We start from the raw sequence: 57,671 nt of genomic DNA, 5'->3' as shown, positions 1-57,671 counted from the left end.
GGTAAAAGGAGCGGCTGATAAGCTTCCGGACGGTGTGATCAAGAGCAGTTTCCAGACTGGAGACGATGTAGTGGCTGTAACAGGTACATGGGCAACAACAGCTCCGATCGAAGGACTGGATATGAAAGGTTCTGTATACGGACCGATCGATTCCATCAGTAACGGCGCCATGACAGTTGACGAGTGGCAGAAGCAGCTCGTAGATGTATGGGAGCAGTGTGCAAACGCGATGGAGTAAACCATTAGAACACAAACATACAGATACGCTGAAAAAACGGTGAGTTGTTACAGCTCACCGTTTTTAACAAGGAAAGGAGACGTAATATGAATCGAAAACGGTCTCAGGGACGGTTTGTCTTTTTCTGTATTGCACCGGCGGCTATATTGGTTACTCTTTTTATATTTATTCCGACTATCAACGTGTTCAGAATGTCTCTGTATCGCATGGGCGGAATAACAAACAGAAAAGAATTTGTCGGTTTAAATAACTTCAAATCGCTTATTGCAGATAAGAATTTTCTTCAGGCGATGCAGAATTCGATCGCGATCATTGTACTTGTGACATTATGTACCGTATTCTTCGCGATCTTGTTTGCCGCAATACTTTCCCGCGGCAAATTTAAAGGGAAAAATTTCTTCCGCGTTATTTTTTACATACCGAATATTTTAAGTATCGTTGTTATTGCAGGTATTTTTGGAGCGATTTATAATCCTAGTACCGGTCTGCTCAATACATTCCTCAATGCAATCGGTCTTGGGAGCCTGGCACATCAGTGGATGGGAGACGAGAAGATCGTACTTTATTCGGTAATCTTTGCCCTCGTATGGCAGGCGATCGGTTACTATATGGTAATGTATATGGCCAGCATGGCGGCAATTCCGCAGGATCTCTATGAGGCTGCGTCCCTCGACGGAGCAACAGAAATCCAGATGTTCTTCCGGGTGACACTTCCGCTTGTGTGGAGTAACATCCGTACAACGCTGACATTCTATATTATCAGTACGATCAATCTGAGTTTCCTGTTTGTGCAGATTATGTCAGACGGTGGTCCGAACGGTCATTCAGAGGTATTCCTCAACTATATGTACAAGCAGGCATACGGCGCCGGCGTTTATGGATACGGTATGGCGATCGGTGTTGTAGTGTTCATTTTCTCGTTTGCGCTTGCAGCAATCGTAAATAAGATCACGGAACGTGAAGTACTGGAATTCTAGGAAGGGGGCGTAGATAAGATGAAAAAACAAAATCTGATCACAAAGATCATCTTCAAAATCATTGTCTATGCAGCTCTGATAGCAATGACGGTATCTATCCTTGTACCTGTTGCATGGGTATTTATGGCAAGCTTTAAGCGTAATGCGGAGTTTATCGGACAGGGAACAAATCCCTGGGCTCTTCCGGAACAGCTGCAGTATCAGAATTATATTACAGCATTTGTTGACGCAGAGATGGGCAAGTACTTCCTGAACTCAGTAATTGTCACCGCACTTTCTCTGGCGCTGCTCCTCGTGATCGCGCTCCCTGCAGCATATGCGCTTTCGAGATTTGATTTTAAAGGTAAGAAAATTCTTAATATCGCTTTCATGGCAGGGTTATTTGTAAATATTAACTATATCGTAGTTCCGATTTTTCTGATGCTTAGTGATGCGAACAAGGCACTTGGAGTAGAATTCTTCCTTGACAACAGATTTATATTGTCAGTGATCTATGCTTCAAGTTCGTTGTCGTTTTCTATCTATCTGTTGAGCGGATATTTTAAAACACTGCCGAAAGGGTTTGAAGAGGCGGCATATATTGACGGATGCGGATACTTAAAGACAATGGTACAGATCATGATACCGATGGCAAAACCGAGTATCCTTACGGTAATCCTGTTCCAGTTCCTGTCATTCTGGAATGAATATATTATTGCGTTTACAATTATGGATGATAATAGTACACTCGCCGTCGGACTTAAGAATCTGATGGCAGTGGAGAGGACGGCGACGAACTACGGTATTATGTATGCCGGCCTGGTTATTGTTATGATACCGGTACTGATTCTTTACGTCTGTGTACAGAAGCAGCTTACGAAAGGTATGACGCTCGGCGGACTGAAAGGATAAGGAGGTAGTGATATGAGTAATGTAATCAAAAATATTATCCTGTTGATTATCTTTATCGTCTGCATTGCACTGATTGTTGTCGGACAGAAGAATATCGGTGCGACCGGGCTTGCTATGGAACTGATCGGGCTTGCAGGGCTTCTTGTTCTCCTGTACCTGTACAACAGGAAATATAAGTGACACAGATCACGCAGAATCTGACAATACAAAATATGCGCAGAAAAGAGCGGTCGCTCCGGTTTCATCCGGAGTGTTCGCTCTTTTCTGAAATGAGATTCTACAGTAATTTACAGGGCTATGGCAGGACAGCAGACGGAAGCGTCGGTGGATATGGCCGCCCCGGAATCAGCCGGACGTCGTCAGTAAATCCTTCCGGTCTTCCTTTGAGAGATTCGATCAGACAGGAACGCAGTTCGGCAATACGGTCCTGATGCTCCTGGCCGGATATCAGGTCGTTTAGTTCATGTGGATCGGATGCCAGATCAAAATACTGCTCCCTGCCGGACTGGGAATGCCATATATATTTATCTTTCTCTGTGACGATCCAGTGATTTGAAAATTCGCCGTAGGAATGTTCACCGTGCAGCCATGTCCGCTGTGTAAGGTCCGGGTGTTCTGTAAGAGGAAGAAGGCTCTCTCCGTCTACAGAAGACGGGATCTCTGCCCCGGCTATATCCAGCAGCGTGGGCATAATATCCCGCAGTTCCGCGATACTGTGGCAGGAGGATCCGGACTTTATATCGGGCAGTACATTTTTCCCGGCAGTGATAAACAGCGGAATATGGCAGCTCCCTTCATAAGGGCGGGATTTGCGGAACATATGGTGGTCGCACAGTTCTTCTCCATGATCAGCTGTGAAGATAAATACTGTGTTATCATAAACTTCCTGTTCGATCAGGGCCATGATCAGACGGCCGATCTGGTGGTCAAGATGTGTGATACATGCGTAGTATCCGATCTGAGCCTGGCGTATAAGTTCCGGATCGGAGGGACCTGTTTTAGAATCAAAAATCCTGCCGTTCGCTTTCAGATACTCATCCGTCTCCCAGGAACCGACGAACGGCGCACGGAGTTTCCTGCTGCTGTACAAGTCAAAATAGTATTGCGGCGCGTCAAACGGAGGATGCGGACGCAGGTAGGATGCCATCAGGAAAAAAGGCTTCCGAGGATCCCGTCTGCGCAGGAAATCAAGGCTTCTGTCCGTGACCCAGTTGGTGGGATGATATTTCTCATCATGCATCCACGGGCGTGCCACCCAGCCATTGCAGTCCAGTCCGGTATCAGTCACATCAGCATTGGTTCCGAGCTCCTGTTTCAGCCAGTGGAAATAGTCGTCGGCGATGAATTGGGATTCGCGGTAAGGAACACTTCCGTACCGGGCACAGTGGAGGTAGCCGTCATGGAGCTCCACATTGTGAAATCCAAGATAATTGCGCAGCGGATGCACATGCATTTTGCCGACGCACTGGGTATAATATCCGGCTTTTGAGAGCTCCCCGGCCATCGTGTGCTCATAGTTCCAGGGAATGTTATCCTCATAGCCGACACGGCCGTGATGACTCTGTTCCATACCTGTATGAAGGGCAGCCCGTGCTGCGATACAGCTCGGACACGCACTGTAGGCGTGGTCGAAAACGACTCCCCGTGCGGCAAGGGTATCAAGATACGGAGTCTTGACATCGGGGTGTCCTGCGTATCCCAGGCAGTCGGCCCGAAGCTGGTCGGTCATGATGAATACGACATTAGGCTTTGACATGTTATGCCTCCTTGTCTGCTGATTTAAGAACATACTGTCTCTCCCGGAAAAAGGAGAGACAGAGCTTCTGATTCAACCATAATACAGCAAGAGGTTAAAAGCAAGAACAGATTGTGAAAACTGCATAAAAATGTATGAGACTTTTTGAAGGTGATAAGAGACATCGACCCATTCCAAGCAGATCGGGGGGGAAGTTGTTATGATCAGCGGTGGCGCAGTGAGTCTGGATGTGATAGAATTCTTTGCAGAGAGAAACGCCGGCGTCAGCGAAGGCCGGAACATCATCAATGTGTTAAAAAAGAGGGAGTATATCCCGCGGTAATCACCGGAAGTGCCAAAAGTCATATTCCGGTATGTGATACAAGGAGGACAATATGGCAAAAGTATTAAAGATCAGGGAAATGACGCTCGGAGCGGGAAAGCCGAAGATATGTATTCCGATAACAGGAAAAAACGAGACAGAGTTGAGAGAGGAAGTGTCAGTCGTAAAGACAGTCTGCTGTGACATTGTAGAGTGGAGAGTAGATCATTTTGAAGAGATAGACGATGTGGAGAAAGTGAAGGAGACGCTCGGAGAATTAAAGATCCTTCTTGGCAGAATCCCGATCCTCTTTACCTGCCGGACAAAGCAGGAAGGCGGGGAAAAAGAAATATCCGCAGAAGATTATATAAATCTGTACCGGGAAGTGATCGGTACAGGGAACGCAGACCTTGTTGATGTAGAGATGATGCTGGGTGAGGAAGTATGCAGCACGCTGCTTGAATGCGCGCACAATAATAACGTATATGTTGTCATGTCAAGCCACGATTTCGAGAAAACTCCGGATAAGGAGACGCTGGTAGAGCGTTTCCGTTCCATGCAGGAACAGGGGGCGGACGTGCCCAAGATTGCCGTTATGCCTCACAATGCGGGAGATGTGATTACACTTCTTGCTGCTACAAATGAGTTTACCGAAAAGTACGCGGACAGACCGGTCATCTCAATGTCTATGGGATGGCTCGGAAGCATCAGCAGGATCTCCGGAGAGTTCTTCGGTTCGGCGCTCACATTCGGGGCGGCGAAGCATGTATCAGCTCCGGGGCAGCTCTCGGTCAGCGATGTGAATTATATATTAAAAGTTCTGCACAATACAGATAACGAATAACCTTGCCGGGAGATAGACAATAACCAGAATATGTATAAAAATACTATTGCAGATACTATATTTTGTGTTTGTAATGTAGGATTTATCTCTGTCAAGACTTGATATTTCGAACTGAAAATGATACCCTTTTTTACAGGCGCATGTATTCCAGTAAAAAAGGGTACATTTTTTGTATGTCTGAATTTGCAGAAGCAGATCCACAGCATATGCTTGAATAAATGAGATTCGGAAGGAGTGCAGGAGAATGACGGTAGAAGAATGGCTGGGCGAGGAAAATCAGCTCGGGACAGATATCTGGGCTAAAAAGTATTGCAATGACGGGGAAAGCTTTGAACAGTGGCTGAACCGTATCAGCGGAGGTAATAGAGAAGTGGCGGAATATATCCGTCAGAAGAAGTTTCTGTTCGGAGGCAGGATTCTTTCCAACAGAGGTCTGGACCAGCAGGGAAGAAAAGTAACGTATTCCAACTGTTATGTGATCGATCCGCCGGAGGACAATATCGAAAGTATCTTTGACTGTGCGAAGAAACTGGCGCGGACATACAGCTACGGCGGCGGATGCGGTGTGGACATTTCCAGACTGAGTCCCCGGGGAGCCAAGATCAATAATGCGGCAAAAGAGACGAGCGGTTCTGTGTCTTTTATGGAGCTTTATTCTCTCGTGACGGCGCTGATCGGCCAGAACGGACGCCGCGGCGCGCTCATGATCTCCATAGACTGTTCCCATCCGGACGTGGAGGAGTTCATCGACCTGAAGACAGATCTGGAGAAAGTGACAAAGGCAAATATCTCTGTCCGTATCCATGAAGATTTTATGGAAGCGGTAAAGAATAATGAAGATTACCTGCTCCACTATACAAGAGAAGCGACAGGCGAGACGATCGAGAAGAAAGTAAATGCCCGGGAACTGTTCCGCCGCATCGCGGAGACGAACTGGGATTACGCAGAGCCGGGCGCCCTGTTCTGGGACCGGATCGAGGGATGGAACCTTCTGAGCAATACAGAGGAATTCTCCTATGCGGGAGTAAATCCGTGCGCGGAAGAACCGCTCCCGGCAGGCGGAAGCTGTCTGCTCGGAAGCATCAACCTCGCAGAGTTCGTGAATAATGCTTTCACGGACCATGCGGAATTTGATTTTGAAGGACTCAAGCACTGCGTAGAAGTCTCTGTCCGTGCCCTCAATGAGGTGCTGGAGGAAGGTCTGCCGCTGCACCCGCTGAAAGAGCAGCAGGACAGCGTCGGAGAGTGGAGACAGATCGGTCTGGGGATCATGGGTCTTGCGGACTGCCTTATTAAGCTGGGACTTACTTACGGCGAGGAAGATGCCGTCAATATGTGCGACAATATCGGATTCGCCATGGCAGACTCTGCGATCGCTGCATCTGCGCTTCTCGCAAAGGAGAAGGGAGCGTTTGCAAAATGTAATATCGAAGAGATCATGTCCACTCCTTATTTTAAGGCAAATACATCTGAGAAGACGAGAGAACTGGTGCGCAAGTACGGACTCAGAAACTCCCAGCTCCTCACAATTGCTCCGACGGGAACACTCTCTACAATGCTCGGCATCTCAGGCGGTATCGAGCCTGTCTATGCAAACTATTATGAGCGTAAGACAGAATCGCTGCACGGCACAGACGTTTACTACAAAGTATATACAAAGATCGTGGAAAGCTACATGAAGCAGCATGGCCTGAAGAGTGATTCGGAGCTGCCGGATTACTTTGTGACAGCCATGACGCTTGATTACAAGCAGAGGATCGACATGCAGTCCATATGGCAGACGCATATCGATGCATCGATCAGCTCCACCGTGAACGTGCCGAACCGATTTACAGTGGAAGAGACAGAAGGTCTTTATCTGTACGCCTATGAGAAGGGACTTAAAGGCATTACGATCTTCCGCGACGGCTGCAAGAGAATAGGTATTCTCAACACGAGTGAGAAGAAAGAAAAAGAGAGTAAGAAGGTATCAGCAGGTGAGGGACTGAAGCGTGGCGAGATCCTGCTTGTGACGGATGATGTAATAGGCAAGAAGCGTAAACTGACGACAGGATGCGGCAGCCTGCACTGCATCGCTCTGTTTGATCCGCACACCGGAGCGCTTCTGGAGACATATCTGAGCAAGGGATCCACCGGAGGCTGCAACAACTTCATGGTCGGACTCTCCCGTATGATCTCCATCAGTGCGAGAGGCGGCATCGATATCGAGACGATCGTGGATCAGCTCAACTCCAGCGGTTCATGTCCGTCCTACACGGCGAGACGTGTCTCCAGAAAGGATACGAGCAAAGGCGCATGCTGCCCGATGGCGGTCGGAAATGCGCTCATGGATATGTACAACGAGATGCAGGCGGAACTGGCAGAATATCACGGCACGTCACATGTAAAGATGTCCCGGAAGACAGAGAAGGCTCCGAAACCGAAGGCAGTGACGTCAGAGGCAGAGACGGACAAGATGTACTGTCCGGAGTGCGGAGAACCGCTTGTATTTGAAGAAGGATGCAATATCTGCAAGTGCTGCGGATGGAGCAAATGCCATTAAGAGAAGCGGATGATGAGAGGAACATGTGATGAGTTATACGGCGAAAGTGCTTCTGGTGGAAGATGACAGGGAGATCGTTGAAAATCTTACAGAGTACCTGAGTACGGAAGGATACCTCGTGAAGTCTGTTAATACTCAGAAGGACACGATGGAGATCCTTGAAAAAGAAACTTTCGATCTGCTGCTCCTGGATGTGACGCTGAAGCAGGGAAACGGCTATGGCGTATGTACTGCCGTGAAAGAAAAGTATGATCTCCCTGTAATCTTTCTGACTGCACTGGACGATGAGTTCAGTGTGGTGACGGGACTGGATATGGGTGCTGATGACTATATCAGCAAACCCTTCCGTCCAAGAGAACTGGTATCAAGGATGCGGTCCGTGCTCCGCAGGTCAGGAAGGACACAGGCGGTAGTGAATATCCGTGATATCCGCATCGATACGGAAAAAGGGATTGTGATGCGCGCAGGGCAGGAGCTTTTCCTGTCAGCACTTGAGTACCGGCTTCTCCTTGTATTTGTGAACAACCGGGGGATGGTGCTGACCAGGGGAAGGCTTCTCGATGAGATATGGGATGCAGCGGGAGAATTCGTAAATGACAATACGCTGACTGTGTATATCAAACGACTCCGGGAAAAAATAGAGAAAGACCCGCAGAATCCGGAGATCATTATGACAGTGCGGGGGATGGGGTACAGGCTCGGTGAATGAGATCATTTATTTTGTGCCGGCAGCGGCAGCAGCACTTGCCTTTGGCGGGTTATATGCGTATAAGATCAGGAAATATAAACGGGAACTGAGAAAACTGAGCAGTGAGATGGACCGCATCCTGCACGGGAGTGAGGAGCTTGTCCTGAGCAGTTACCGTGAAGGAGATATTGCCATCCTGCGGGATGAGATCTATAAGATGACCGTGCGATTAAGAGAACAGTCAGAGCGCCTTTCTGAGGATAAGGGCGCTCTGGCGGACGCCCTGGCAGATATCTCGCATCAGATCAGGACGCCGCTTACTACTTTGAATATTATGACGGCAAGAATGATGAAGGAAGGGGATGACCCGGGGCAGAGAGAACGGCTGCTCAGGGAGATGAACCGGATGCTCGAGCGGATCGAATGGCTGATCACCGCTCTTCTTAAGATGTCCAAGCTGGATGCGGGCTCCATTACACTGGAGCCCGCTGTGATTTCTATGGAAGAATTTCTGACCAGGGCACTCGAGCCGTTTGAGATCCAGATGGAATTAAAAGACCAGAGCTGCGAGATCAACGGCGCACAGGGAATCACGCTTTCGGCGGACGAGGCATGGACACTGGAGGTGGTGAGAAATGTCCTGAAAAATTCTCTCGAATATACACCGGCGGGGGAGAAGCTGGTGATCGACTGCAGCGAGAATCCGGTCTTTACGGAGATTGCAGTCAGCGACAATGGTCCCGGTATTGACCCGGAGGATATGCCGCATCTGTTTGAGCGGTTTTACAGAGGAAAGAATGCGGAAAGTTCCAGCTTCGGTATCGGACTTGCCCTGGCGCAGTCGATCATGAGCCGGCAGAACGGTATCATACGCGCTGAAAACCGCACAGGAGGCGGAAGTGTTTTCAGGATCCGGTTTTACAGGCAGAATGTATGACGGCGATTGTGACTGAATTGTAATAATAGAGTCACCCGGGTGTCACTGCCTTTTGGTAAGATAAGACCACAGAAAGATCAGGCGGCTTAAAAGCCGTGTGGCAGGAGGTATATATGGAAATATTAAAGGTTGAAGATCTTACAAAGGTTTATGGCAGCGGGGCGAATGAAGTCCGGGCGCTGGATCATGTGTCATTTACGGTGAAGAAAGGGGAATTTACGGCTATTGTCGGTTCTTCGGGATCAGGAAAATCTACCCTGCTCCATCTGATCGGCGGAGTGGACACGCCGACATCAGGAAAAGTCTATGTGGACGGGACAGATGTATATGCACAGAATGAGGATGCGCTTGCTGTCTTCCGGCGGCGTCAGGTGGGGCTGATCTATCAGTTTTACAATCTGATCCCGGTGCTCAGCGTACGGGAAAATATTACACTGCCCGTGCTCATGGACGGGAGAGATGTCAATGAAGAGAGAGTAGAAGAGCTGCTTTCGGTCCTGAAATTAAAGCGCAGGGAGAACCATCTGCCAAACCAGCTCTCAGGCGGGCAGCAGCAGAGGGTGTCTATCGGGAGAGCGCTGATGAACGCTCCGGCGCTCCTGCTGGCGGATGAACCGACGGGAAATCTGGATTCAAAAAACAGCAGGGAGATCATGCAGCTTTTGCGCTATTCTAATGAAAAATATCATCAGACCATGCTGGTCATCACCCACGATGAGGATATCGCGCTTCAGGCAGACCGTATCCTTTCACTGGAGGACGGGCGGATCGTGAGAGATGAGGTGATCCGCAGATGAATATCTTTTCGACGATCACATTAAGGACTATGAAGCAGAGCAGGATGCGCACCGTAGTTACGATTATCGGGGTGATCCTCTCTACGGCGATGATCACTGCGGTGACGACGTTTGGCTGCAGTATCTGGAGCTACCTTCTGGATTACAGTATACAGAGAGACGGAAACTGGTACGGCGCCGCGGCTTACGTGAGCAGCAGCGAGCTGGAGCGTATCCGGGAGGACAGCCGTGTGGAGATGGCTGCGGCAACGGATATTCTCGGATATGCGGAATATGAGAAACTGACCAGTGTTAGTATGCCATATCTCTATATCCAGAGCCTTCCGGAAGGAACATGGGAGATCTGTCCGGCTGTGCTGGAGGAAGGACGACTGCCGGAGAATGAAACAGAGGTGATCATTCCGGATTTTATGACGGCCAACGAGGAGACCGGGCAGGAGACAAAAATAGGAGATACGCTGGAGCTCGATGTGGGAGTGCGGATGCTGGACGGCGAGAGGCTGCCTTCAGGAACATCATACTGCGGGGAGGATTACTCCGCTGAGACCGGAAACGCTCCGGAGACACTTGAAAATCTGAAAAAAATGAAGTTTACCGTGGTCGGAATCTATTCTCAGATGCCGGATATGTCTCAGGCAGCATCCTACGGTGTATATGCCGGCCCGTCCGGTTCGGGCAGCCTGTCAGATTACCATAACGTATATCTGCGGACAGCGCGCGCGGGAGATATTTATGACTATATGGATACGGTAAAATGTGACAGTAAGACTTTTAATACCGGTCTCCTGCGGTGGCTGGGGGTGGCTGACAATGACAATCTCGCAGGTATACTGATCGGTCTGATCGCGATCGTGATCGGTATTATCATGGCAGGGGCGATTTCCCTGATCTACAATGCGTTCTCCATCTCTCTGCGCGAGCGGACTGTTCAGTTCGGGCTCCTCTCTTCCATGGGAGCGACGAAGAAACAGCTGAGACGTTCGCTGCGCTATGAGGCGCTGTTCGTGAGCTGCATCGGAATTCCTCTGGGCTGTATCGCAGGAACAGTGGGGATCGGGATTACGCTTCATTTTATCGGAAAAGGTCTTACAAACATGATAAACGGGGAGGCTCTTGATATTCCGCTTAAGATCTCGTGGGGCTCTGTGCTCGCGGCAGTAGTGCTCGCATTTGCAACAGTTATGATCTCTGTGTGGATCCCGTGCAGGAGAGTGCGCAGGATATCCCCCGTGGAAGCGGTACGGGCATCTCAGGATATCCGCATCAGGAAAAAAGATGTGAAGACTTCGGGTCTGTCCTATAAATTGTTCGGGCTGCCAGGTATGCTGGCACAGAAAAACTACAAAAGAGACCGGAAAAAATACCGCAGTACTGTGATATCACTGACTATGAGCATCCTGCTTTTTGTCTCGGTGTCTTCTTTCGGGAAATATCTGACAGATACAGGAAGATTCGTTATGGAGATGCCGGATATACAGCTCCTGTACTCTGTAAATGCCGAAGATTCGGTCAATGTTCCGGATGATATGAAAGAGGCCGAACGGGTGATCGGACAAAATGAGAATGTAACATTCATGCAGTCTTACAGGGGGTTCAACAGGTCGTTTGTGATCTCGCTCGACGAGGATGAAATTGAAGAAAGCTTCCTGGAAGCGGGAATGCGGTCGGGCTATATATCCGCCATGGAGCCGGGCGGCATCAGAATGTATGTGACTCTGTGCGCCCTTCCGGATGATATTTTCGAGCAGGCTGCCGAAGGCGCTGATGCAGAGAGCGATGACGGGCTTCCTCTTCTGTATCCGTCACAGGTGAAGATATATGACCCTATCACACAGAGGTATGAGGGCGGCACGCCTTTTGCGTACGGTGACCGGGAACTTATGCTGGAGAACGAAGAATATACAGAAGAAGGAGAGCCGGAGGCGGAGCAGCTTAGTACAGCCTGTCTGCAGGCAGCGTATGAGAAAGCGCCTGCCGGAGTCAATGTTGACGAGTTCGGTGTGACGTTACTGACTTCGGAAAGCGGATATCAGAAGTATCTCCGAGGACATGAGGATAAGGTTTATTCCAGGTATGAGATGGGAGTCCGCTGTGAGAATCACGGGGAGGCATTCAGGGAAATCTCAGATGAACTGGAGAAGGCGGAAAATACAGGTTACTTTTATGACAATGCGGAAGATTATGAGGAGAACCGTCAGATACTGACAGCGCTGGCAGTGCTCTCATATGGATTTATTATTCTGATTTCTCTCATTGCAGTGGCAAATGTATTTAATACAGTCTCCACCAATCTTATGCTCCGGCGGAAAGAGTTCGCCATGCTCCGCTCAGTGGGAATGGACAGAAAAGGATTCCGCAGGATGATGTGTTATGAGTGTCTGATCTACGGGCTCCGCTCGATCCTGTACGGACTGATCCTTTCTCTTCTGGTGAGCATGCTGATCTGGCGCGTGCTGGCAGAAGGCGTGGATACGAATTATATCGTACCCTGGGAATACCTGGGGATCGCTTTGCTCAGCGTATTCATCGTGGTAGGAGTTACGATGGTATATACAATGGGGCTTATCAGAAAAGAAAATATTATAGATGAACTGAAAATGAACTGAGTACAGCAGACACCCGCGCAGCCGTTAAAGAGGCTGGCGGGTGTCTGTCGTCCGCTCGGACATCGCCTTGATCGACGAGGCATATTCCGAGGGAGTCATACCTGTGATTTTTTTAAACTGCCTTGAAAAATAGTGGATTGAAGAATAACCCAGATTCTCAGATATCTGTGTGAAATTCATCTGTTCATTGCGGATGAGCTGCTTGGCGGCATCAATCTTCATATGTGAGAAATACTCTATGATCCCCAGCCCGCATTTCTCGTGGAAGAGTTTCTGCAGTCTGGAGCGCCCGATCAGATTGTCGGAACATATCTTCTCTATTGTAATGTGTGATGACAGGTTATCGGAAAGATATGCAGCAATCTGTGAAAACATCTCTTCATCGGCATTTTCCGTTGTTGTTTTATCCGGTATAAAGGAGCGGATGTCCTTCTGTACAGTCTGCACAGAATCCTTCCGGTATCGCCTGGCAAGTCCGATCAGAAACTGTTCCAGACATGTGCGGATGATCTGGGCGGCTCCGGGCGGAGCATCACTTCTGACAGTCAGTGAGGTCTGGTACGGATCATCCAGCCTGCCCTCTAAGAACGTGCGGGCCTCATTGACTATGCGGGCCAGCAGACGGCGGTCAGCCTCATTGACATGCAGCACTTTTCCCCTGAAAAAGTCCATCATCGGACTCTCGGAAGAAAACGAGATGACGATCAGATTGGGGGCAGCCCTGCCGCCCGCCCTGACCCAGTGGAATTCATCCGGTTCGTGAAATGCGATCTCGCCTCTCGTCAGTATAAAAGAGTGATCACCGGCTCCGATCGTCACCTCTCCTTTATCTACACACACAAATTCCCAGAACGGATGGGATTCTCCCGGAAAGTAAAAACTGTTCATATATTCAAAATAGTGGAGCGAAAACAGATGGTCGATCTGTAGTTCACTGTCTAAAGAAATTCCCTGATACTTCATAAAATCTGTCCTTTTTGTATATTGGAACAAATGAAAGCATTTTGTCTGTTCCGGATGTCTTTCTCCCCTAATGATATCTTATATGGGACGAAAATGCAAAACATAAAAAGCAGATTGTGCAAATCAAATAGAATTTAGGATAAAGAATTTCGGGGCCTTTCATCTTACAATAAATGCAGAAACTTTAGAAATCTTCGGAAAGAAAAGAGGAGTACGAACATGGAACGTGTATCTGAACTTCAGATCAGGGAAGCAGTTGCTAATTTTAATTTTGTGGGAAGGCTTAAAAGCCGCAGGCCTTTCGGAAGCGGACATATCAACGATACGTATCTGCTTGTATTCGAGATCGGCGACATGGGAGATGTCAATGTGATCCTGCAGAGGATGAATCGGGAGATATTTACAAAACCGGTAGAGCTGATGGAAAATATCGTCGGAGTTACTTCCTATCTCCGTGAAAAGATCATAGAAAACGGCGGAGATCCGGAGAGAGAGACTCTGAATATGATCCCTGCAAAGGATGGAAAAGCATATTACGTGGATTCGAAGGGCGAATACTGGAGAGCTTATAAATTCATCACTGATGCGACAAGTTACGATCAGGTTGAGAAGCCGGAGGACTTCTATGAAAGCGCCGTTGCTTTCGGGCATTTCCAGAGACTACTTGCCGATTACCCGGCGGAGACGCTCCACGAGACGATCGAAGGATTCCACGATACAAAAGCAAGATTTCAGGTATTTAAAGAAGCTGTTGCAAAAGACGTGTGCGGTCGTGCCGCGTCAGTACAAAAGGAGATCGACTTTGTCCTGTCCCATGAGGATGTGGCAAATGTATTCGGAGATCTTCTGGAAAAAGGCGAGATACCTCTGCGCGTCACCCACAATGATACAAAGCTCAACAATATCATGATCGACAATGTTACAAGAAAAGGTATCTGTGTGATCGACCTGGATACTGTAATGCCGGGACTTGCAATGAATGACTTCGGTGATTCTATCCGTTTCGGAGCGAGTACAGCGGCAGAGGATGAGACAGACCTCGATAAGGTGTCATGCAGCATGGAACTGTATGAACTCTATGTCAAAGGATTCCTCGAGGGATGTGCCGGAAGTCTTACAGAGAGAGAAATCGAGCTGCTTCCGATGGGAGCCAAAGTGATGACATATGAGTGCGGCATGCGTTTCCTGACAGATTATCTGGAGGGTGACCATTACTTCAAGATCCATCGTGAGAATCACAACCTTGACAGGGCACGGACACAGTTCAAACTTGTGGAAGATATGGAAGCTAAGTGGGATACTATGCACGATATCGTACGGAAATATCAGTAAAATGAATGATACCCTCCCTTGCAGGAACATGTTTACCTGTGAAGGAGGGTATATTTTTGCATGAGTTATTTTTTGCATAATTAAGTGTTGTTAATGTGATATTTGTTATATTATAATTCTAGCGTCGACGTACTGATCACATTTACTGTGCTGATTCCGGTAGCAGAAGCGTACCGGGTCTGCAAAAGTAGAAGAAAGTAACCAGACAGCAGGAATTAACGGAACAGGAGATAGTGTAAGATGATTTATTCAGGATATGAAATGCTTTGGCTGTTTTTTATCTACAGCTTTTCGGGATGGATATTGGAAACCGTATCTGCAGCGCTCAGGCAGAAACAGTTTGTTAACCGTGGACTTGTGAATGCGCCCTTCTGCGTGATATACGGATTTACTGCAATGATAGTCACCATATTCTGCAGTGAGCTGCATGGGTTCTGGCTTTTTGCGTATGGCATGATAATCGCAACTGTTATTGAATGGACTGCAGGACACTGGATCGAGAGATTTTATCATGAAAAATGGTGGGATTATTCAAAGATAAAGGGAAATCTGGACGGATATATCTGCCTGCCAATGTCTGTATTCTGGGGTATACTCTGCGTGGTTGTGAAAAACTGGGGAAATCCATTTCTGGTAAATCTGTACAGCTGGATTCCCGGAATACTGGGACAGATAATTGTCTGGATCCTGTCTGGTGTACTGATTATAGATATCGCGGCAACTTTGTTCATTTTAGCCGGGAGAAGCAGGAGAATTGAACAGTGGAAAGGCGTGGATTCCTGGCTGACTGGCATTTCATCAGGGTTAGGCCGGCGGATTTACGGGCTGATAGACCGCAGGTTGCGGAGAGCGTATCCGGATGCCAGAGAAAAAGCAGAGAAAGATTCTGCAGAAGTAAAATCAAATGTATTTGCGTATGGATGCAGTTTTTATAAGATTATCTGGCTCTTTGTTATCGGAGCTTTTTTGGGAGATATTGTGGAGACTCTCTATTGCCGCGCCACGGCAGGTGTGTGGATGAGCCGCAGCAGTGTGGTGTGGGGACCGTTCAGTCTTGTCTGGGGGATTGCAATAGCTGTTGCTACACTTCTTTTGCATAGATATAAAGATCGTTCCGACCACTTCATTTTCATTGCCGGAACGTGCCTGGGCGGTGCATATGAGTATATCTGCAGTGTGTTTACGGAGCTCATGTTTGGAAAAGTATTCTGGAACTACAGTGAAATTCCTTTTAACCTGGGCGGAAGGATCAATCTGCTGTACTGCTTTTTTTGGGGTATAGCGGCGGTTATCTGGATTAAAGGGCTGTATCCGATCATGTCATCGTGGATTGAACGTATTCCGGTAAAAGCAGGGAAAATTCTGTCCTGGGTTATACTCGTATTTTTCTGCTGCAATATCGTTGTATCCGGTCTGGCTCTGATACGCAGTGATCAGAGAGCTAAGGGAGTGCCTGCAGAACATACATGGCAGAATATCATGGATGAACAATACGATGATACCCGCCTGAAAGAGATATATCCCAATGCATTGCAGGTGAACTGAATTTGATAACATTGATTATTCCCGGCGCTGATAATATCTGTGAATTTTTGTTCACATTTCTTGACTTAAAATTATAGAGTGCTATAATATGCCAAGAATATTATGGCAGTCTATTTGGCAGAACCTATCGCGGATGCGATCGCGGTGACATTTACGGCAATCCTGTTTGCAGTGCAGTTTAAGAAGACTTTGCGGAGTATTGGTATTAAAGGAGCAGAGAACAGGGCAGCGTGCTGAGATTCCGGTACGAGTCAGTCTTGGGATTGAGAGGGCTTTTAAGCTCTCTTTTTTTGTTTATTTATAAAAGTTATTTATTGATAATAACAAATTTTGATTTAACATTTGCATATTTCTGCGCTAAAATTTCACATGGACAGAAAATAAGGATACGAACTGTTCGACCAAAAACAATTCCGGAAAAAATGCAGTATCACAGGAGGTGCTTATAGAAATGGAGGAGAGTTTCGGATCAGAGGAGCTGCTCTTTATGATGAAGAAGATCAGCCGGAATATGTCGGCACAGATGGAACTGAGTCTGAAGGACAAAAGTATAACCGGTGTCCAGGTTTATTTTATGGTCTACATACTGAGACATCATCCAAAAGGAACGTATCTTACGGAATTGTGCCGTGAAATAGGAGTGTCAAAAGCAACGCTGTCTGCGTTGATCAAAAAAATGAGAGAAAAAGGTTATCTTTATTTTCTTGAAGATCCGGATGATGTCCGGAAAAAGAAAGTACTCCCTACCGAGAAACTGGTAAAGGATGGAAACAGATTCATACAGAAAGCAGATCAGATGGAATCGGAGATCTGCAGCGGACTTGACCGGCAGGAGAAGATACAGCTGATGAATCTGGAAGAAAAGATTCTGACTCAGCTTTCCCGAATGGAGCAGAATGAAAAAAACAGACAGGAGGTTTATTTACCGTGAGAAAAGTTTTACAGCAGCTTGGGAAGTATAAGCGGGACACCTTTCTCTGTATCGGACTTACCGCTCTTGAAGTTATTATGGAAATATTAATGCCGTTTGTCACAGCTATGATCATAGACAACGGACTCGAAGCCGGAAGCCTCTCAGTGGTGTACCGCTATGGTACTGTTATGGTTCTTATGGCTTTTTTGAGCCTGTTCTTCGGAGCCATGGCAGGAAAAAATGCTGCAAGTGCCGCATCCGGGCTTTCAGCAAATCTGCGAGAGGCGATTTACGCCAATATCCAGACATTTTCATTTTCCAATATTGACAAATTCAGTGTTCCGGGTCTGGTCACCCGTATGACAACGGATATCACGAATGTACAGAATGCATTTATGATGGTGATCCGCGTGGCAGTCCGCGCGCCGCTTAACCTGGTCTTCAGTTTTGCGATGTGTCTGATCATCAGCCCGCGGTTGAGCGCTATGTTCCTGATCGCGGTTGTGTTCCTCGTAATCGTCATCGGATCGATCATGGTCATCACGCTGAAAATATTCAGACAGGTATTCCGCAGATATGATGATCTGAATGCCAGTGTACAGGAGAATGTGACGGCAATCCGTGTCGTCAAGGCTTTTGTGCGTGAGGATTACGAGAACGTGAAGTTTTCTAAAGCTTCCAAAATGCTTTACGACCTTTCTGTAAAGGCAGAAGGCCTTCTGGCGTTTAATAACCCCGCCATGATGGTTGCAGTTTATTTCTGTATTATTTCTGTTTCGTGGTTCGGCGCACAGTTCATCGTGGGCGGATCTATGACTACCGGAGATCTGACCAGTCTGTTCAGTTATATTATGGCGCTTCTGATGAGCCTGATGATGCTTTCCATGGTTGTCGTTATGATCAGTATGTCCATGGCAAGTATCCGCCGTATCAGTGAAGTGCTGAACGAGAAGGCAGATCTGACAGATCCTGAAAAACCCGTCATGACAGTGGCTGACGGCAGTATTGATTTTAATCATGTGAACTTTTCATATAAGCAGGGAAGCGGCAAAAATTCTCTGTCGGATATCGATATCCATATTAAGAGCGGAGAGACGATCGGCGTGATCGGAGGAACAGGTTCGGGAAAGAGCAGCCTGGTCAACCTGATCTGCCGTCTGTACGACGTGGCTGAAGGATCTGTCTGTGTGGGCGGAGTAGACGTACGCAGATATGATACGGAGGTGCTGAGAAACCAGGTCTCTGTTGTCCTGCAGAAAAACACCCTCTTCTCCGGAACGATACTGGACAACCTGCGCTGGGGCAATCCGGAGGCTACGGAAGAAGAGTGTATCGATGCATGTAAAGCGGCATGCGCCGATGAATTCATTGACAGGATGCCGGACGGCTATTACACAAGAATAGAGCGGGGAGGGGCTAATGTCTCCGGCGGGCAGAAACAGCGCCTGTGTATTGCCCGCGCCCTGCTGAAGAAACCAAAAGTCCTGATCCTTGACGATTCTACAAGTGCTGTGGATACGGCAACAGACGCAAGTATCCGAGCTGCATTTGCAAAGCAGATTCCGGGCACGACTAAGATTATCATTGCACAGCGTGTTTCCAGTGTAGAATCTGCCGACCGGATACTTGTACTGGACGACGGACGGATCGATGATTTTGACACCCATGAAAATCTGCTGAAGAACAACGAAATCTATCAGGAAATCTATAATTCACAGCTGGAAGGAAGCGGCGACTTCGATCAGCCGGCATAAATCAGAGAAAGGAGAAATTCGATCTATGAATGATAATATGAATGAGAAAAACTCCGGATCAAGGGCAAATACAGCCTCAAAACTGATTGCGCGTGTGATCCGGTATATGCTTCATTATTATAAGATACCGTTTGTGTGTGTAATTGTCTGTATTCTGATCACTGCCATCGCAACTGTTGTGGGAGCCACCTTTCCCCAGACGCTGGTAGACGATTACATAACACCGATGCTGGCCAGCGGATCGAAGGATTTCAGCGGACTTGCTTCAGATCTGTTCCGTCTGGCGTGTGTCATGGGGATAGGTGTTATCACGGCATTTGCCTATAACCGGATCGTGGTAAATGTCAGCCAGGGCACGATGAGGCATTTAAGAGATGATCTGTTCTGTCGGATGGAGGCGCTGCCGATCAAGTATTTTGACACACACGCCCACGGCGATATCATGTCTGTTTACACAAATGATGTAGATACGCTCAGACAGCTTTTGAGCCAGAGCATCCCGCAGATTATCAACTCGGGTATCACTATGGCGGCTACTCTGATCACAATGATCATCCTGAACCCTGTACTGACAGTAATCTCCATACTGACTGCGGTCGTCATGCTTCTGGTAACTTCTAATTTCTCAAAGCTGTCCGGTAAATATTATATCCGTCAGCAGATCGATCTGGGAACTGTGGACGGTTTCATCGAGGAAATGCTGGACGGGCAGAAAGTAGTTAAAGTCTTCTGCCATGAAGATGCAGCCATGAAAGATTTCCACGAAGTGAATGAGAAACTCAGGGACAGTACGAATATGGCGAACCGTTATGCCAACCTGCTGATGCCGATCAATGCGAACATTGGCTGGATCAGCTATGCACTGGTAGCTATTGTAGGCGCTATCCTGGGAATAAATGAACTGGCAGGGGTTACGATCGGCACTGTTATTACGTTCGTAGGGCTGAACAGGAGTTTTACGAATCCTATCACGCAGGTCAGCCAGCAGATCAACTTCGTCGTTAACGCCGCAGCCGGCGCTCAGCGTGTATTTGATCTTATGGATCAGGAACCGGAAGCAGATGAGGGATATGTGGAGCTTGTCAATGCGAAGGAGGATGAGAACGGCAATCTGCAAGAATCTTCTGACAGAACAAATCTGTGGGCATGGAAACATCCTCATAAAGCAGAGGGGACTGTCACTTATACAAAGCAGGAAGGCGGAGTAGTATTTGACGATGTGGACTTCGGCTACAGCGACAACAAGATTGTCCTGCACAATATCAGCCTTTATGCAAAACCGGGACAGAAGATAGCTTTTGTCGGAGCTACCGGCGCCGGAAAGACTACGATCACGAACCTGATCAACCGGTTCTATGATATTGCCGACGGAAAAATCCGGTATGACGGAATCAATATCAACAAGATCAAGAAGCCGGATCTCAGAAGGTCCCTTGGCATGGTGCTTCAGGATACCCATCTGTTTACTGGTACCGTCATGGAGAATATACGTTACGGCAAACTGGATGCAACAGACGATGAATGTATAAAAGCGGCGAAGCTTGCCAATGCTGACGGATTTATCCGTCGTCTGCCTGACGGCTATGACACAATGCTTACCGGAGACGGGGCAAACTTAAGTCAGGGGCAGAGACAGCTCCTTGCCATAGCCCGTGCGGCTGTCGCAGATCCGCCGGCTCTGATTCTTGACGAAGCTACATCTTCTATAGATACACGTACAGAGAAACTGGTGCAGGCCGGCATGGATGCGCTGATGAAAGGACGCACCACATTCGTTATCGCCCATCGTCTGTCCACGGTTAAGAACTCAGACTGTATCATGGTCATGGAGCAGGGCCGGATTATCGAGAGAGGTACTCACGATGAGCTGATTGCGGCAAAAGGCAAATATTATCAATTGTATACCGGTAATTTTGCATAGAAGAGATAAATCGCACTGATACCCCCACGGCCCCCGGGATTTACTCAAAGAGTCCCCTGTGGGGATATTATGCACCTGAGGAGGATTGACAAAAGGCTCTGGAATCGAGTATTCTTTATTCGTATGGATAAAAATAAATTACCGAGGCGAAAGAGCATGAATATTTATGATATTGCGAAGGAAGCCGGAGTATCGATTTCGACGGTCTCGCGTGTGCTGAATAAAAAGAGCAATGTAAGAGAAGATACAAAACAGCGTGTGGAGGCTGTGCTGGAAAAGCACAGTTACAGACCGAGTGCGATCGCACGGGGGCTGGTCAGCAGCTCCATGCGTACAGTGGCAGTGCTCACTGTGGATATCCGGGTACCTTTGATATCCAGTACATGGTGGAGGGAGAAGAGATCTTCGGTTATGAACCGGCGGCAGTGTTGAAACCGTCCGGGGAATACAACGATGAAACGGATCTGATCTTCTATAAAGAACCGAAGCAGAGCGGCGCCGTTCTTCTGAAAAAAGGAGATTTCGCAATTGTTCCGCCGGAGGATGCACATGCGCCGAGACGTATGTCTGCAAACGGGCCATGCCGGGTAAAGAAGATTGTGGTGAAAGTTAAAGTCTGAAAAATACCTTTCGACTCCAATATAATTGAATACAGTGTAGAAAGAATTCAGGAAACCATTGACAACTCTGCGGATTCGTCCTATCATCTTACCCGTACGGCAGGACGAGATTCGCAGGAGGAAACGAATGAAAACTGAATCAGAAAACATAAAATCAGAAAATATAAAACCGGACAGTACAGGACCGGAGAGTGCAAAACCGGGAAATGCGGGCAGCTCACAGAATAAAATACTGACGATCCCCAATCTGCTTTCCCTTTTCCGGCTTTGCCTGATCCCGGTCTTTATGTGGCTCTATTGTGTGGAAAAAAATTATCTGTGGACAGGGATCATACTGATCATATCGGGTCTTACGGATACGGTAGACGGATTTGTCGCAAGACACTTCAATATGATAAGTGATCTCGGGAAGATCCTTGATCCGGTGGCAGATAAACTGACGCAGGCGGCAATGCTGTTCTGTCTGCTCACCCGTTTTCCGCTCATGATCGTGCCGCTCGGGCTTATGGTGTTTAAAGAATTCTTTATGGGAGTGACAGGACTCCTCGTTATCCAGAAGACAGGAAAGGTATTCGGTGCGGACTGGCACGGCAAGGTCAATACATGGCTGCTCTATGCAATGATGATCCTGCATGTGTTCTGGTATAATATCCCGGATGTGGTATCCAAAGTGCTGATCGGCGTCTGTGTTATCATGATGCTGATATCCCTGGTGCTTTACGGACGTCATAATATGAAAGCTCTCAAAGATACGGGGACAGAGAGATGACCCTGACCCAGTTGAATTATTTTATAACGATAGCAGAGACAAAGTCTATAAATAAAGCGGCCGAAAAGCTTTACGTATCTCAGCCGTCCCTGACCAGTGCTGTGCAGGAGCTGGAGAAAGAACTGGGGATCACATTACTTAACCGCAGTGGGAGAGGCGTGACGCTGACCAATGACGGAGCGGAATTCCTTCTGTACGCAAAACAGCTCTACGGACAGTATGAGACGATCCTTGAGAAATACGGGGAAAACGGTTCGCTGAAAAAGAAGTTCGGTGTTTCTGCCCAGCATTATTCCTTTGCCGTAAAAGCGTTTGTAGATATGGCAAAGGAATTTGATATGTCTAAATATGAGTTCGCCATTCGCGAGACTAAGACTGCGGAAGTGATCAGCGATGTCAGTACGATGAAAAGCGAGATCGGCGTGCTCTATCTAAGCGAGTATAACAGAAAAAGCCTGGAGAAAATGCTGCGCTTATCAGGACTTGAGTTCCATCATCTGATCGACTGCCACGCCTATGTATATCTCTGGAAAAACCATCCACTGGCGGGAGAATCTTCGATCAGTTTCAGCCAGCTGGCGGATTATCCGTGTCTTGCCTTTGAACAGGGAGACAACAGTTCTTTTTATCTTGCAGAAGAGATCTTATCCACAAATGAATACCCGAAGATCATCCGGGCAAATGACAGGGCGACCATGCTGAATCTGATGGTCGGTCTAAATGGATATACGCTTTGTTCAGGGATTATCTGTGGGGAACTTAATGGCAATGAATTCGTGGCAGTTCCATTTCAAGACGACGAGGAGAACCATAACAGTGTTATGGAGATCGGATATATCGTGAGGAAGAATACGATTCCCGGGAAAGCGGCGAAGCTGTATATAGCGGCGCTGAAAAGATATCTGGGGATACGGGAGTGAGAGATTCATCTTTTTATAATATTTAAGAGTCTTTTTATTGAGTCAGACCTGTTTGTCCGCTAAAATAATAATATACACGCCGATACCTGTACAGCGAACAGCCGCTGCAGCATGACGGCGATATGACAGAATAAGCGGACAGCGTACAAGCTGCCGGAACGGAGGAAGCAATGGAGAAAAAGAACTGGCTGCAGCTCACGGCAGGAGCCGGGCAGAACCTCATACTCGGACAGGCTATGGACCTGCTCGACGGTGTGCTGGACTACAAGGAACTGATGATGGGATATGCCTGTGCGATCAAAGAGATCAATACTAAGTTCGAGGTGCTGGACACGGAGTTTGAAGTAAGATACAAGAGGAATCCGATCAGTTCTATTGAGACAAGACTGAAAAGCCAGACGAGCATCCTTGAGAAGATGTCAAGGATGGGAATACCGCCTACAAGGGAGAATATAGAAAATAACCTGAATGATATTGCCGGAATCAGGGTAATCTGCTCCTACATTGACGACATCTATCTTCTGGCTGATGCACTGACAAAGCAGGATGATATCAAGCTGATACGAAGAAAAGACTATATCAGCAATCCGAAACCGAATGGATACCGCAGCCTTCACCTGATCGTCAGTGTGCCGATCTTCTTCGCGGAGTCGGTGAAAGAAGTGAGAGCTGAGGTGCAGATCCGGACGATCGCTATGGACTTCTGGGCAAGTCTGGAGCATCAGATCAAATACAAACAGAATGTGGAACATGCAGAGAAAGTGATCGCCCGTCTGAAAGAATGCGCGGACGAGATCGCGCATATAGATGAGACGATGCAGGAGATCCGGAGGGAGATGGACAATATTAAAGAGGCGCCCACAGATATGGAAGCGCTCTATGAGAAATTGAAAAAAATTGATATCAATCTCATATAAATACGGTCGATGAGATCAGCAGATGGAAATATTATCCGGCACATAATGGCCATGGTGTCCGGTGATGTTTCCATCTGCTTTTCTGTTACCGGTTCATTTCCATCTGCCTGCCTGTATGCTTATGGGCTTTGATCACGTTCTCGATCTCTTGCTTCATCGCCTGTCCACAGGTTCCCGCGGAAATTCACGTCAAAGGAAATGAGCGCTCCGGCTTCTTTAAACCGGCGGATCATCTCTATGCCGGTACTGCGGCATTGCGGGCTCAGCGCCAGCGTGATACCGCTGGTATGGAAACAGCGGGTGGATGAGAAAAGAGAATCATTGAAATCATCCAAAGATATGTTATTGATCGAGGAATTCTTTCTGTCATAGACGACGCCCGGTTTTCTCGGATATGCTCCGTTTTCATAATAATAAATGCCGAGGCGTGCATCAGGAGACTCGTCGTAGACAAGGTAATCATCACTGACGCCGCAGAAACGGATCCTGTTCTTGGCGAATACGCCGATGTCATTTGCAGGAAGTTTTGATATAATTCCTGTCCGCAGACCGAGGAGAGAAACGCCGGATACAACATTGAGTTCAGCACCGCCTACCTGTTTACGGAGCATATCTCCTTTTACAAGGCGCTCGTTGTCAGGCGGGGAAAGACGGAGCAGTACTTCTCCCAGTGACAGGAGATCAAAAGATTTTTCTGGATTGTTCATACATATACCTCCATTAAGTTTTACAATATGAAACATAGTTTTGAAATATGATACTGTTTAATTATCAGTATACGCCTGCAAAGAGAAATGTCAAGTGCGGACTGTTAAAGTTTTCTGTGTGTTTATGCAGAATATTTAAAATACATAAAGTTTGTTGAGAAGGGATGAAAAATATGATAATATAGTTTCATATTATGAAAAAAAGATAGCATATTAACAAGGAGTGAAAAGTTATATGGAAGAAAAGAATCCGATCCAGGTTGCGGGCCGTCTGTTTGGAGCACTTGAGATGCTCATAGAAAACAGGAGTGCCGGACTTATGGAGATAAGTGAAAGATTGGGCCTGAATAAAAGTACGGCGCACAGAGTACTTAATTCACTTATTTATATGGGATATGCAAGACAGAATGAAACGAGCGGAAGGTATGAGCCGTCTTTGAAGATAGTAGATCTGGCAGGCAAGATCATGAGCAATATGGACATTATCCATATGGTGCGTCCGTTTCTCCGCCGTCTGATGGAACAGGCTGATGAGACAGTGCACTTTGTCGAACGGGAAGGAGTCGAAGCGGTCTATATCGATAAAGTAGAGGCGATGAGAAACGGAATCCAGATGGTATCAAGAATTGGCAGCAGGATTCCCTTGTACTGTTCCGGGGTCGGTAAAGCGATGCTCGCATACATGGATGAGCAGGAGGTGAAAGATGTATGGAAAAACAGCAATATCCATGCTCTTACACCCTATACGATCACGGATTTTAACGTGTTCAGGCAGGAATTAGAGAAGACCCGGGAGAGAGGATATGCTCTTGATAATGAAGAAAATGAGAGGGGTGTACGCTGTATCGCAGTCAGCCTCCAGGAGTATACTGGAAGGAGAAGATATGCCTTCAGTATTTCTGCACCGGTCAGTCGTATGGATGATGAGAGGATCAAATGTCTGACCGGCTATATTCTGGAGACAAAGGAACAGATTGAGAAGATAATCAATGGCCTGCACGTATGACAGTTTAGTGATACAGTCTCCATGAAAGACCTTATGTACGTTTTTAATGAGAATGATGTTGATTTTAATTCCGGTTATAGGGACAGCCTATAACCGGATATTTTTATTACATATTAGACGGTTTATATGTGCTGTGTTAGGCTGGAGACAGCCAAAAGGAGGAGAGTGCTATGAAAGACATCAGAAATTCACGCAACTGGAGCTTTGAGACAAAACAGGTACATATCGGACAGGAGCACCCGGATCCGGCGACAGGAGCAAGGGCGGTTCCCATCTATGCTTCGGCATCCTTTGTGTTTGATGACTGTCAGCATGCGGCAGACCGGTTTGCACTGAAAGATTCCGGAAATATATATGGAAGGCTGACCAACCCGACAGAGGATGTGTTCGAGCAGAGAATCGCGGCGCTGGAGGGCGGCACGGCGGCTCTGGCGACAGCGTCGGGTGCGGCGGCGGTCACCTATGCATTCCAGGCACTGGCAAAAGCCGGGGAACATATCGTGGCTTCTAAAAGGATCTATGGAGGGTCATACAATCTTCTGGCACATACTCTGCCCCTGACAAGCGGCATCACAGCGACTTTTGTTGATCCCGCTGAAGAGGGTGCTTTCGAGGCGGCGATCCGGGAGGATACGAAGGCCATCTTCACGGAGACACTGGGAAATCCGAATTCCAATGTGGCAGATCTGGAAAAACTGGCAGAGATCGCACACAGACATAAGATCCCGCTGGTAGTGGATTCCACATTTGCCACACCGTATCTCGTGAGGCCGATCGAACATGGAGCTGATATCGTGATACACTCTGCGACAAAGTTTATCGGCGGACACGGAACTGCTCTGGGCGGAGTCATCATCGACAGCGGAAAATTCGACTGGAAAGATTCCGGAAAATATCCGTGGATTTCCGAGTCCAACCCGAGCTATCACGGAGTCTCGTTCACAGAGGCAGTGCCGCAGGCTGCATTTGCTGGCTATGTGAGGGCTGTACTTCTCAGAGATACAGGAGCAACACTTTCTCCGTTTCATGCGTTTCTTCTGCTGCAGGGACTTGAGACGCTCTCGCTGAGGGTGGAGAGACATGTGGAGAACTCTCTGAAGATAGTAAACTATCTGGAAGCTCATCCTCAGGTGGAGACGGTGCATCATCCTTCGCTTGAGAGTGAACCGACACACGACCTGTATGAAAAGTATTTCCCTCAGGGCGGAGGCTCTGTCTTTACGTTCGACATCAAGGGAGATGCAGAAACAGCGCAGAGATTTATTGATAACCTTCCGATTTTTTCCCTGCTGGCAAATGTGGCGGATGTGAAGTCTCTGGTCATCCATCCGGCGACGACCACGCACAGTCAGTGTACTCCGGAAGAGCTCACAGAACAGGGCATCAGGCAGAATACGATACGTCTGTCTGTCGGTATCGAGAAGGCAGAGGATCTGATCGCAGCGCTTGAAACGGCGTTTGAAACGATATCCTGATTTATGAGGATACATATAATAATGTATTCAGATTGCAGAATATGTGAGAAGCACGGATAAAACTTAAAATGAGAACAAATATCAAAAATATCTTGATATTTGTTCTCATTTCATGTATGATAACAATATGAGTTAGCAATAACTAACCAACAAAGGGTGAATATACGCTGTTTTTTCAGGAGGTTTCATAATGAGTGTCGTTATCATAGGGGGCCATGACAGGATGGTCTGCCAATACAAAAAGATATGTAAACAGTTCAACTGCAAAGCGAAGGTGTTCACACAGATGTCAGCGTCTCTGAGTAAACAGATCGGAAGTCCGGATCTGATCGTGCTTTTCACAAACACTGTCTCTCATAAGATGGTAAAGTGCGCGGTGGAAGAGGCCGGAAGATGCAATGCCTGTGTGGTAAGGTGTCATACGAGCAGTAAAAATGCACTGGAAGAAATTCTGGGCAATGCATGTGCTTGATTCGTAATCCCGGAGCGAGAAAGTGTCCGCCAGGAGAAAGTTGTTATTCTCAGACTCGTTTTCACTCGGGCCGCAGCGCAACGGTACATAGGAGCGCACAGGACGCGCTCCAAGTGCCGGCGCTGCTCTACGGTCTTCGAACAACAACTTCCTCCCGGCTGCTTTCTTTCTCTTCCGGAATTTCGGATCAAGACGGGAAACTCAGATTCAGACGAAAGTAAATTGAGGAATTTACTGTTCGTCTGAAATCAAAGGGCGCCTCTTTGTTATTCTGATTTCTCTCCAACAAATACAATTACAGAACGTTCGCCGAGGACGATAGTCTTTTCGGACACGGGCATCTGGTCTTCTGTGAAGGTCTGTTGTTTTGGATCGCCTGTATTGACTGCAATTTTCCAGACATAGCCTTCCGGAAGATCGGGAAGTGTGAGGTCAGCGGCATACCAGTGCGCGTTCACAGCAATGTAGACGAGATCTTCGCGTCCTTCATCCTCGTCGTATCCGGCGAAAAGAACACATACCGCATAGGAATTCTCCATATGCTCATTTTCCCATGGCACCAGATTGTGGATGCTCATGGAAGGAAATCCGATATAGCTCGGTTCCAGATCCTTTCGGATTGCAGGGTGTTCCATGCGGAATGCAATCATGTATCTGAAGAACTCGAACAGATCCGCATTTTTACCGAGCAGGTTCCAGTCCAGCCATGAGATTAGATTATCCTGACAGTAAGGGTTGTTATTGCCGAAGCGTGTGTCGCCAAATTCATCTCCGGAGAGGAACATAGGTGTACCCCGGCTGCACATAAGGACAGCACAGGCATTTTTGATCATACGGAAACGAAGTGACAGAATATCCTGATCGTCCGTATCTCCCTCGACGCCGCAGTTCCAGCTGTTGTTGTCGTCATATCCGTCTGTGTTGTCCCAGCCGTTAGCCTCGTTATGTTTCTGGTTGTAGCTGTACAGGTCGTACAGGGTAAATCCGTCATGGCAGGTCAGAAAGTTAACTGATGCGTTGCCGCCCCTGTAAACAGGGTCATAGAGGTCAGGTGAACCGGTCATTCTCTGTGCCGCGATCCCAGCCATCTTGGCGTCGCCTTTTAAGAAACAGCGCATATCATCACGGTAGCGTCCGTTCCATTCTGCCCAGCGTTTCCAGGATGGAAAAGATCCGACCTGATAGAGTCCGCCGGCATCCCATGCCTCTGCGATGAGTTTGACATTGCCCAGGATCGGATCGAAAGCCAGACTTCGCAGGAGCGGAGGCTGGTTGAGCGGTGTGCCGTTATCACTGCGTCCGAGGATGGAGGCAAGGTCGAAACGGAAACCGTCCACTCTGTAATCTGTTACCCAGTAGCGGAGACAGTCAAGAATAAGCTCCTGGACAACGGGGTGGTTGCAGTTCAGCGTGTTGCCGCACCCGCTGAAGTTATAATATTTTCCATCAGGAGTGAGCATATAGTAAATGTTATTGTCAAACCCTTTGAAGCAGAAGGAAGGTCCCATCTCATTTCCTTCTGCCGTGTGATTGAATACGACGTCAAGGATTACGTCGATTTCATTGTCATGGAGCGCTTTGATCAGCCTCTTCAGTTCCATTCCTTCCCGATTATACTCGATACTGGAAGAATAGCTTGTGTTCGGGGCGAAGAAGCAGACAGGATTGTAGCCCCAGTAATCGAGCAGTTCATTATCATCGATAAGGCGGGCGTCCCTCATCTCGTCGAACTCGAAGACAGGCATCAGTTCCACTGCATTGATCCCCAGTTTTTTCAGATAAGGTATTTTCTCTTCAAGTCCGCGGAATGTGCCCGGACAGGAGACTCCTGAAGAAGGTGATTTGGTAAAACCTCTGACGTGAAGCTCATAGATGACCAGATCCTCCATAGGGATTGGTTCATTTCTTTCAAGCCCCCAGTCAAAGTTGTTCTGTACAACGCGTGCGCGATAGCTGTGCTGCGGATTGTTCGTGCATCCCCACTGACTCTGCCCCGTGACGGCACGGGCATAAGGGTCAAGGAGGATCTTTGTCTTGTCGAAACGGAGTCCTTTCTTTTCATCATACGGCCCGTCCAGCCGGTAGGCGTATTCGAACTCTTCGATATCAAGTCCGAATACGATCATGGAATAGACAAAACCGATCTTATAATTATCCGGAAATTTCAGTGCGGCGAAAGGCTCTTCCGCATCACGATGGAATAGCAGCAGTTCGCATGAGGTTGCGCCGTGAGACTGAATCGTGAAATTAACCCCGCCCGGAATTACAGTAGCTCCGAAGAATCGGAAGAATCCGGGACGAACCTGGAATCCTGAGATTGTATCTAATGGTTTTAACTGGCGTCCGGGTACGAGCACCAGATCTGATGTATGCAGTGACATATCTGCCATCTCCTTTCCGGCCGGCTCAACCGGTTTTAGCTTGACCGGCATCAGGCCTGCGGCTGTCTGTTGTTCAGATAGAACACCGCAAGCTGAGTGCGGTCGCGCAGACTAAGTTTATCGAGTATCGTTGTCAAGTAATTTCTCACTGTACCCTCACTTAAATACAGTTGTGCCGCGATTTCTTTATTACTCAGTCCCTCTGAGATCAGACGGATGACTTCCAGTTCCCGTTCGCTGATACCATATTTCTCATAGTCGGCAGTTTCTCTGCCGGAGGCCATAAGTTCCGGAAGGCGGGAGACGATCTCCGTGCCGAACACAGACTGTCCCGAGGCAGCTGCGCGAATCGCAGGAACGATATTCCGGTAATCCTGTTTGAGCAGATATCCTGCTGCACCGAGTTTCAGTGCTTTTATAATATATTCGTCATCTGAAAAAGTAGTGAGGAGCAGAATCCGTGCATTCGGGAATTCCCGCAGGATTTCATCAGCTGCCTCAAGTCCATTCTTCTCTTTCATCCGGATATCCATCAGGAGGACATCGGGTCTGTGTTCGCGATAGAGCATGAGCGCTTCCCTGCCGTCATCCGCTGTGGCAGCCACTTCAAAGCCCGGCTCGTTTTCGAGGATCATTTTCAGTGCGCTTACGACAAGGCAGTCGTCATCGATTAGAATCAGTTTCATAGCATTGTCTCCTTTTAATTCGCCCCTTTAGCTGGTACGGGGCTGAAGTTCAGCCTGAGGTCTTTTTAGGTATTGTAACGAGAATCCGGAATCCACTCTCCGTTGTTATATGGATCGTTCCGTGGAGTTTTTCTGTCCGTTCTCTCATGTTGGAAAGCCCCATGCCGTCACCGCCGGTTTTACTGAATTTATTGCTCTCTGACACAGTCGAACCGTTATCTTCAATACAGAGCTGATACAGTCCGGGATGTTCACGGATCGTGACGGCCGCTCTGTCAGCATTACTATGTCTCATGATGTTGTTAAGAGCTTCTTTTGCAATGCTGATAAAGCTGTATTTGATCTCCCGCGGAATCATTCTGCCTGCATCATAGCAGTAATCGACAGGACAGAACGTAAAGTCGTTGATCAAAGCCTGCACCGCATCCTCAAGATTGACCGATTCATCACGCAGGTCATGCACACTTGCGCGTATATTGTCCATGGCTGCGTTCAGTGTCTGGTCAAGAGAGTCAAGTGTCGGCGAGAGAGTTTCATCCTGATTTACAGTTTTCGCGGCGCCGGCGAGAAGGATTGAGCGGGACAGGAGATGTCCTACATTGTCGTGGATCTCCCGTGCTATCCGGTTCCGTTCCCTTAATGTAGCGGTGTAAATCTCATAGTCCTGTTTCTCCATCAGTGTTCGGTTCTTCTCCGTGAGAAGAAGATCCCGCTCCGTGCTGTCGTCCATAGCCCGTTTTAGCGTATCCTGCAGGGCATCTCTTTCCCGTATTGCCGAAGCGAGGAGGAAGCACACTGCGTATCCGGCCAGCTCAAGGCAGATAAGAAGCGGCTCGCTCCGTCTAAGCCCCGGTTCAAGGATACAGTACAAAATGACTGATGCACATGCCGGAAGAAACTGCTTCCTGCGGAACAGTCCAAAGCATGCCGCCGGATAAAAATAAGTAAATGCCGGAACGAAAAAGCCGGCGACAAAGAAAACAATGCAGACCGCCGCATATAGTCTCTTCTCCTTTATGAACAAGTCCGCGCTGCAAATGATCAGTGTGCAGAGAAATGCCAGTACATAATACAGGTCCGGCTTTGTGAAGAACAGGGAGAACATGCACAAAAGCAGGATGCATCCGGAATTTAATATATATCTCATCATATCATAACGGTCGCCGCCGCTCCTTTACTTTAAACTGATACTATTTATTATAGACGAAATCAGGGTGAAAGCAAAGAAAAAGAATAAAGGAATGACATTTGTCATATCTCTTCGTGACACTGTACACTACAGAAACGTCAACGCATGCTGTATCCTTGCATTATAAGACAACAACAGGAGGAAATTCACATGATAAAGATAGAAAATCTTGTAAAACGGTACGGCAATATAGTTGCACTGGATCATTTTAACCTGGAAATAGAAGAGGGAGAGATATTCGGACTTCTCGGACCGAACGGCTCGGGGAAGACGACGGCAATCAACTGCATGCTTGCCCTTCTGAAATATGACAGGGGCAGCATCCGGATTATGGGGCGGGAGATGACGCCGGACAATTATGACGTCAAACGACAGATCGGGATTGTCATGCAGGATGTGGCGGTTTTTGATGAACTGAACGTCCATGACAATATCGATTACTTCTGCAGTCTCTATATAAAGGATAAGAATAAGAGAAAAGAACTGGTGGAAGATGCGATCCGGTTCGTCGGTCTGGAAGACTACAGAAAGACATACCCGAAGAAACTCTCAGGAGGCCTTCTGCGGAGGCTCAATATCGCCTGCGGGATTGCCCACAAGCCCAGACTTATCATTCTGGATGAGCCTACCGTTGCGGTAGATCCCCAGAGCAGGAATAAGATCCTGGAAGGAATCTGCGAGCTGAACCGGCAGGGATCCACGATCGTGTACACCTCACATTATATGGAAGAAGTGGAGCAGATCTGTACAAGGATCGCCATCATGGACCATGGCAGGAGCATAGCGGTGGGGACAAAGGAAGAGCTAAAGAGCATGATCAAGACAGGGGAGACAGTGACCATCGAGGCGGTAATCCTGGATCAGGAGGATCTGACGGATATCGGCAATCTGCCCCATGTCTTTGACGTGAGATATGAAGAGCAGCGGCTTATAGTCAGATGTACCGGGGCAAAACATAATCTGATACACATTCTGGGTATCCTGCAGGAGAAAGATATCCCGTTCGGAAGAGTGTTCTCAGAACTGCCGACACTCAATGACGTGTTCCTCGAGATTACTGGAAAGCAGTTAAGAAACTGAACAGGGAGGAACGGATTATGCGGGAAATGATAAAATACAGCTTTCTGGCAAAAATAAGAGATTTCAGCCTTGTCTTCTGGCCGCTCATTTTCCCTTTTGTACTGGCCACAGCTATGTATTTTTCTATCGGACAGATGGAAGAGGCGGATTTTGAGACGGTCCGGGCGGCTGTGGTAGTAAAACAGAATGCAGAAGAGGATGTGTTTTCGGATTATCTGTCGGAACTGGAAAAAGACGACAGCGGCCTGATCAGTATACAGGAGATGTCAGAATCAAAAGCTGCCGGCGCGCTTGCAGACGGAGAGATCGAAGGGATCTATTACAGCGGGGACACTCCCGTCCTGACAGTGGACGGCAGCGGATTTCCTCAGAGTATCCTGCAGATGATCCTGGAGAGCTACCTGGAAGGAAAACAGACACTTGAAGATATAGCGAGGCTGCACCCGGAGGGAATGGAAGCTGCAGTACGGCAGATGGCGGATTACAGCTACGTGACGGAAGAAGTATCGCTGGGCGGCAGGACGACAAATACAACGGCGCAGTTTTTCTATGCCCTGATCGGTATGTCGTGTCTGTACGGATGCTTTATCGGTTTCCGGTCGGTCATGGAACTTCAGGCAAACTTATCGGCACTTGCGGCAAGACGGTGTGTAAGCCCGGTGCACAGGATGCAGTGGATACTCTCGGAGACAGCAGTATCCTTCGGAATCCATTTTGTAAATATGCTGCTTCTGCTTGCATATATGAAATACATCCTGCGCCTGGAGTTTACAGGCACATATGCAGGCATGCTGCCGGTGATATGCATCGGAAGTCTGATCGGTGTTACGATGGGGATGTTTATCACGAGTATCGGGAAAATGGGTGAGGGAGTGAAGATCGGCATTATGATAGGTGTTTCTATGACTCTGAGTTTCCTTGCAGGTCTGATGAACGCAGATATCAAAAATGTGGTGGACCGGAATGCGCCCCTGTTAAACCGGCTGAATCCTGCAGCTCTTATATCAGACGCGCTGTACTGCCTGAACGTCTATGATGCACCTGAGAGGTATATACAGGATCTTGTAATCCTGTCTGTGATGTGTGTGCTTCTGCTGGCAGGGACATTTGTGATCATAAGGAGGGAACGGTATGACAGTATTTAAGGCATATATGAAGATCGCAAAAAAGAATATCTGGCTGATATTAATGTATATGGGGATTTTTATTGCAGTCACGGTCATGTTCCAGGCATTTGCCGGAGACAGGGAGCGGGAGTATACAGCGCAGAGCGTGTCCGTGGGGGTGATCACTGAAGACCGGGGGAGTGCGGCGCAGAGCCTGATACGCTATATTGGGAGCATAAACGAAGTGACCGAACTGTCAGATGACAGGGAAATACTTCAGGAAAATCTGTTCTATCGGAATGTGGAATATATCGTGAGGATTCCGGATGGATTCATGGAGAGGTGTATCCTTGGGGACGAAAAACTGCAGGTGACGACCGTGCCGGGAACTTATTCGGGATATTATGTGGAACGGCAGATAACGAATTTTATTAATTTTGCAAGAACCTATGCGGCAGCAGGCTTTTCAGAGGAGGAGATCAGTGACGCGATGGAACAGCGCGAATCGGCCCAGGTGGAACTGACCGGGCAAAATGGGGGAGGGGCTGAGCAGGCCTATGCATTTTACTACAGGTATCTGCCGTATCTGATCCTGTGCGTGCTCTGTTACGTAATGGGCTATATCCTGATGGGATTCCGCAGAGGAAGCCTGCCGGACCGTATGGCAGCGTCTGCGGTTCCGGCCAGAAGACAGAAGCTGGAAGGACTTCTGGCTTCCGGAGTGATCGCCATTGCTCTGTGGGGAATATGTATTCTTCTGAGCGTGGTGATTTACGGAAGCGAATTATTGGACAGCGGAAAAGTTCACTTGTATTTTGCAAACTCATTTGCCCTGCTTCTGTCAGCGCTTGCACTTGCATATCTTGTCGGCAGTCTGGTGAAGAATTCCGATGGCCTGAGCGGTATTGTCAATATCCTTTCTCTCGGGATGTGCTTCACATGCGGTGTGTTTGTGGAAATGGATCTTATGAGCAGCGGTGTGAGGAAAGCAGCACAGTTTCTGCCGGTGTACTGGTATGAAACAGTGAACAATCTGCTGTCAGACTATAAAACAATATCAGGAAATATAATGCCAGAAGTGATGGGCGGCATAGGAATCCAGCTTGTGTTTGCTGTGGCATTTGTGTGCGTGACACTGGCAGTTTCGAAGAAGAGGTCTTGACTTTTCCTGTATCTTTCCTTTATTCTTAATGAGGTGAATATTGATAAGCTGTAAGTACGGCAGGGCAGCGGGGCTGTCCTGTCGTTGTTGAGCGTTGTTGTATATGACGCGCATGGTTTTTAAGGAGGAAATAAAATGGGTGGATTTTTTGGTGTTGCATCGAAACACGACTGCGTGCTGGAGCTTTTCTATGGAGTGGATTATCATTCCCATCTCGGAACGAGAAGGGGAGGAATGGCAGTCTACGGCAAAGAAGGCTTTAATCGTGCGATCCATAATATAGAGAATTCTCCGTTTCGAACGAAATTCGAGAGGGATGTGGAAGAACTGAAAGGAAATCTGGGAATTGGCTGTATCTCGGATTATGAGCCACAGCCGCTGCTTTTGCAGTCTCATCTGGGAAGTTTCGCCATCACGACGATAGGTAAAATCAATAATCAGGAAGAAATTCTGGAAAAAGCATATAAAGATGGAAGATCACATTTCCTGGAGATGAGCGGAGGCCAGATCAATGCCACTGAGCTTATCGGCTCCCTGATCTGCAGAAAAAGTTCGATTGAAGAAGGAATCCGGTATGCGCAGGAGATGGTGGACGGTTCTTTAAGTCTTCTGATTATGACAAAAGACGGTATTTATGCGGCAAGAGACTTGTATGGAAGGACTCCTGTCGTGATCGGTAAGAAAGATGGTGCCTATTGTGTATCTTTCGAGAACTTTGCATATCTGAACCTCGGATATAACCATGACAGGGAACTGGGACCGGGGGAAATTGCATATATTACACCGGAGAGCGTAGAGACACTTGTACAGCCCAGGGATAAGATGAGAATCTGTTCTTTCCTGTGGGTCTACTATGGATATCCTACTTCTTCTTACGAGGGAGTCAATGTGGAAGAAATGCGGTATAACTGCGGAAGTATGCTGGCCAGGAGAGACGGTGACTCCGTGCATCCGGATATCGTGGCAGGCGTGCCGGATTCCGGCGTGGCGCATGCTATCGGATACTCCAATGAGTCAGGCATCCCGTACGCAAGACCGTTCATCAAATATACGCCGACATGGCCCAGATCTTTTATGCCGACGAATCAGAGTCAGAGAGATCTGATAGCAAGGATGAAGCTGATTCCGGTTCAGGCTCTGATCGAGAACAAGCGGCTCCTGCTCATCGACGATTCCATAGTTCGCGGCACACAGTTAAGAGAGACGACGGAATTCCTTTATAGAAGCGGTGCCAAAGAGGTGCATGTACGTCCTGCATGCCCGCCGCTTGTATTTGGCTGTAAATATCTGAACTTTTCACGTTCAAAGTCAGACATGGAGCTGATCACGAGAAGGATCATCCGGGAGCAGGAAGGGGATAATTGTCCGGAAGAAGTACTTGAAGAATATACAAATCCGGATTCATGCAGATATGCGAAGATGATCGAGGAAATCCGCAGGATCCAGAACTTTACGACTCTCAGATTCCACAGGCTGGACGATCTGCTTGCATCTATCGGACTGGAACCATGTAAAGTATGCACTTACTGTTTCAGCGGAAAAGAGTAATATTTCACAGAATGCCCGACAGGAAACGGTTTTCGACTGTTCTGCCGGGCAATACTGTGTCTGCATTTAAATTAATCAGACGGGGGATTGAGAAATGACTGTTACAAAAAAGGAACGTAATCTCGGAATTGACTGGGGAACATTTTATAAGACGGTCATAGGACTTGTAGTTCCCATGGCGCTTCAGAATCTGATCAATGTAGGTGTGACCGCAGCAGATGTTGTCATGCTTGGCGCGGTAGGGGAAACGGCACTTTCCGGAGCTTCGCTTGCAGGACAGGTGCAGTATATTATGACTCTGTTTCTCTTCGGTCTTACTTCTGGAGCTACAGTCCTGACAGCCCAGTATTGGGGAAAAGGAGACCGGGATACTATTGAGAAGATCCTGGGCATGACTGTGAAAGCGGCAGTAGCGGTGACTGCGCTTTTTACCGTGGCGGCGCTGATGATTCCTCAGTACCTGATGATGATCTTTACATCAGATCCTGCCGTGATTGCAGAAGGAATAAAATATCTGCGCATTGTTGCATTTACGTATCTGATGATCGGAGTGACCCAGGCTTATCTCTATGTAATGCGCAGTGTGGAACGGGTGGTCGTGGCGACGGTGGTTTATCTCTGTTCCCTGATCTGTAATATTATTATGAATTCCATTTTTATCTTCGGCCTCTTTGGCCTGCCGGCTATGGGAGTGTCCGGTGCGGCGCTGGGGACTTTGTGCGCCCGTATTCTGGAAGTAATCCTGACAGCAGGATATGCCCGGATTTTCAACAAGGAGATCAAGCTCCGGCCAAAGTACATCCTGCATACGGACCGCAGGCTGTTTCGTGATTTCATGATGTATGCACTGCCGGTAGTTGCAAACGAGGTTATGTGGGGACTGGGAACAGCAGCTAATACTGCGGTCCTCGGACATCTCGGAAGCGCGGCGGTAGCGGCAAATTCTGTTGCGCAGGTGGCGAGACAGCTTGCCACTGTAGTGTCTTTCGGCCTGTCCAGCGCGGCGGCAATTTATCTGGGCAAGACTATCGGGGAGAAAAAACTGGAACATGCCAGGGCATATGCGAAGCGTTTTATCCTGCTTAGTATTGTCATGGGAGTGCTGGGAGGTCTCGTGATACTGGCAGCATCTGCACCGGCTGCTGCTGCTCTTTCGCTCACGGATACGGCAAAAGGATACCTGCGCATCATGTTCTTTGTCATGTCTTATTTTGTGGTGGGACAGGCGTTTAATACGACAATGGTAGTAGGAATTTTCCGCTCTGGCGGAGACACCCGTTTCGGACTGATCCTTGATGTAAGCACTATGTGGGGATGCTCAATTTTGTTTGGGTTTATAGCGGCATTTGTATTTAAACTGAGCGTTCCTATCGTATATGTGATCCTGATGAGTGATGAGATCATAAAGATACCCATTACGCTGTGGCGGTATCGGAGCTATAAATGGCTGAGAGATGTTACAAGATCAGAAGTACGGGAACCGGATTTTTGAACTGTCCAGACAAATGAAGAAGTGAAAACGACAAAAGTCGAAAACCTGATTTAAAATATGTACAAAAGCACCCGCAGTGTGGTATACTACCTCATGTGGCGGTTTCTGGCAGTCTTTGTCAGAACAAGTCTTAGAAAGAAAGAAGGTTGTGAATCATGGCAGAAGAACAGAATACAAATGAATGCACAGAAGAATCCTGTGCAGGCTGTGCTCATGCAGATACATGCAGCAGCAAGAAGACAGACTTCCGTGAGCCGGCGAATATGTACTCCTCAATCAAAAAGGTGATAGGAGTTGTCAGCGGCAAAGGAGGAGTAGGAAAGTCTCTTGTGACTGCATCACTGGCAAGAATGATGAGAGAGAAAGGATATACGGTCGGAATCCTTGACGCTGATATTACAGGACCGTCTATCCCGAAGATGTATGGTGTCCATACGAAAGCCGGGGCAACAGAGGAAAATATCATTCCGTGTACGGCAAAGGACGGCACAAAGATCATGTCTGTCAACCTGCTGCTGGAGGATGAGTCCGCGCCGGTTATCTGGAGAGGACCTATCATCGCAAGCGTAGTGAAACAGTTCTGGACAGATGTTATGTGGGGAGATCTGGATTATCTCTTTGTAGATATGCCGCCTGGAACAGGAGATGTTCCGCTGACTGTTTTTCAGTCTCTTCCTGTGGACGGAGTCGTTATCGTCACATCACCGCAGGATCTTGTACAGATGATCGTGAAGAAAGCGGCGGGAATGGCAGAACAGATGAATATTCCGGTGCTCGGTGTCGTAGAAAACTACAGTTACGTAAAATGTCCGGACTGCGGCAGAGAAATCAAAGTATTCGGTGAGAGTCACATCGAGGAGGTCGCAGCAGAGATGGGCGTTCCGGTGCTCGGCAAGATGCCGATCGATATGGATCTGGCAAATGCCGTTGAAGAGGAGCGCTTCTATGAAGTGACTAATCCGTACATTGGAGATACAGAGCTGTAAGGCAGAGAGATGCTGCTTTCCGGGAAGAAAAATTTCAGTCTGCAGCAAACAGTAATTACAGATATTACCGTTTGTCTGCGGGCTGTTTTTTTGCAGCAAATCAGTTGTCAGGGATGATACATGCTTATAAAGTTACTGCTTTAGCTATCTGAGAAGGAGGAGAATATTTTGAAAGGTGAAAAGATAACTCTTTGGCAGGAGGGGGAATATCACTATCCGGAAGCATACGGCTTTGTTCCATTTATGATAAGTTATATCCATGAAGATGATGAAATCCGTCCGGCGATGATCGTAGTTCCGGGCGGGGCATACAGAAATGTGTCTCCATCAGAGGGACATCTCCCGGCGGAGGAATTCTACCGTGCGGGGTGCAATGTTTTTGTGCTGGCTTACACCGTGAATCTGCTGGATGAGCCGTTAAAACTTCAGCCGCTCAACGATATTTCACGAGCAGTGCGCCTGATCCGGCGAAATGCGGAGAAGTATTCCGTTGATCCGTCGAAGCTGGCCCTGTGTGGATTTTCGGCGGGAGGGCATCTCTGTGCAAGTCTGTGTGTACACTATGGCGATATCATAGATGCGGAGCCGGAGTATCAGTCGATTTCTAACCGTCCGGATGCGGCGGTCCTGGCTTATCCGGTAATCACATCGGGAGAGTATGCGCACAGAGATTCCATAACTGCATTACTTGGGAGTAATCCGTCGGAAGATGAATTGGAATACATGTCGCTGGAAAAGCATGTGACATCAGACACTCCACCCTGTTTCCTCTGGCAGACGGTGACAGATGCTACAGTGCCTGTGGAGAACAGCTATCTGTTTGCGCAAGCGTGCAGAAAAAATGGCGTCCGGTTTGCACATCATGTATTCACAGAGGGAGTTCACGGGCTGTCTGTGGCGACGGAGCGATGGCTGGAGCGGGATTTCGGCGTCCCGTATACGCTCGAGCAGATCCGTATTCTGGCAGAGGCCATATCCGCGGGGGAAACAAAATACCGTCAGGAAAAAGGCGCTGAGATTCTCGCGGATTTTGGCCTGAACGGACAGAAAAAAGAAAAATGGTCACCGGAAATAAAAGAAGAGATAAAAGCGTCACTGAAAGAAACAGGTATCTGGCTCCGCCTTGCCGAAGACTGGCTGGACAGGATATGGGCTGATAGTTTACGGCAGTGCCGATAAAGGGAGGAAGACTATGAGATTACTTTTTATCCGTCACGGAGATCCTGACTATGTACACGATACACTGACAGAAAAGGGACACAGAGAAGCAGCACTCCTGGCGGAGCGTGCCGCAGATCTGAATCTTGGGAAATGTTATGTATCCCCGCTCGGAAGAGCGCAGGCAACTGCCGGGTACAGCATGAAGAAACTGGGGAGCACTGCCGGGACTCTGGAGTGGCTGAAAGAGTTTCCGGCACGGATTGATCTGAATAAAGCACCGGAACTTTTGGAAGCATTTCCGAATGCGAAGATGGAAAGCGGACGATACGTGCCCAATATTGTGTGGGATATAGTTCCGTCATATTGGGCCGAACACAGCGAATGCATGGACCCTGTGCGGTGGAGAGAGTGCGATATTTGCCGCAATTCCGATACGGTAGAAATATATGACTATGTGACAGGCAAATTTGACCGATTACTGGCAGAACACGGATATATAAGATCAGGAAGATGCTACCATGTGGAAAAAGAGAGTAAGGAAACTCTGACATTTTTCTGTCATTTCGGGATCACATGTGTATTCCTTGCTTATCTGTGGGGAGTCTCACCTTTTCTTCTGTGGCACAGCTTTGCGCTGGCTCCCACATCGGTGACTGAAGTGGTAACAGAGGAACGCCAGCAGGGAACGGCGTGTTTCCGTGGGTTGAAGATCGGCGACGTATCTCATCTCGTAATTGGGGAAGAACCGGTCTCTACGGCCGCAAGGTTCTGTGAAGTTTACAGTGATAAGGAGAGACATTAAATCTGGCGGGTGATTTTAATGGCTGACGAAACACAGCCGTACAGAGACACGAAAAGCAGTGTGTGCATAGTATAATAGAAAGACCTACAAGGAGTTCTTTCTGTTATGGCATATGAGACATTTGAGAAAGTAGAGGGGATTATACAGAGCATTAACAGGGGCGATGACTGTTGTTCTATGACAGTTTCGCTGATCAGCGATTCTAATATTGTGAATGTGGTAGTGTCAGGCGACACGACTGTGGTGGATAATGTAAGACTGCGTCCGGGGATGCGTATTGCGGCATTTTATGATACAAATCTGCCCACTCCGGCTGTATATCCGCCTCAATACAGGGCTGAGCTGGTTACATCGCTGAGAAGAGGACAGCAGGTAATATTGGATTATTTCGATGACGAACTTGCATCTGCAGACGGTTCACTGAAGCTGAATATCGGTCCGATGACCAATGTGATGACACTGAATGGTCAGCAATATACCTGCAGACCCGAGAATATGGAGCTGCTCGTCTATTATACAATGACAACATTCAGCATGCCGGCACAGACAACACCTCAGAAAGTAATCGTAATGTGCCAGTATTAACCGGAACACAGAGAAAATAACAACAGCTCCCGGACAGATTATTTGTTTAACCGGGAGCTGTCATTGTGTTATTCTATCAATCGGGAAAGTTTTATATAGAAGGCGCCCAGCGCTTCGCAGTAAGTGTTTGAGATCGGACATATGACGGAAATCTGCCTGTCCGAGATTTGTACTTCGTGATTAATCTGTATAATATAATCGTACATATATTTAAAAAATTCTTTGTTTGTAGGCTTTTTGTTACGGTGCGATCTGCTGAAGATAATTTCAAGCAGTTCAACGTTGTGCGAATGCCATACACAGTTTACGATTGTACGCATGTTCTTTTCTACACAGCTCCAGTTTGTGTGGAAGTGTTTTGCTACGTCGAGATATAATGCCTTCGTGATACATTCGATGCGTTCCTCATCTTCGAGAATGAGCTGGAGACCGTATACTACATAATTATACCCTGTGTAGGAACGGCTGACCCCAAAGGAATCCAGAGTATTTGTGATTACTTTTTCATAATTCATCTGTATGTCCTTTCTTAATTTGAGAGCCTGTTCGCAGGAACACCTTTAATATCGTAAAATGCAGGATTTTGTCAGACAAGGAAAAGCATTCGACTCTTTTCGACCTGTGCGGACAAGTAAGGACAACAGATGAAAATAACCGCTCCAGCCCTGCGGAGTCGATACATGCAGGCTGAGCGGTCATGTTCAGATTAGCTGTTTAATTGTAAGCGGAGTCGGAGGGATTCGAACCCTCGTGCCCCGGAGGGCAAACGCATTTCGAGTGCGCCCCGTTATGACCACTTCGATACGACTCCAGTTCATATTACTGTGGATGCTGTTGAAGCACCCACAGCTTTATTATTATAGCAGACCTAAAGATAAAAGAAAAGACTGAAATTGAAAAAAATTAATCGTTCTCCTCTGTCTGTACAGAGTATGTCTGTCTCTTTCTTGCCATCTCATCACTTTCCAGATACTCATCGTATGTGGTGATCTTGTCGATGAGATGTCCGCCCGGAACAATTTCCATGATCCGGTTTGCAGTCGTCTGGACAATCTGGTGGTCTCTTGATGTAAAGAGCAGCACACCGGGGAACTTGATCATTCCGTTGTTGAGAGCAGTGATTGCTTCCATATCCAGATGGTTCGTCGGCTCATCGAGAAGAAGGACATTTGCTCCGGAGATCATCATCTTGGACAGCAGGCAGCGTACTTTTTCGCCACCGGATAGAACTTTCAGCTTTTTGACACCGTCTTCACCGGAAAAGAGCATACGGCCGAGGAAACCGCGGACATAAGTGACATCCTTTTCCTCTGAATATTGTGTCAGCCACTCTGTGATATTGTAGTCGCTGTCAAATTCCCCGCCGAAATCTTTAGGAAAATATGCCTGCGAAGTAGTAACTCCCCATTTATATGTTCCTTCATCTGGCTCCATCTCGCCGATCAGGATTTTGAAAAGAACAGTTTTGGCAAGTTCGTTGCCACCGACAAATGCAACTTTATCGTCATGTCCGAGAGTGAAACTGATATTATCTAATATCTTTTCACCGTCGATTGTCTTGGAGAGTCCTTCCACTGTGAGTACTTCATTTCCAATCTCGCGGTTCGGACGGAAGTCGATGTACGGATATTTTCTGCTGGACGGCTTGATCTCATCAAGCTGAATCTTTTCCAGCGCGCGCTTTCTGGATGTAGCCTGTTTAGACTTGGAAGCGTTGGCGCTGAAACGGGAGATAAATTCCTGCAGTTCTTTGATTTTTTCTTCTTTTTTCTTGTTTGCTTCTTTCATCTGGCGGATGAGAAGCTGGCTTGATTCATACCAGAAATCATAGTTTCCGGCGTAGAGCTGGATCTTTCCGTAGTCTATGTCCGCAATCTGTGTGCACACTTTATTTAAGAAGTAACGGTCATGCGAGACTACGATCACGGTGTTTTCAAAGTTGATCAGGAATTCTTCGAGCCATGCGATAGCATCGAGATCCAGGTGGTTGGTCGGCTCATCTAAGAGCAGTATGTCCGGGTTGCCGAACAGTGCCTGTGCAAGAAGTACCTTGACCTTCTCCGGTCCGGTTAAATCTTTCATATATTTATAATGAAGTTCTGTGTCAATTCCGAGTCCGTTTAAAAGAGAAGCGGCATCAGATTCAGCCTCCCAGCCGTTCATTGTAGCAAATTCAGCCTCGAGTTCACTTGCCTTAATTCCGTCTTCGTCTGTAAAGTCTTCTTTCGCGTAGATGACTTCCTTTTCTTTCATGATCTCATACAGTCTGGCATTTCCCATGATAACTGTATCGAGAACAGGATACTCGTCATATTTAAAATGATCCTGCTGCAGGAAAGAGAGCCTTTCTCCGGGAGTAATGGCAACCTCGCCTTTTGTCGGCTCAAGCTGTCCGGATAAGATTTTCAGAAAAGTGGATTTCCCTGCACCATTTGCTCCGATGAGACCATAGCAGTTGCCCTCTGTGAACTTGATGTTGACGTCCTCAAAAAGCGCTTTTTTACCTACGCGCAGGGTAACATTATTTGCACTGATCATACTGATTCTCCTTAATCATCTGAAACTAAATATTTGAACAATTACGCATCACCGCCTATATTACCATGGATAACCATAAAAAGGCAAGGGGTTTCCGAATCAATGAAAATTGTATATAATATAAAATAACAGTTCACCCATGCATTGTATATGAGCAGCAGACATGCTTGCATGTCTGTGCGAGCATATACATGCATGGAGTGAGCGCCCGAATACGAGCAAACAAGCGGCGAGAGCCGCGGTAAGCACGTAAGTGCGGGTTTGCGAGTGGCGCGCGTGAACTGTGGAAGCACGCAGAGCGCCCGAATACGAGTAAACAAGCGGCGATAGCCGCAGTAAGCACGTAAGTGCGGGCTTGCGAGTGGCGCGCGTGAACTGTGGAACATAGATGTATTTTCAGAAAAGAGGTTTAATCATTATGTCAATAAAGAAAGCGACACTTGTACTGGAGGGAGGAGCTACCAGAGGTGTTTTTACATCAGGAGCCCTCGATTATCTGATGGATCAGGATATCTATATGTCGCATGTGATCGGAGTTTCTGCAGGATGCTGCAATGCGGCCGGATATGTATCCAGACAGCCCCGGAGGACAAAAGAGTGTATGATTCCGGCGGATAAGAGCGGGAATTATTATTACGGACTCCGGGATTTTGTAAAGGAGAAGAGCGTCATGAATATGGACCTGATCTTTGACAAATATCCGAATGAACTGATTCCTTTTGACTATGACACATATTTTAATTCGGGGATTACATGTGAGATAGTGACGACCAACTGCATTACGGGAAAAGCGGAATATATGACAGAAGATCATGACAGAGAGAGACTGATGAAAATCTGCCGTGCTTCCTGCAGCATGCCGCTCCTTACCCCAATTGTAAATATCGATGATATTCCATATCTGGACGGTGGCCTGGCTGATTCCGTGCCGATAAGACGTGCCCGTAAGATGGGAAATGAGAAGATTGTAGTGATCCTTACAAAGAATAAGGGATACCGCAAGAAAGTAATATCGCCGGCCCTGCAGAGAATATACAGAAGAGCATATAAGTCTTATCCGAATCTGGTACGTACCATATTCCGAAGGAGTTTTGAATATAATAAACTGATGAATCATATCGACCAGCTTGAGAAAAGCGGTGAGATTTTTGTGCTGAGACCACAGGTGAAACCGGTGTCCAGGCTGGAGCGCAACAAAGAATCGCTGGAAGCTTTTTATGAGCACGGATACAGCTATATGGAGCGTAAGATGGACGACCTGATGGAATATCTCGAGAGATAAAAGCTCTGTAAAAGATTAGAAACGCTTTCTACAGTGACGATATATAAGAGTGAGCATATGTAAAAGGAGAAAGGGAGAGATGGGGAAACAAGAGATATTAGATTATACGCAGAACAGAGAACTGTCGTGGCTGCGCTTCAACCAGAGAGTGCTCGAGGAAGCACGGGATGAGACTGTCCCGCTGATGGAACGGATGAAGTTCGTCGCAATTTTCACGAGTAATCTGGATGAATTTTTTATGATCCGGGTAGGAAGTCTCTATGATATGGCGGCTGTTGACAATAAAAAGCTTGATACAAAATCGGGCATGACGCCGCTGCAGCAGCTCGAAGCTATCTACCAGGCAGTAGCTCCGCTGTATAAAGAGCGCGATAAAACCTATGCAGAGATCAAGAAACAGCTCAAGCCATATGGCGTGTGCGGTCTGGATTTAAAAGAGCTGGAACAGCAGGAGAAGAAATATGTAAAGAAATATTTTAAAGAACAAGTCCTTCCGGTTTTGTCGCCGCAGATTGTGGATCCGAATCATCCGTTTCCACATCTGCTGAACAAGGAAATATATGTGGTGGCGAATCTGAAGCAGGGCGGCAATACAATGATGGGAATCGTACCGGTCCCGCAGTATATTCCGGACGTGCTCTACCTGCCGGGGCATGACATCCGCTATGTCAGGATGGAGAAAGTCATCATGGAATATCTGGAACTGGTATTTGATAAATATGAAGTTTCAGACAAAAATTATATCTGCGTGACAAGGAATGCGGACATTTCACCGGATGATGAGGCTTATGCAGACAACGAAGACTTTCGGTATATTATGAAAGAGACGCTGCACAAAAGAAGAAGAATGGCAGTTGTGCGCCTTGAAACCGCTGCTTCGCTTCGAAAAGAGATGGAGAAATATTTATGCAGTCGCTTTAAAATTACTCCAGAGTGCATATTCCGGACGAAAATGCCGATGAAACTGGGATTTATATTCGCTATCACTGATAAGCTTCCGGAGTCCATGAAGCGGGCGCTGATAGAAAAACCGTTCAGTCCTCAGCCATCGGTATTCCTGGCAGACGGCAGTGTAATGGAACAGGTGAAGAAAAAGGATGTTCTTCTTTCTTATCCGTATGAGAGTATGGACCCGTTTTTGCAGCTCATCAAAGAGGCCGCTTATGATCCTGATGTCATGACCATCAAGATTACGATCTACCGTCTGGCGAAGAAGGCGAGACTTGTAGAATATCTCTGTGCAGCGGCTGAGAACGGGAAAGAAGTAACAGCGCTCATCGAGCTGAGAGCCCGGTTTGATGAGCAGAATAATATTGACTGGTCAGAGAGAATGGAAGAAGCAGGATGCCGCGTTCTTTACGGATTCGAGGAGTATAAAGTCCACTCTAAGGTCTGTCTGATCACCTACAGGAGCAAAAATGAAATCCGTTATATCACACAAGTAGGTACGGGAAATTATAACGAAAAGACAGTAAAGATGTACACCGATTATTCGCTGATCACATCGAATCAGGAGATCGGTGAGGATGCTGCCGTGTTTTTCAAAAATATGTCCATCGGCAATCTGGAGGGAGTATATAATCAGCTGATCGTGTCGCCTACAAGCCTGAAACAGAAGGTCCTTTCCCTTATGGATGGAGAAATCCTAAAAGGGGAACACGGCAGGATTGTTATGAAGATGAATTCACTGACCGATATGGACTTTATACGTAAAGTATCGGAGGCATCCCAGGCAGGAGTGAAGATCGATCTGATTGTACGGGGAATCTGCTGTATACTCCCTGGCATCCCGGACAGGACAGAGAATCTCAGTGTGACAAGCATTGTCGGACGGTATCTGGAGCATCCGAGAGTATTTGTCTTCGGCACAGGTGACGATGCAAAAGTCTATATAGGTTCTGCCGACATGATGACAAGAAATACAGAGAAACGCGTAGAAGTAGCATGTCCGATCTTTGATCCGGCGATCAAAAAGAAACTCATGCATGACCTGAATGTTATGCTTTCAGATAATGTGAAGGCAAGAAAGATGCTGAGCGACGGTACATACAGAAAAAAGGTGCAGGGAGACAGGATTGTAAATGCGCAGGAGACTTTTATGAAAGAAGCGCTGAATGCAAGACGGCCGGCAGGCCCGGTACATAAGAAAGAGAAAGAATCTCTGCTCGATAAATTATTCGGCATATTCCGTAGAAAATAGATCTGAAGATAAGAAAAGGAGAACGATAATGGCAAATCAAACAGTAACAGACTTCGGTAAGACAAAGGAAGGAAGACAAGCATATTTGTATACGCTGGAGAACAAAAACGGATTGAAAGCATATGTATCTGATTTCGGCGCTTCACTTGTCCGCCTGCTTGTACCGGACAGAGAAGGAAAAATGATTGATGTAGTGCATGGATATTCCGATGCTGCAGGATACGAGCGCGGCGATGGCGGGATCGGAGCCACAGTCGGGAGAAATGCGAACAGGATCGGAGGTGCGCAGATTGAGATAGGCGGCGTGACCTATGAGCTTGAGAAAAATGACAACGGCAATAATCTGCACAGTGGATATGACTACTATCAGAAACGAATCTGGTATGTAGAAGAGAAGGCAGAAAGTCAGATTACATTCCTGCTCCACAGTCCGGACGGTGATCAGGGGTATCCGGGAGCGCTTGATATGCGAGTGACCTATCTGCTGGATGACGAGAATACATTGAACATCCGTTATGAGGCAGTGCCGGATCAGGATACGATCATCAATATGACAAACCACAGCTACTTTAATTTAAACGGACATGACAGCGGAACGGTGCTTGAACACAAGGTAAGGCTGGATGCGGATTACTTTACTCCGGCCGACGCAGAGTCTATTCCGACCGGGGAGATCCGGAGTGTTGAAGGAACTCCTATGGATTTCCGTGAAGAAAAAGTACTCGGCCTGGAGATAGATTCTGATTACGAGCCGCTCCGTTTTGGCGGCGGTTACGACCATAACTGGGTATTGAAAAACGAGGGCAGATTTGCTAAAGTAGCAGAAGTGAAGTCAGATAAGAGCGGGATAAAAATGGAAGTGTATACGGATTTGCCCGGAGTACAGATGTATACGGCTAACTTCCTGGACAATGAACCGGGAAAAGATGGCGCTTTTTATGCAAAGAGAAGTGCGGTGTGCCTTGAGACGCAGTATTTCCCGGACGCAGTCCATCATGAGAATTTCCCGTCTCCGGTCTGCAGAAAAGGAGAAAAATATGATACCCGGACTGCATACCGTTTCATGACAGAATAAGAGAAAACAGACGGAACAGAGGCTATTTCGTACTCTTCCGTGGAAAAGGACGACATATACAGACATCTATGGGAAAATCAGTATACATTGCGGAGAAGCCAAGTGTGGCGCAGGAATTCGCAAAAGCATTAAAACTGCAGACAAAAAGGGGAGACGGATATCTGGAATCTGATGAGGCGATTGTTACGTGGTGTGTCGGTCATCTTGTAACGATGAGCTACCCGGAAGCCTATGATCCGGCGCTCAAGAAATGGAGTCTCCAGACGCTTCCGTTTATCCCGGATGATTTTAAATATGAAGTGATTCCTTCGGTGGCAAAACAATTCCGCATCGTCAGCGGAATACTGAACCGGAAGGACGTGGATACGATCTATGTGTGCACCGACTCTGGGCGGGAAGGAGAATACATCTACCGCCTCGTTGAGCAGGAAGCTCATGTAACAGGAAAAAAACGTAAACGAGTGTGGATCGACTCACAGACCGAGGAAGAGATCTTAAGAGGGATACGGGAGGCAAAGGATCTTTCCGAGTACGATAATCTGAGCGATTCGGCTTATCTCAGGGCGAAGGAAGATTACCTGATGGGAATTAATTTTTCCCGTCTTCTTACTCTGAAATACGGCAACAGCATTTCGAACTATCTTAAGACAAAGTATTCGGTTATATCAGTGGGCCGTGTCATGACCTGTGTGCTCGGCATGGTCGTCCGCAGAGAGCGGGAAATAAGAGAATTTGTCAAGACGCCATTCTACCGTGTGATAAGCACGGTCAATGCCTCGGGGCATACGTTCGAGGGAGAATGGAGAGCTGTGAGAGGTTCCCGCTATGTTGAAGAGAGACCGGTCCTGAAAGAGGATGACGGACAGGAGAAAGGAAAATCAGGGGAAGAAAGTCTGATCTACTCACGTGATCTGTACAAAGAAAATGGCTTCAAAGAAAAGGAAAAGGCGGAGGAGCTGATCGCATATCTCTCAGAAGAACAGCCGCTCTCGTGTGTGATCGAATCGGTTGAGAAGAAGAAGGAAAAGAAGAATCCTCCGCTTTTATACAATCTTGCTGAGCTTCAGAATGACTGTTCCAAGCGGTTTAAGATCAGTCCTGATGAGACGCTGCGCATTGTGCAGGAACTATACGAGAAGAAGCTTGTGACATACCCGAGAACAGATGCCCGTGTCCTCTCTACGGCAGTGGCAAAGGAGATCAACAGGAATCTAAACGGCTTATCCAAATATCCCATGGCCGCTCCGTATCTGCAGGATATTTTAGGCTTCGGGAGCCATAAGAATCTGGCGAAGACAAGATATGTCAATGACAAACAGATCACAGACCATTACGCGATCATACCTACCGGACAGGGGCTTGCGGCGCTGAAATCTGTATCGGCGACTGCACATAAAGTCTATGACCTTATTGTCCGGAGATTTTTGAGTATATTTTATCCGCCTGCAGTATATCAGAAGGTGTCCATTGTCTCGAAGATGCGGGGCGAGAGATTTTTCTCCAGTTTTAAAGTGCTGGCGGAAGAAGGATATCTGAAGGTGGCGGGAGTACCGCAGTCGAAGCGTACGGGGAAGAACAGCGGACAGACAGATGCGCAGCAGGAAACCGCCGGGGGAGAACAGGAACAGAACCAGGATCAGGCGCTCGACACAGCACTTTTTGATGTGATCAGGACACTGAGAAAGGGGACAGTCCTCCCAGTGAATTCACTGGATATCAAAGAAGGCGAGACTTCTCCGCCGAAACGCTATAATTCCGGTTCTATTATCCTGGCGATGGAGAATGCAGGTCAGCTTATCGAGGATGAAGAGCTGCGTGCGCAGATCAAGGGAAGCGGGATCGGAACAAGCGCCACAAGAGCGGAGATCTTGAAGAAGCTGATCCATATCAAGTATCTCGGACTGAATAAGAAGACGCAGATCATCACACCTACACTGCAGGGAGAGATGGTGTATGACGTGGTAGACAATTCTATCAGGTCTCTTCTGAATCCCGAACTCACTGCGAGTTGGGAGAAAGGGCTTACCTATGTGGCGGAAGGAACCATCACATCAGATGAATATATGAAGAAGCTCGACGACTTTATTACGAGAAGGACCGTGGGAGTAAAAGGTCTTAACAATCAGTATCAGTTAAGAGCCTGCTATGACAAGGCGGCAGGTTTTTATAAAAAGGGCCGGAAGACCGGCGGAAAGGAAGAGTAACAAATGGAAGCATTGACAGTAAAAGAACTCTATACATTGGACGAGACGATCGCAAAGGATATCTTCGATGGCGTGACTTATCCGTGGGAAGTCCTGCCGAAGATCAGCGCGTTTATCATCGAGCTTGGAAATACTCTGAGCGAAGAAGAATACGAGAAACGCGGGGAAAATGTATGGATCGCGAAATCCGCGAAGGTGGCTCCGACTGCCTATATCAACGGACCGGCGATCATTGGAAAAGACGCAGAGGTACGTCACTGCGCATTCATCCGCGGCAATGCCATTGTAGGAGAGGGCGCTGTGGTAGGAAACTCTACGGAGCTTAAGAACGTGATCTTGTTTAATAAAGTACAAGTGCCGCATTACAACTATGTCGGTGATTCCATACTGGGCTACAAATCCCACATGGGAGCAGGCTCTATCACTTCCAACGTAAAGTCTGACAAGAAACTGGTCGTTGTAAAGACTCCGGAGGGAAATATTGAGACAGGAATGAAGAAGTTCGGAGCCATGCTGGGCGATGAAGTGGAAGTAGGATGCGGCAGCGTGCTTAATCCGGGGACTGTAGTGGGAAGCCACAGTAATATCTATCCGCTGTCCTCAGTGCGCGGATTTGTGCCCGGAAACAGCATCTATAAGAAACAGGGAGAGGTTGTTGAGAAAAGATGAAACAGATCGGATTTATCGGAGTGGGTATCATGGGAAAATCCATGGTGCGAAATCTTATGAAAGCAGGATATGAGCTGCACATTTATGCACGCACAAAGTCTAAAGTGGAGGATGTGATCAGCGAGGGAGCCTTTTTCCACGAGAGCATCGGAGAATGTGTAAAGGGACGCAACGCAGTTATTACGATTGTTGGATTTCCGAGGGACGTCGAAGAAGTATATTTTGACGAGGGAAATATAATGGACAGTGCGGATGAGGGAACATATCTGATCGATATGACGACGACCAGTCCTCAGATTGCGGAAAAGCTTTATGAAGAGGGGATGAAACGAGGGTTCCATGTTCTGGATGCACCCGTCACAGGAGGTGATGCCGGTGCAAGAGAAGGTACGCTCTCTATCCTTGTCGGAGGTGACAGAGAGGACTACGAAGCCTGCCAAGAGCTGTTCGAGGCTATGGGGACTAATATCAATTATGAGGGAAAGTCAGGCTGCGGTCAGCACTGCAAGCTTGCGAACCAGATTATGATCGCGGGCACTCTCTCGGGAGTATGCGAGGCGCTGACTTATGTGAAGGAAAAAGGGCTTGATCCGGAGACATTTATCCGTTCTGTCGCATCAGGAGCGGCCGGAAGCAGGCAGTTTGATACATTTGCTCCGAAGATTGTGGCAGGCGACTATGCGCCGGGATTCTTTATGAAGCACTTTATCAAAGATATGAAGCTGGCGCTTATCGAGGCAAACAGAAGCGGCCTCGATCTCGGAGTACTCAGTCAGGTACTGGCAAATTATGAGGAGCTGGAAGCAGAAGGCCTTGGTGATCTCGGAACTCAGGCTCTCATGAAATTTTATGATGAGGATCACCGCTATTCCGGGGAAGAAGAATGAAAAGCCATATGACAGACCGGCATCTGTGTTTTTCTAAATGAAAGTTTAAGAATAATTAAGTTGACAATTTAAGCGGAGTCTCGTATCATTGTATTAAACTAATAATACAGTGGTGCGGGATTTTTCTGTTTAGTGTTTCCGGTGAAACAGGACTATACTATATCACGGGTACGGATATTCGCCGGACAGCACAAAAATTCCGCGGACAGGAGGATTTATGTTAGAAATACAGGGGTTGAGTAAAACTTATGGAAATAACGTGGCAGTGGATAATGTGAGTTTTTCCGTGCCGGACGGACAGGTAGGAATCCTGCTCGGACCAAATGGCGCCGGTAAATCTACGATCATCAAGAGTATCGCCGGACTTCTGCGTTACAAAGGGGCAATCCGTATCCAGGGACTTCCGGCGAGAAGTATGGACGCAAAGAAAGTATTTGCCTATGTGCCCGAGATACCGAATATGTTTGATGCTCTGACAGTCCGGGAACATATAGAATATATCAGGATGGCGTACAGCAGCGATATTACAGATGAAGAAGTAGATGAGATCCTCAGAGAGTTCGAGATGGAAGACAAGCAGGAGAAACTGGGTAATGAACTGTCCAAAGGAATGATGCAGAAAGTGAGCATCTGCTGCGCTCTTGCTGTAAAGCCCCGTGTGATTCTTCTTGACGAGCCGATGGTAGGGCTTGATCCGGCGGCTATCAAGAAGCTGAAAGAAATAGTCCTGGATCTCAGGAACAAAGGCGTGACAGTTCTGATCAGTACGCATATGCTGGAGATGGTAGAGGAGCTGTGGGATATCATGTTTGTTATGGAGAAGGGACATATAGTCGGCTCGTATACGAAAAAGGATGCAGAAGGCAGGGATCTGGATGAACTGTTCTTTGCAATGACAGGCGGTGAGAAAGAATGAAGGCATTGATCTATCTTACAAAACGAAGTTTTATCAATAATCTGAAACGGGCGGTCAGAAAACCGTCCACACTGATCGCCATGATATTCGGGATTGTGTACGGAATCTTTGTTGTATTTGGTCTGGGAACGCTTGTGGTCAGCGTACATATCGACTCGGCAAACGGGCTGCTTGCGATTCTGGCAGTATGGAGTATCTATTCGGTCCTGGGAAATTTTATGATGTATTCTTCTCGAAAGGGCATTATATTCAGACCGGGACATGCGCATTTTGTGTTTACAGCTCCGCTGAATCCCAAACTCGTATTAATCAGCAGTGCATGGATGAATTATGTGTTGTCACTTGTTATCTGGCTTGTAGTGGGTATAGCTGCGTTTACAGTATTTGGCATCCAGCCGCTGCGAGCTCTGCTGATCGTATTCATGGGATGCGTACTGGAGCTTGCGCTTGAAGTGGCAGTGATGGTATTCCTCTATACGAATGACAACATTCCGGAAAAACTGATGAAAGGAATCCGGATGGCGATCAAAGTGTTCCTGATCGCATTTGCTCTGGGAATCGTACTATATTTCCGGACAAACGGCCTGACTCTGGAAAGCGCATGGAATCTCCTGGATCTGCCTGCTCTGCAGATAATCCCGGTGATCGGGTGGCAGATCGCTGTATATCGGCTGATCCTGCTCGGCCCGACAGTCCTTAATATTGTCTGCTCGATTCTGTACCTTGCCGTAGTAGCTGTCTCTGTGATCGCAGCAGTCCGTATGAAGTGCGACGGCGGATATTATGAGGACGCGGCAAAATTTGCCGATGATTATGCGGATATAAAGAACCGGCAGAAAAACGGCGAGATGGTATTTAGCCTGAGCGGGAAGAAACGCAGTTTTCGCCGTGTACGTGAGAAAATATCCGGAAGAGGAGCGCAGGCAATCTTTCACAGACAGCTTCTTGAATATAAGAAGGAGAGATTCTTTTTCTTTGACAAGTTTACTCTTGTGGCAATAGTTATTGCGTTTGTATTTTCTTACGGGCTCAGCGACGCAGCTGTAGAATCAGGCGCAGGACAGCTGTTCCTGCTTGGAGTAGTGGCATATGTCTCCCTTGTGATGAGCGGTTACCTCGGGAAATGGGAGAATGAGCTTAAAAATCCATATCTGTTTCTTGTGCCGGACACACCGCTTCGAAAGATGTGGTATGCAACTTTGACAGAACACATCAAGGCTTTCATTAACGCCTGCATTATATGTATCCCAATCGGAATTTTCTGGCATGTACCTGTGATTGAGATTATTTTCTGTATTCTGATATATGTGGTGATCCAGGCTGATCGTCTCTACACAACAGTACTTGCCCAGTGTCTGCTCGGGGATGTGTTCGGAAAGACCGGACAAAATGTGCTCAGGATGTTTATACAGATGGCACTGCTCGGTGTCGGTGCGGGAGCTGCTGTTATGATCGGAGTCTTTATAAATATAGATTTTATCTTTCCAATCGTGCTGATCTATAGTATGATGGTTACAGTGGCAATGGGAATTCTGGCGTCTCTGCGGTTTGATACAATGGAACAGCTCGTGTGACATTTCGACGTCGGACAGCAATGGTATTGTATTGATCTAGTGAGAGTGCGGAAGATCCCGGCTGCCCGATCCGAAAGTTAGAAGTGACAGGAGGTAGTACATATGTTGAATGACAACTACGTGACAATGGAAATCGATAAGACGAAACATATCGCCCTCGTAGCGCATGATGGTAAGAAGAAAGAACTGGTGGACTGGTGCGACAGGAATAAAGAGATTCTGAAAGGGCACTTCCTCTGCGGGACAGGGACGACTGCACGTCTGATCGCAGAGCGTACAGGACTTCCGGTGAAGGGATTCTGCAGCGGTCCGCTCGGAGGTGACCAGCAGATAGGAGCCAAGATTGTGGAGGGACAGATTGACTTTATGATCTTCCTGTGGGATCCGCTTGAAGCCCAGCCGCATGATCCGGATGTAAAGGCGCTGCTTCGTATCGCGGTCGTATATGATATACCGATTGCAAATAACCTTGCCACAGCAGATTTCATGCTGAATTCAAAATACATGGAAGAGCCGTACAGCAGACAGATTGAGAATTTCAACAAAACAATCCAGGAACGTGTAGAAAAAATGAAATAGCAGGTTATACATATGAGCTTGACACGGGCGTCGTGCCCGTGTTATTCTATATCAGACAACTTTATTGCTTTAAAGTGCAGAACTTTAAAGCGTAACGCTTTAAAGCAAACGAGTAAGGGCTAGATAAAAGAAAGTTGAGGAATGAGAAATGGGAATTAAGATTATATTGCTTGTCGTATTTTTTGCAATTATGGTAGGAGTGGGGATTTACGCCAGAAGACATGCTACAAGCGTAGACGGGTTTGTATTGGGGGGCCGTTCTGTCGGTCCGTGGCTGACTGCATTTGCATACGGGACGTCGTATTTTTCCGCAGTTGTATTTGTAGGATATGCAGGACAGTTCGGGTGGAAATACGGAATCGCAAGTACATGGATTGGCATTGGAAATGCCGTAATCGGAAGTCTTTTGGCGTGGGTTGTTCTCGGACGCCGTACGAAGATTATGACACAGCATCTGGGATCCAAGACAATGCCGGATTTCTTCGGTCAGCGGTATAGCAGCAAAGCTTTAAAGATTGCAGCGTCAGTTATTGTCTTCGTATTTCTGATTCCTTATACTGCATCGGTATATAACGGACTTTCCAGACTCTTTGAGATGGCTTTTAACATTCCGTATGCATGGTGCGTGATTGCAATGGCTGTATTTACTGCCCTCTATGTGATCCTGGGCGGCTATATGGCAACGGCGATCAATGACTTTATCCAGGGAATCATCATGTTGATCGGAATTGTGGCAGTGATCGCGGCAGTATTGAATGGACAGGGGGGCTTCATGAACGCAGTGTCGGAGATGGCACAGATTCCCAGTGATGTAGCAGTTACAGAAGGACAGCCGGGAGCATTTACGTCATTTTTTGGACCGGATCCCCTCAATTTGCTCGGTGTAGTCATACTGACTTCGCTGGGCACATGGGGACTGCCGCAGATGATCGGAAAGTTTTACGCAATCAAAGATGAGAAATCAATTAATACAGGAACGGTGATTTCCACTTTGTTTGCAGTTGTTGTATCAGGAGGATGTTATTTCCTCGGAGGATTCGCCAGACTGTTCGACAGTCCGCAGATCTATGATGCGACAGGAGCAGTCGTATATGACAGTATCATTCCGTATATGCTCTCGGCTCTTCCGGACATCCTCATTGGTATCGTGGTAGTGCTTGTCCTGTCCGCATCCATGTCCACTTTGTCCTCCCTTGTACTGACCTCCAGCTCCACGATGACACTGGATCTCATTAAGGATAATGTGGTCAAGGATATGAGCGAGAAGAAACAGATCATCACAATGCAGGTGCTGATCGTATTCTTTCTTGTGGTATCTGTTGTAATCGCTCTGGATCCTCCGACATTCATTGCACAGCTCATGGGAATCTCATGGGGGGCGCTGGCAGGCGCTTTCCTTGCTCCGTTTATGTATGGACTCTACTGGAAAGGCGTCACCCGTGCCGGTGTGTGGGCAGGTTTCATCGTCGGAGTGGGCCTTACTGTAGCAAACATGTTTATCGGCTTTATTGAGTCTTCAATTAATGCAGGAGCTGCAGCCATGGTGGCCGGGCTGATCGTAGTTCCGGTAGTGAGTCTGATCTCGCCGAAATTGAACAAGGAAAAAGTTGATGATATTTTTGAATGCTATGAAGAGAAAGTGGTTATATCCAAGAAAAGATCGCTGCAGGAATAAATA

General features: G+C 47.4%; 50 protein-coding genes, 1 tRNA gene and 2 pseudogenes (1 of these 53 running past the window's edge). 44 read left to right on the top strand and 9 right to left on the bottom strand.

Translation table 11 applies throughout. From position 1 onward, the window contains the following. The 4 genes from FNY66_RS09145 to FNY66_RS15505 form a co-directional block, all read left to right on the top strand. On the top strand, window positions 1-238 hold the 3' end of the coding sequence (locus FNY66_RS09145; RefSeq protein ID WP_150310907.1) for a carbohydrate ABC transporter substrate-binding protein. The gene continues 1,142 nt to the left of window position 1, outside the view; the window shows 238 of its 1,380 coding nt (coding positions 1,143-1,380); the start codon falls outside the window, past its left edge; the stop codon is at window positions 236-238. An 86-nt stretch (window positions 239-324) separates the two neighbouring features. Continuing rightward, window positions 325-1,215, top strand: a complete 891-nt coding sequence (locus FNY66_RS09140) for a carbohydrate ABC transporter permease (protein ID WP_150310906.1) — start codon at window positions 325-327, stop codon at window positions 1,213-1,215. An 18-nt stretch (window positions 1,216-1,233) separates the two neighbouring features. Then, window positions 1,234-2,106 carry a carbohydrate ABC transporter permease gene (locus FNY66_RS09135; RefSeq protein WP_150310905.1) on the top strand — a complete coding sequence of 291 codons (873 nt, stop codon included), beginning with the start codon at window positions 1,234-1,236 and terminating at the stop codon, window positions 2,104-2,106. Between the two features lie 12 nt (window positions 2,107-2,118). Next, window positions 2,119-2,286, top strand: coding sequence for a DUF6903 family protein (locus tag FNY66_RS15505; RefSeq protein WP_190324814.1), 168 nt, complete (start codon window positions 2,119-2,121; stop codon window positions 2,284-2,286). Between the two features lie 115 nt (window positions 2,287-2,401). Here FNY66_RS15505 and FNY66_RS09130 read toward each other — a convergent pair whose 3' ends face one another. Then, the gene (locus FNY66_RS09130; RefSeq protein ID WP_150310904.1) at window positions 2,402-3,862 is read right to left on the bottom strand and encodes an arylsulfatase; all 1,461 of its coding nucleotides are present in this window, start codon (window positions 3,860-3,862) and stop codon (window positions 2,402-2,404) included. Window positions 3,863-4,061: 199 nt separating this feature from the next. Here FNY66_RS09130 and FNY66_RS15930 point away from each other — a divergent pair, with 199 nt between their 5' ends. The 7 genes from FNY66_RS15930 (at window position 4,062) to FNY66_RS09100 (ending at window position 12,577) form a co-directional block, all read left to right on the top strand. Beyond that, window positions 4,062-4,184, top strand: a complete 123-nt coding sequence (locus tag FNY66_RS15930; protein WP_267872930.1) for a hypothetical protein — start codon at window positions 4,062-4,064, stop codon at window positions 4,182-4,184. Window positions 4,185-4,236: 52 nt separating this feature from the next. After that, window positions 4,237-5,007, top strand: coding sequence for a type I 3-dehydroquinate dehydratase (gene aroD / locus FNY66_RS09125; RefSeq protein WP_150310903.1), 771 nt, complete (start codon window positions 4,237-4,239; stop codon window positions 5,005-5,007). 244 nt (window positions 5,008-5,251) lie between these two features. Beyond that, a complete protein-coding gene (locus FNY66_RS09120; RefSeq protein WP_150310902.1) occupies window positions 5,252-7,549 on the top strand; it encodes an adenosylcobalamin-dependent ribonucleoside-diphosphate reductase in 2,298 nt (765 codons plus the stop codon). Between the two features lie 28 nt (window positions 7,550-7,577). Beyond that, window positions 7,578-8,258, top strand: coding sequence for a response regulator transcription factor (locus tag FNY66_RS09115; protein ID WP_150310901.1), 681 nt, complete (start codon window positions 7,578-7,580; stop codon window positions 8,256-8,258). Next, window positions 8,251-9,174 carry a sensor histidine kinase gene (locus FNY66_RS09110; RefSeq protein WP_229409483.1) on the top strand — a complete coding sequence of 308 codons (924 nt, stop codon included), beginning with the start codon at window positions 8,251-8,253 and terminating at the stop codon, window positions 9,172-9,174. Before FNY66_RS09115 ends, FNY66_RS09110 begins: the two co-directional genes overlap by 8 nt. A gap of 113 nt (window positions 9,175-9,287) precedes the next feature. Continuing rightward, window positions 9,288-9,971, top strand: coding sequence for an ABC transporter ATP-binding protein (locus tag FNY66_RS09105; protein WP_087150857.1), 684 nt, complete (start codon window positions 9,288-9,290; stop codon window positions 9,969-9,971). Further along, complete coding sequence (locus tag FNY66_RS09100; protein WP_150310900.1) at window positions 9,968-12,577, top strand: ABC transporter permease; 2,610 nt, start codon at window positions 9,968-9,970, stop codon at window positions 12,575-12,577. Before FNY66_RS09105 ends, FNY66_RS09100 begins: the two co-directional genes overlap by 4 nt. Window positions 12,578-12,601: 24 nt before the next feature. On the opposite strand, the gene FNY66_RS09095 is transcribed toward FNY66_RS09100, so the two are convergent. After that, window positions 12,602-13,540 (bottom strand): AraC family transcriptional regulator, encoded by a 939-nt coding sequence (locus FNY66_RS09095; RefSeq protein WP_087150859.1) that lies wholly within the window; start codon window positions 13,538-13,540, stop codon window positions 12,602-12,604. 219 nt (window positions 13,541-13,759) lie between these two features. Here FNY66_RS09095 and FNY66_RS09090 point away from each other — a divergent pair, with 219 nt between their 5' ends. The 11 genes and pseudogenes from FNY66_RS09090 to FNY66_RS09045 all read left to right on the top strand — a co-directional run bounded on the left by FNY66_RS09090 (window position 13,760) and on the right by FNY66_RS09045 (window position 24,231). Further along, complete coding sequence (locus FNY66_RS09090; RefSeq protein ID WP_150310899.1) at window positions 13,760-14,872, top strand: phosphotransferase enzyme family protein; 1,113 nt, start codon at window positions 13,760-13,762, stop codon at window positions 14,870-14,872. Window positions 14,873-15,112: 240 nt separating this feature from the next. Next, the gene (locus tag FNY66_RS09085) at window positions 15,113-16,417 is read left to right on the top strand and encodes a putative ABC transporter permease (RefSeq protein WP_150310898.1); all 1,305 of its coding nucleotides are present in this window, start codon (window positions 15,113-15,115) and stop codon (window positions 16,415-16,417) included. A gap of 114 nt (window positions 16,418-16,531) precedes the next feature. Next, window positions 16,532-16,654 (top strand): hypothetical protein, encoded by a 123-nt coding sequence (locus FNY66_RS15925; RefSeq protein ID WP_267872931.1) that lies wholly within the window; start codon window positions 16,532-16,534, stop codon window positions 16,652-16,654. Between the two features lie 214 nt (window positions 16,655-16,868). Beyond that, window positions 16,869-17,348, top strand: coding sequence for a MarR family winged helix-turn-helix transcriptional regulator (locus tag FNY66_RS09080; protein ID WP_150310897.1), 480 nt, complete (start codon window positions 16,869-16,871; stop codon window positions 17,346-17,348). Further along, complete coding sequence (locus FNY66_RS09075; protein WP_150310896.1) at window positions 17,345-19,084, top strand: ABC transporter ATP-binding protein; 1,740 nt, start codon at window positions 17,345-17,347, stop codon at window positions 19,082-19,084. The genes FNY66_RS09080 and FNY66_RS09075 overlap by 4 nt, the downstream gene beginning before the upstream one ends. A gap of 25 nt (window positions 19,085-19,109) precedes the next feature. Next, on the top strand, window positions 19,110-21,005 hold the full coding sequence (locus tag FNY66_RS09070) for an ABC transporter ATP-binding protein (RefSeq protein ID WP_330581312.1): 1,896 nt from the start codon (window positions 19,110-19,112) through the stop codon (window positions 21,003-21,005). A 156-nt stretch (window positions 21,006-21,161) separates the two neighbouring features. Next, window positions 21,162-21,371: pseudogene (locus FNY66_RS09065) on the top strand (LacI family DNA-binding transcriptional regulator); the annotation flags it as partial. Window positions 21,372-21,388: 17 nt separating this feature from the next. Then, window positions 21,389-21,625, top strand: a complete 237-nt coding sequence (locus FNY66_RS09060) for a YhcH/YjgK/YiaL family protein (RefSeq protein WP_150310894.1) — start codon at window positions 21,389-21,391, stop codon at window positions 21,623-21,625. A 127-nt stretch (window positions 21,626-21,752) separates the two neighbouring features. Beyond that, window positions 21,753-22,394, top strand: coding sequence for a CDP-alcohol phosphatidyltransferase family protein (locus FNY66_RS09055; protein ID WP_150310893.1), 642 nt, complete (start codon window positions 21,753-21,755; stop codon window positions 22,392-22,394). Further along, window positions 22,391-23,314: a LysR family transcriptional regulator gene (locus tag FNY66_RS09050; protein ID WP_087150866.1), complete on the top strand. Its 924-nt coding sequence runs from the start codon at window positions 22,391-22,393 to the stop codon at window positions 23,312-23,314. Before FNY66_RS09055 ends, FNY66_RS09050 begins: the two co-directional genes overlap by 4 nt. A 170-nt stretch (window positions 23,315-23,484) precedes the next feature. Continuing rightward, the gene (locus FNY66_RS09045) at window positions 23,485-24,231 is read left to right on the top strand and encodes a GTP pyrophosphokinase (protein ID WP_087150867.1); all 747 of its coding nucleotides are present in this window, start codon (window positions 23,485-23,487) and stop codon (window positions 24,229-24,231) included. Window positions 24,232-24,377: 146 nt separating this feature from the next. Here FNY66_RS09045 and FNY66_RS09040 read toward each other — a convergent pair. Then, window positions 24,378-24,938, bottom strand: a pseudogene (locus FNY66_RS09040) (sugar kinase); the annotation flags it as partial. A gap of 235 nt (window positions 24,939-25,173) precedes the next feature. Between FNY66_RS09040 and FNY66_RS09035 the strand changes: the two are divergent. The 3 genes from FNY66_RS09035 to FNY66_RS09025 all read left to right on the top strand — a co-directional run bounded on the left by FNY66_RS09035 (window position 25,174) and on the right by FNY66_RS09025 (window position 27,891). After that, window positions 25,174-25,944, top strand: a complete 771-nt coding sequence (locus FNY66_RS09035; RefSeq protein WP_150310892.1) for an IclR family transcriptional regulator — start codon at window positions 25,174-25,176, stop codon at window positions 25,942-25,944. A gap of 170 nt (window positions 25,945-26,114) precedes the next feature. Further along, a complete protein-coding gene (locus FNY66_RS09030) occupies window positions 26,115-27,419 on the top strand; it encodes an O-acetylhomoserine aminocarboxypropyltransferase/cysteine synthase family protein (RefSeq protein ID WP_087150870.1) in 1,305 nt (434 codons plus the stop codon). Window positions 27,420-27,609: 190 nt separating this feature from the next. Beyond that, window positions 27,610-27,891 (top strand): DUF2325 domain-containing protein, encoded by a 282-nt coding sequence (locus FNY66_RS09025; protein WP_087150871.1) that lies wholly within the window; start codon window positions 27,610-27,612, stop codon window positions 27,889-27,891. A gap of 266 nt (window positions 27,892-28,157) precedes the next feature. Here FNY66_RS09025 and glgX read toward each other — a convergent pair whose 3' ends face one another. Genes glgX through FNY66_RS09010 form a run of 3 tightly spaced genes read right to left on the bottom strand, consistent with a single transcriptional unit; the run spans window position 28,158 to window position 32,108 of the window. Beyond that, window positions 28,158-30,281 carry a glycogen debranching protein GlgX gene (gene glgX / locus FNY66_RS09020; RefSeq protein ID WP_408631287.1) on the bottom strand — a complete coding sequence of 708 codons (2,124 nt, stop codon included), beginning with the start codon at window positions 30,279-30,281 and terminating at the stop codon, window positions 28,158-28,160. A gap of 41 nt (window positions 30,282-30,322) precedes the next feature. Next, complete coding sequence (locus FNY66_RS09015; protein ID WP_087150872.1) at window positions 30,323-30,958, bottom strand: response regulator; 636 nt, start codon at window positions 30,956-30,958, stop codon at window positions 30,323-30,325. A 49-nt stretch (window positions 30,959-31,007) separates the two neighbouring features. After that, window positions 31,008-32,108: a sensor histidine kinase gene (locus FNY66_RS09010; RefSeq protein WP_229409482.1), complete on the bottom strand. Its 1,101-nt coding sequence runs from the start codon at window positions 32,106-32,108 to the stop codon at window positions 31,008-31,010. A gap of 189 nt (window positions 32,109-32,297) precedes the next feature. Between FNY66_RS09010 and FNY66_RS09005 the strand changes: the two genes are divergently transcribed. The 9 genes from FNY66_RS09005 to FNY66_RS08965 all read left to right on the top strand — a co-directional run bounded on the left by FNY66_RS09005 (window position 32,298) and on the right by FNY66_RS08965 (window position 42,069). Then, entirely contained in the window at window positions 32,298-33,227 is a 930-nt protein-coding gene (locus FNY66_RS09005) for an ABC transporter ATP-binding protein (protein WP_087150873.1), read from the top strand. Window positions 33,228-33,244: 17 nt separating this feature from the next. Then, window positions 33,245-34,372, top strand: coding sequence for an ABC transporter permease (locus FNY66_RS09000; protein ID WP_150310891.1), 1,128 nt, complete (start codon window positions 33,245-33,247; stop codon window positions 34,370-34,372). Beyond that, entirely contained in the window at window positions 34,359-35,495 is a 1,137-nt protein-coding gene (locus FNY66_RS08995; RefSeq protein ID WP_150310890.1) for an ABC transporter permease, read from the top strand. Before FNY66_RS09000 ends, FNY66_RS08995 begins: the two co-directional genes overlap by 14 nt. Window positions 35,496-35,630: 135 nt before the next feature. Then, the gene (locus FNY66_RS08990) at window positions 35,631-37,043 is read left to right on the top strand and encodes an amidophosphoribosyltransferase (RefSeq protein ID WP_087150876.1); all 1,413 of its coding nucleotides are present in this window, start codon (window positions 35,631-35,633) and stop codon (window positions 37,041-37,043) included. Between the two features lie 94 nt (window positions 37,044-37,137). Then, window positions 37,138-38,535, top strand: a complete 1,398-nt coding sequence (locus tag FNY66_RS08985; RefSeq protein WP_087150877.1) for an MATE family efflux transporter — start codon at window positions 37,138-37,140, stop codon at window positions 38,533-38,535. A 155-nt stretch (window positions 38,536-38,690) separates the two neighbouring features. Beyond that, on the top strand, window positions 38,691-39,521 hold the full coding sequence (locus FNY66_RS08980; RefSeq protein ID WP_087150878.1) for an Mrp/NBP35 family ATP-binding protein: 831 nt from the start codon (window positions 38,691-38,693) through the stop codon (window positions 39,519-39,521). 168 nt (window positions 39,522-39,689) lie between these two features. Then, window positions 39,690-40,700 (top strand): alpha/beta hydrolase, encoded by a 1,011-nt coding sequence (locus FNY66_RS08975; RefSeq protein WP_087150879.1) that lies wholly within the window; start codon window positions 39,690-39,692, stop codon window positions 40,698-40,700. A 13-nt stretch (window positions 40,701-40,713) separates the two neighbouring features. Then, on the top strand, window positions 40,714-41,484 hold the full coding sequence (locus tag FNY66_RS08970; RefSeq protein ID WP_087150880.1) for a histidine phosphatase family protein: 771 nt from the start codon (window positions 40,714-40,716) through the stop codon (window positions 41,482-41,484). 105 nt (window positions 41,485-41,589) lie between these two features. After that, window positions 41,590-42,069 (top strand): hypothetical protein, encoded by a 480-nt coding sequence (locus FNY66_RS08965; protein WP_087150881.1) that lies wholly within the window; start codon window positions 41,590-41,592, stop codon window positions 42,067-42,069. A gap of 68 nt (window positions 42,070-42,137) precedes the next feature. Here the strand turns inward: FNY66_RS08965 and FNY66_RS08960 are convergent, their stop codons facing one another. The 3 genes from FNY66_RS08960 to FNY66_RS08950 all read right to left on the bottom strand — a co-directional run bounded on the left by FNY66_RS08960 (window position 42,138) and on the right by FNY66_RS08950 (window position 44,607). Then, window positions 42,138-42,584 (bottom strand): sporulation initiation factor Spo0A C-terminal domain-containing protein, encoded by a 447-nt coding sequence (locus FNY66_RS08960; protein ID WP_087150882.1) that lies wholly within the window; start codon window positions 42,582-42,584, stop codon window positions 42,138-42,140. A 210-nt stretch (window positions 42,585-42,794) separates the two neighbouring features. Further along, window positions 42,795-42,880 (bottom strand) — tRNA-Ser (locus FNY66_RS08955). 92 nt (window positions 42,881-42,972) lie between these two features. Continuing rightward, on the bottom strand, window positions 42,973-44,607 hold the full coding sequence (locus FNY66_RS08950) for an ABC-F family ATP-binding cassette domain-containing protein (RefSeq protein ID WP_087150883.1): 1,635 nt from the start codon (window positions 44,605-44,607) through the stop codon (window positions 42,973-42,975). 418 nt (window positions 44,608-45,025) lie between these two features. Here FNY66_RS08950 and FNY66_RS08945 point away from each other — a divergent pair, with 418 nt between their 5' ends. The 10 genes from FNY66_RS08945 (at window position 45,026) to FNY66_RS08900 (ending at window position 57,668) form a co-directional block, all read left to right on the top strand. Further along, entirely contained in the window at window positions 45,026-45,889 is an 864-nt protein-coding gene (locus tag FNY66_RS08945; RefSeq protein WP_087150884.1) for a patatin-like phospholipase family protein, read from the top strand. 79 nt (window positions 45,890-45,968) lie between these two features. After that, window positions 45,969-48,089: a polyphosphate kinase 1 gene (ppk1, locus tag FNY66_RS08940; protein WP_150310889.1), complete on the top strand. Its 2,121-nt coding sequence runs from the start codon at window positions 45,969-45,971 to the stop codon at window positions 48,087-48,089. Window positions 48,090-48,117: 28 nt separating this feature from the next. Further along, window positions 48,118-49,164 carry an aldose epimerase family protein gene (locus FNY66_RS08935; RefSeq protein WP_150310888.1) on the top strand — a complete coding sequence of 349 codons (1,047 nt, stop codon included), beginning with the start codon at window positions 48,118-48,120 and terminating at the stop codon, window positions 49,162-49,164. 68 nt (window positions 49,165-49,232) lie between these two features. Then, window positions 49,233-51,368 (top strand): DNA topoisomerase, encoded by a 2,136-nt coding sequence (locus tag FNY66_RS08930; RefSeq protein WP_150310887.1) that lies wholly within the window; start codon window positions 49,233-49,235, stop codon window positions 51,366-51,368. A 3-nt stretch (window positions 51,369-51,371) separates the two neighbouring features. After that, on the top strand, window positions 51,372-52,037 hold the full coding sequence (locus FNY66_RS08925) for an acyltransferase (RefSeq protein ID WP_087150888.1): 666 nt from the start codon (window positions 51,372-51,374) through the stop codon (window positions 52,035-52,037). Continuing rightward, complete coding sequence (locus FNY66_RS08920) at window positions 52,034-52,924, top strand: NAD(P)-dependent oxidoreductase (protein WP_087150889.1); 891 nt, start codon at window positions 52,034-52,036, stop codon at window positions 52,922-52,924. The genes FNY66_RS08925 and FNY66_RS08920 overlap by 4 nt, the downstream gene beginning before the upstream one ends. Before the next feature lie 217 nt (window positions 52,925-53,141). Next, window positions 53,142-53,840: an ABC transporter ATP-binding protein gene (locus FNY66_RS08915; RefSeq protein ID WP_087150890.1), complete on the top strand. Its 699-nt coding sequence runs from the start codon at window positions 53,142-53,144 to the stop codon at window positions 53,838-53,840. After that, entirely contained in the window at window positions 53,837-55,414 is a 1,578-nt protein-coding gene (locus tag FNY66_RS08910; protein WP_087150891.1) for a putative ABC exporter domain-containing protein, read from the top strand. Before FNY66_RS08915 ends, FNY66_RS08910 begins: the two co-directional genes overlap by 4 nt. 102 nt (window positions 55,415-55,516) lie before the next feature. Then, window positions 55,517-55,993 (top strand): methylglyoxal synthase, encoded by a 477-nt coding sequence (locus tag FNY66_RS08905; RefSeq protein WP_087150892.1) that lies wholly within the window; start codon window positions 55,517-55,519, stop codon window positions 55,991-55,993. 148 nt (window positions 55,994-56,141) lie between these two features. Further along, window positions 56,142-57,668, top strand: coding sequence for a sodium:solute symporter family transporter (locus tag FNY66_RS08900; RefSeq protein WP_150310886.1), 1,527 nt, complete (start codon window positions 56,142-56,144; stop codon window positions 57,666-57,668). Window positions 57,669-57,671 lie beyond the last annotated feature (3 nt).

The organism is Mediterraneibacter catenae, assembly GCF_008691045.1.
In the GTDB taxonomy this organism is placed as follows: Bacteria; Bacillota; Clostridia; order Lachnospirales; family Lachnospiraceae; genus Mediterraneibacter; species Mediterraneibacter ornithocaccae.
This window is presented reverse-complemented; position numbering and strand designations above follow the sequence as displayed.

Coding starts and splice junctions, on each gene's coding strand:
- FNY66_RS08960 (WP_087150882.1), bottom strand. CDS start 42,584: ATGAATTATGAAAAAGTAATCACAAATACTCTGGATTCCTTTGGGGTC.
- FNY66_RS09100 (WP_150310900.1), top strand. CDS start 9,968: ATGAATATCTTTTCGACGATCACATTAAGGACTATGAAGCAGAGCAGG.
- FNY66_RS08920 (WP_087150889.1), top strand. CDS start 52,034: ATGAAACAGATCGGATTTATCGGAGTGGGTATCATGGGAAAATCCATG.
- FNY66_RS09015 (WP_087150872.1), bottom strand. CDS start 30,958: ATGAAACTGATTCTAATCGATGACGACTGCCTTGTCGTAAGCGCACTG.
- FNY66_RS08970 (WP_087150880.1), top strand. CDS start 40,714: ATGAGATTACTTTTTATCCGTCACGGAGATCCTGACTATGTACACGAT.
- FNY66_RS09050 (WP_087150866.1), top strand. CDS start 22,391: ATGACCCTGACCCAGTTGAATTATTTTATAACGATAGCAGAGACAAAG.
- FNY66_RS08980 (WP_087150878.1), top strand. CDS start 38,691: ATGGCAGAAGAACAGAATACAAATGAATGCACAGAAGAATCCTGTGCA.
- FNY66_RS09135 (WP_150310905.1), top strand. CDS start 1,234: ATGAAAAAACAAAATCTGATCACAAAGATCATCTTCAAAATCATTGTC.
- FNY66_RS08945 (WP_087150884.1), top strand. CDS start 45,026: ATGTCAATAAAGAAAGCGACACTTGTACTGGAGGGAGGAGCTACCAGA.
- FNY66_RS08900 (WP_150310886.1), top strand. CDS start 56,142: ATGGGAATTAAGATTATATTGCTTGTCGTATTTTTTGCAATTATGGTA.
- FNY66_RS08905 (WP_087150892.1), top strand. CDS start 55,517: ATGTTGAATGACAACTACGTGACAATGGAAATCGATAAGACGAAACAT.
- FNY66_RS09035 (WP_150310892.1), top strand. CDS start 25,174: ATGGAAGAAAAGAATCCGATCCAGGTTGCGGGCCGTCTGTTTGGAGCA.
- FNY66_RS08995 (WP_150310890.1), top strand. CDS start 34,359: ATGACAGTATTTAAGGCATATATGAAGATCGCAAAAAAGAATATCTGG.
- FNY66_RS09025 (WP_087150871.1), top strand. CDS start 27,610: ATGAGTGTCGTTATCATAGGGGGCCATGACAGGATGGTCTGCCAATAC.
- FNY66_RS08930 (WP_150310887.1), top strand. CDS start 49,233: ATGGGAAAATCAGTATACATTGCGGAGAAGCCAAGTGTGGCGCAGGAA.
- FNY66_RS09120 (WP_150310902.1), top strand. CDS start 5,252: ATGACGGTAGAAGAATGGCTGGGCGAGGAAAATCAGCTCGGGACAGAT.
- FNY66_RS09130 (WP_150310904.1), bottom strand. CDS start 3,862: ATGTCAAAGCCTAATGTCGTATTCATCATGACCGACCAGCTTCGGGCC.
- FNY66_RS09105 (WP_087150857.1), top strand. CDS start 9,288: ATGGAAATATTAAAGGTTGAAGATCTTACAAAGGTTTATGGCAGCGGG.
- FNY66_RS08965 (WP_087150881.1), top strand. CDS start 41,590: ATGGCATATGAGACATTTGAGAAAGTAGAGGGGATTATACAGAGCATT.
- FNY66_RS09010 (WP_229409482.1), bottom strand. CDS start 32,108: ATGATGAGATATATATTAAATTCCGGATGCATCCTGCTTTTGTGCATG.
- ppk1 (WP_150310889.1), top strand. CDS start 45,969: ATGGGGAAACAAGAGATATTAGATTATACGCAGAACAGAGAACTGTCG.
- FNY66_RS09090 (WP_150310899.1), top strand. CDS start 13,760: ATGGAACGTGTATCTGAACTTCAGATCAGGGAAGCAGTTGCTAATTTT.
- FNY66_RS09115 (WP_150310901.1), top strand. CDS start 7,578: ATGAGTTATACGGCGAAAGTGCTTCTGGTGGAAGATGACAGGGAGATC.
- FNY66_RS09085 (WP_150310898.1), top strand. CDS start 15,113: ATGATTTATTCAGGATATGAAATGCTTTGGCTGTTTTTTATCTACAGC.
- FNY66_RS09000 (WP_150310891.1), top strand. CDS start 33,245: ATGCGGGAAATGATAAAATACAGCTTTCTGGCAAAAATAAGAGATTTC.
- FNY66_RS09045 (WP_087150867.1), top strand. CDS start 23,485: ATGGAGAAAAAGAACTGGCTGCAGCTCACGGCAGGAGCCGGGCAGAAC.
- FNY66_RS09070 (WP_330581312.1), top strand. CDS start 19,110: ATGAATGATAATATGAATGAGAAAAACTCCGGATCAAGGGCAAATACA.
- FNY66_RS09080 (WP_150310897.1), top strand. CDS start 16,869: ATGGAGGAGAGTTTCGGATCAGAGGAGCTGCTCTTTATGATGAAGAAG.
- aroD (WP_150310903.1), top strand. CDS start 4,237: ATGGCAAAAGTATTAAAGATCAGGGAAATGACGCTCGGAGCGGGAAAG.
- FNY66_RS08935 (WP_150310888.1), top strand. CDS start 48,118: ATGGCAAATCAAACAGTAACAGACTTCGGTAAGACAAAGGAAGGAAGA.
- FNY66_RS09060 (WP_150310894.1), top strand. CDS start 21,389: ATGGTGGAGGGAGAAGAGATCTTCGGTTATGAACCGGCGGCAGTGTTG.
- glgX (WP_408631287.1), bottom strand. CDS start 30,281: ATGGCAGATATGTCACTGCATACATCAGATCTGGTGCTCGTACCCGGA.
- FNY66_RS08985 (WP_087150877.1), top strand. CDS start 37,138: ATGACTGTTACAAAAAAGGAACGTAATCTCGGAATTGACTGGGGAACA.
- FNY66_RS09055 (WP_150310893.1), top strand. CDS start 21,753: ATGAAAACTGAATCAGAAAACATAAAATCAGAAAATATAAAACCGGAC.
- FNY66_RS08910 (WP_087150891.1), top strand. CDS start 53,837: ATGAAGGCATTGATCTATCTTACAAAACGAAGTTTTATCAATAATCTG.
- FNY66_RS15505 (WP_190324814.1), top strand. CDS start 2,119: ATGAGTAATGTAATCAAAAATATTATCCTGTTGATTATCTTTATCGTC.
- FNY66_RS09140 (WP_150310906.1), top strand. CDS start 325: ATGAATCGAAAACGGTCTCAGGGACGGTTTGTCTTTTTCTGTATTGCA.
- FNY66_RS08990 (WP_087150876.1), top strand. CDS start 35,631: ATGGGTGGATTTTTTGGTGTTGCATCGAAACACGACTGCGTGCTGGAG.
- FNY66_RS08925 (WP_087150888.1), top strand. CDS start 51,372: ATGGAAGCATTGACAGTAAAAGAACTCTATACATTGGACGAGACGATC.
- FNY66_RS09095 (WP_087150859.1), bottom strand. CDS start 13,540: ATGAAGTATCAGGGAATTTCTTTAGACAGTGAACTACAGATCGACCAT.
- FNY66_RS08915 (WP_087150890.1), top strand. CDS start 53,142: ATGTTAGAAATACAGGGGTTGAGTAAAACTTATGGAAATAACGTGGCA.
- FNY66_RS15930 (WP_267872930.1), top strand. CDS start 4,062: ATGATCAGCGGTGGCGCAGTGAGTCTGGATGTGATAGAATTCTTTGCA.
- FNY66_RS09005 (WP_087150873.1), top strand. CDS start 32,298: ATGATAAAGATAGAAAATCTTGTAAAACGGTACGGCAATATAGTTGCA.
- FNY66_RS09030 (WP_087150870.1), top strand. CDS start 26,115: ATGAAAGACATCAGAAATTCACGCAACTGGAGCTTTGAGACAAAACAG.
- FNY66_RS08950 (WP_087150883.1), bottom strand. CDS start 44,607: ATGATCAGTGCAAATAATGTTACCCTGCGCGTAGGTAAAAAAGCGCTT.